General features: G+C 58.1%; 61 protein-coding genes, 1 tRNA gene and 1 pseudogene (1 of these 63 cut by a window edge). 40 read left to right on the top strand and 23 right to left on the bottom strand.

Going from position 1 to position 55,012, the window contains the following annotated elements; genetic code table 11:
* The first annotated feature begins 2 nt into the window (after window positions 1-2).
* The 17 genes from rpsN (at window position 3) to ACN0X0_RS18130 (ending at window position 9,232) form a co-directional block, all read left to right on the top strand.
* Window positions 3-308, top strand: a complete 306-nt coding sequence (rpsN, locus tag ACN0X0_RS18050) for a 30S ribosomal protein S14 (protein ID WP_219785775.1) — start codon at window positions 3-5, stop codon at window positions 306-308.
* A gap of 13 nt (window positions 309-321) precedes the next feature.
* Window positions 322-714, top strand: a complete 393-nt coding sequence (gene rpsH, locus ACN0X0_RS18055) for a 30S ribosomal protein S8 (RefSeq protein WP_167601438.1) — start codon at window positions 322-324, stop codon at window positions 712-714.
* Between the two features lie 12 nt (window positions 715-726).
* On the top strand, window positions 727-1,260 hold the full coding sequence (rplF, locus tag ACN0X0_RS18060) for a 50S ribosomal protein L6 (RefSeq protein ID WP_417263789.1): 534 nt from the start codon (window positions 727-729) through the stop codon (window positions 1,258-1,260).
* A gap of 11 nt (window positions 1,261-1,271) precedes the next feature.
* Window positions 1,272-1,631: a 50S ribosomal protein L18 gene (gene rplR / locus ACN0X0_RS18065; protein WP_417263788.1), complete on the top strand. Its 360-nt coding sequence runs from the start codon at window positions 1,272-1,274 to the stop codon at window positions 1,629-1,631.
* A 132-nt stretch (window positions 1,632-1,763) separates the two neighbouring features.
* On the top strand, window positions 1,764-2,333 hold the full coding sequence (gene rpsE, locus ACN0X0_RS18070) for a 30S ribosomal protein S5 (RefSeq protein WP_167601441.1): 570 nt from the start codon (window positions 1,764-1,766) through the stop codon (window positions 2,331-2,333).
* A 13-nt stretch (window positions 2,334-2,346) separates the two neighbouring features.
* Window positions 2,347-2,535 (top strand): 50S ribosomal protein L30, encoded by a 189-nt coding sequence (rpmD, locus tag ACN0X0_RS18075; RefSeq protein WP_066707085.1) that lies wholly within the window; start codon window positions 2,347-2,349, stop codon window positions 2,533-2,535.
* Window positions 2,536-2,748: 213 nt separating this feature from the next.
* Window positions 2,749-3,036 (top strand): hypothetical protein, encoded by a 288-nt coding sequence (locus tag ACN0X0_RS18080; RefSeq protein WP_417280309.1) that lies wholly within the window; start codon window positions 2,749-2,751, stop codon window positions 3,034-3,036.
* A 46-nt stretch (window positions 3,037-3,082) separates the two neighbouring features.
* Window positions 3,083-3,280, top strand: a complete 198-nt coding sequence (locus ACN0X0_RS18085; RefSeq protein ID WP_417280310.1) for a hypothetical protein — start codon at window positions 3,083-3,085, stop codon at window positions 3,278-3,280.
* Window positions 3,281-3,409: 129 nt separating this feature from the next.
* Complete coding sequence (locus ACN0X0_RS18090) at window positions 3,410-3,547, top strand: hypothetical protein (RefSeq protein WP_226554464.1); 138 nt, start codon at window positions 3,410-3,412, stop codon at window positions 3,545-3,547.
* Between the two features lie 177 nt (window positions 3,548-3,724).
* Entirely contained in the window at window positions 3,725-3,946 is a 222-nt protein-coding gene (locus tag ACN0X0_RS18095; protein WP_417280311.1) for a DUF1127 domain-containing protein, read from the top strand.
* 36 nt (window positions 3,947-3,982) lie between these two features.
* Complete coding sequence (locus ACN0X0_RS18100; protein ID WP_417280312.1) at window positions 3,983-4,108, top strand: hypothetical protein; 126 nt, start codon at window positions 3,983-3,985, stop codon at window positions 4,106-4,108.
* A 479-nt stretch (window positions 4,109-4,587) separates the two neighbouring features.
* Window positions 4,588-5,064 carry a 50S ribosomal protein L15 gene (gene rplO, locus ACN0X0_RS18105; RefSeq protein WP_417263784.1) on the top strand — a complete coding sequence of 159 codons (477 nt, stop codon included), beginning with the start codon at window positions 4,588-4,590 and terminating at the stop codon, window positions 5,062-5,064.
* Window positions 5,065-5,168: 104 nt separating this feature from the next.
* Window positions 5,169-6,527 carry a preprotein translocase subunit SecY gene (secY, locus tag ACN0X0_RS18110; RefSeq protein ID WP_417263783.1) on the top strand — a complete coding sequence of 453 codons (1,359 nt, stop codon included), beginning with the start codon at window positions 5,169-5,171 and terminating at the stop codon, window positions 6,525-6,527.
* Complete coding sequence (locus tag ACN0X0_RS18115) at window positions 6,524-7,099, top strand: adenylate kinase (protein WP_226554460.1); 576 nt, start codon at window positions 6,524-6,526, stop codon at window positions 7,097-7,099. The genes secY and ACN0X0_RS18115 overlap by 4 nt, the downstream gene beginning before the upstream one ends.
* A gap of 216 nt (window positions 7,100-7,315) precedes the next feature.
* Complete coding sequence (gene rpsM / locus ACN0X0_RS18120) at window positions 7,316-7,684, top strand: 30S ribosomal protein S13 (protein WP_219785784.1); 369 nt, start codon at window positions 7,316-7,318, stop codon at window positions 7,682-7,684.
* 15 nt (window positions 7,685-7,699) lie between these two features.
* Window positions 7,700-8,092, top strand: coding sequence for a 30S ribosomal protein S11 (rpsK, locus tag ACN0X0_RS18125; protein WP_321366526.1), 393 nt, complete (start codon window positions 7,700-7,702; stop codon window positions 8,090-8,092).
* Window positions 8,093-8,215: 123 nt separating this feature from the next.
* Window positions 8,216-9,232, top strand: a complete 1,017-nt coding sequence (locus ACN0X0_RS18130) for a DNA-directed RNA polymerase subunit alpha (protein ID WP_167601453.1) — start codon at window positions 8,216-8,218, stop codon at window positions 9,230-9,232.
* 54 nt (window positions 9,233-9,286) lie between these two features.
* On the opposite strand, the gene ACN0X0_RS18135 is transcribed toward ACN0X0_RS18130, so the two are convergent.
* Entirely contained in the window at window positions 9,287-9,979 is a 693-nt protein-coding gene (locus ACN0X0_RS18135) for a hypothetical protein (RefSeq protein ID WP_417263782.1), read from the bottom strand.
* 230 nt (window positions 9,980-10,209) lie between these two features.
* On the opposite strand from ACN0X0_RS18135, the gene rplQ reads away from it, so the two are divergent.
* From rplQ to ACN0X0_RS18195, 12 genes are all read left to right on the top strand, one after another.
* Window positions 10,210-10,638, top strand: coding sequence for a 50S ribosomal protein L17 (gene rplQ / locus ACN0X0_RS18140; protein WP_417263781.1), 429 nt, complete (start codon window positions 10,210-10,212; stop codon window positions 10,636-10,638).
* A gap of 240 nt (window positions 10,639-10,878) precedes the next feature.
* Complete coding sequence (locus tag ACN0X0_RS18145; protein ID WP_417280313.1) at window positions 10,879-11,490, top strand: autoinducer binding domain-containing protein; 612 nt, start codon at window positions 10,879-10,881, stop codon at window positions 11,488-11,490.
* Between the two features lie 54 nt (window positions 11,491-11,544).
* On the top strand, window positions 11,545-12,132 hold the full coding sequence (locus ACN0X0_RS18150; protein ID WP_417263779.1) for an acyl-homoserine-lactone synthase: 588 nt from the start codon (window positions 11,545-11,547) through the stop codon (window positions 12,130-12,132).
* An 89-nt stretch (window positions 12,133-12,221) separates the two neighbouring features.
* On the top strand, window positions 12,222-13,547 hold the full coding sequence (locus tag ACN0X0_RS18155) for a replication-associated recombination protein A (protein WP_417280314.1): 1,326 nt from the start codon (window positions 12,222-12,224) through the stop codon (window positions 13,545-13,547).
* Window positions 13,548-13,595: 48 nt separating this feature from the next.
* Window positions 13,596-13,970 carry a fluoride efflux transporter CrcB gene (crcB, locus tag ACN0X0_RS18160; protein WP_417263777.1) on the top strand — a complete coding sequence of 125 codons (375 nt, stop codon included), beginning with the start codon at window positions 13,596-13,598 and terminating at the stop codon, window positions 13,968-13,970.
* A complete protein-coding gene (locus tag ACN0X0_RS18165) occupies window positions 13,967-15,016 on the top strand; it encodes an RluA family pseudouridine synthase (RefSeq protein WP_417280315.1) in 1,050 nt (349 codons plus the stop codon). Before crcB ends, ACN0X0_RS18165 begins: the two co-directional genes overlap by 4 nt.
* Entirely contained in the window at window positions 15,013-15,696 is a 684-nt protein-coding gene (locus ACN0X0_RS18170; RefSeq protein ID WP_417280316.1) for an HAD-IA family hydrolase, read from the top strand. Before ACN0X0_RS18165 ends, ACN0X0_RS18170 begins: the two co-directional genes overlap by 4 nt.
* A 3-nt stretch (window positions 15,697-15,699) precedes the next feature.
* A complete protein-coding gene (locus ACN0X0_RS18175; protein ID WP_417280317.1) occupies window positions 15,700-16,407 on the top strand; it encodes an ATP12 family chaperone protein in 708 nt (235 codons plus the stop codon).
* A 230-nt stretch (window positions 16,408-16,637) separates the two neighbouring features.
* Window positions 16,638-17,663: an amino acid ABC transporter substrate-binding protein gene (locus ACN0X0_RS18180; RefSeq protein ID WP_417263773.1), complete on the top strand. Its 1,026-nt coding sequence runs from the start codon at window positions 16,638-16,640 to the stop codon at window positions 17,661-17,663.
* A 138-nt stretch (window positions 17,664-17,801) separates the two neighbouring features.
* Window positions 17,802-19,022 carry an amino acid ABC transporter permease gene (locus ACN0X0_RS18185; protein ID WP_417280318.1) on the top strand — a complete coding sequence of 407 codons (1,221 nt, stop codon included), beginning with the start codon at window positions 17,802-17,804 and terminating at the stop codon, window positions 19,020-19,022.
* Between the two features lies 1 nt (window position 19,023).
* On the top strand, window positions 19,024-20,334 hold the full coding sequence (locus ACN0X0_RS18190; protein WP_417280319.1) for an amino acid ABC transporter permease: 1,311 nt from the start codon (window positions 19,024-19,026) through the stop codon (window positions 20,332-20,334).
* 15 nt (window positions 20,335-20,349) lie between these two features.
* Window positions 20,350-21,138, top strand: coding sequence for an amino acid ABC transporter ATP-binding protein (locus ACN0X0_RS18195; protein WP_167601465.1), 789 nt, complete (start codon window positions 20,350-20,352; stop codon window positions 21,136-21,138).
* A 44-nt stretch (window positions 21,139-21,182) separates the two neighbouring features.
* Here the strand turns inward: ACN0X0_RS18195 and ACN0X0_RS18200 are convergent, their stop codons facing one another.
* From ACN0X0_RS18200 to rpmH, 9 genes are all read right to left on the bottom strand, one after another.
* Window positions 21,183-21,695, bottom strand: a complete 513-nt coding sequence (locus ACN0X0_RS18200) for a SixA phosphatase family protein (RefSeq protein ID WP_417280320.1) — start codon at window positions 21,693-21,695, stop codon at window positions 21,183-21,185.
* On the bottom strand, window positions 21,695-22,591 hold the full coding sequence (gene argB, locus ACN0X0_RS18205; RefSeq protein ID WP_417280321.1) for an acetylglutamate kinase: 897 nt from the start codon (window positions 22,589-22,591) through the stop codon (window positions 21,695-21,697). The genes ACN0X0_RS18200 and argB overlap by 1 nt, the downstream gene beginning before the upstream one ends.
* A gap of 62 nt (window positions 22,592-22,653) precedes the next feature.
* Window positions 22,654-23,301 carry a ribosome biogenesis GTP-binding protein YihA/YsxC gene (gene yihA / locus ACN0X0_RS18210; protein WP_417263768.1) on the bottom strand — a complete coding sequence of 216 codons (648 nt, stop codon included), beginning with the start codon at window positions 23,299-23,301 and terminating at the stop codon, window positions 22,654-22,656.
* Between the two features lie 16 nt (window positions 23,302-23,317).
* Window positions 23,318-25,144, bottom strand: coding sequence for a membrane protein insertase YidC (yidC, locus tag ACN0X0_RS18215; protein WP_417280322.1), 1,827 nt, complete (start codon window positions 25,142-25,144; stop codon window positions 23,318-23,320).
* Between the two features lie 105 nt (window positions 25,145-25,249).
* Window positions 25,250-26,797, bottom strand: coding sequence for a putative bifunctional diguanylate cyclase/phosphodiesterase (locus ACN0X0_RS18220; RefSeq protein WP_417280323.1), 1,548 nt, complete (start codon window positions 26,795-26,797; stop codon window positions 25,250-25,252).
* Between the two features lie 88 nt (window positions 26,798-26,885).
* Window positions 26,886-27,767, bottom strand: a complete 882-nt coding sequence (gene ttcA, locus ACN0X0_RS18225; protein WP_417280324.1) for a tRNA 2-thiocytidine(32) synthetase TtcA — start codon at window positions 27,765-27,767, stop codon at window positions 26,886-26,888.
* Window positions 27,760-28,023, bottom strand: coding sequence for a membrane protein insertion efficiency factor YidD (yidD, locus tag ACN0X0_RS18230; RefSeq protein WP_417280325.1), 264 nt, complete (start codon window positions 28,021-28,023; stop codon window positions 27,760-27,762). Before yidD ends, ttcA begins: the two co-directional genes overlap by 8 nt.
* Window positions 28,020-28,469: a ribonuclease P protein component gene (gene rnpA / locus ACN0X0_RS18235; RefSeq protein ID WP_417280326.1), complete on the bottom strand. Its 450-nt coding sequence runs from the start codon at window positions 28,467-28,469 to the stop codon at window positions 28,020-28,022. The genes yidD and rnpA overlap by 4 nt, the downstream gene beginning before the upstream one ends.
* A gap of 36 nt (window positions 28,470-28,505) precedes the next feature.
* Entirely contained in the window at window positions 28,506-28,640 is a 135-nt protein-coding gene (gene rpmH / locus ACN0X0_RS18240) for a 50S ribosomal protein L34 (RefSeq protein WP_043868490.1), read from the bottom strand.
* Between the two features lie 310 nt (window positions 28,641-28,950).
* On the opposite strand from rpmH, the gene ACN0X0_RS18245 reads away from it, so the two are divergent.
* From ACN0X0_RS18245 to ACN0X0_RS18260, 4 genes are all read left to right on the top strand, one after another.
* The gene (locus tag ACN0X0_RS18245) at window positions 28,951-29,679 is read left to right on the top strand and encodes a TVP38/TMEM64 family protein (protein ID WP_417280327.1); all 729 of its coding nucleotides are present in this window, start codon (window positions 28,951-28,953) and stop codon (window positions 29,677-29,679) included.
* Window positions 29,676-31,049 (top strand): dihydrolipoyl dehydrogenase family protein, encoded by a 1,374-nt coding sequence (locus tag ACN0X0_RS18250; protein WP_417280328.1) that lies wholly within the window; start codon window positions 29,676-29,678, stop codon window positions 31,047-31,049. Before ACN0X0_RS18245 ends, ACN0X0_RS18250 begins: the two co-directional genes overlap by 4 nt.
* A 29-nt stretch (window positions 31,050-31,078) precedes the next feature.
* The gene (locus ACN0X0_RS18255; RefSeq protein ID WP_417280329.1) at window positions 31,079-32,518 is read left to right on the top strand and encodes a sensor histidine kinase; all 1,440 of its coding nucleotides are present in this window, start codon (window positions 31,079-31,081) and stop codon (window positions 32,516-32,518) included.
* Window positions 32,519-32,608: 90 nt separating this feature from the next.
* Window positions 32,609-32,685 (top strand) — tRNA-Arg (locus tag ACN0X0_RS18260).
* 465 nt (window positions 32,686-33,150) lie between these two features.
* On the opposite strand, the pseudogene ACN0X0_RS18265 reads toward ACN0X0_RS18260, so the two are convergent.
* The 5 genes and pseudogenes from ACN0X0_RS18265 to ACN0X0_RS18285 all read right to left on the bottom strand — a co-directional run bounded on the left by ACN0X0_RS18265 (window position 33,151) and on the right by ACN0X0_RS18285 (window position 39,076).
* Window positions 33,151-34,347 (bottom strand): annotated as a pseudogene (locus tag ACN0X0_RS18265) (IS3 family transposase).
* Between the two features lie 78 nt (window positions 34,348-34,425).
* A complete protein-coding gene (locus tag ACN0X0_RS18270) occupies window positions 34,426-35,415 on the bottom strand; it encodes a hypothetical protein (protein ID WP_417280330.1) in 990 nt (329 codons plus the stop codon).
* Between the two features lie 168 nt (window positions 35,416-35,583).
* Complete coding sequence (locus ACN0X0_RS18275) at window positions 35,584-36,216, bottom strand: hypothetical protein (RefSeq protein WP_417280331.1); 633 nt, start codon at window positions 36,214-36,216, stop codon at window positions 35,584-35,586.
* 2 nt (window positions 36,217-36,218) lie between these two features.
* Entirely contained in the window at window positions 36,219-37,256 is a 1,038-nt protein-coding gene (locus ACN0X0_RS18280) for a hypothetical protein (RefSeq protein WP_417280332.1), read from the bottom strand.
* A gap of 56 nt (window positions 37,257-37,312) precedes the next feature.
* On the bottom strand, window positions 37,313-39,076 hold the full coding sequence (locus tag ACN0X0_RS18285; RefSeq protein ID WP_417280333.1) for a DUF4123 domain-containing protein: 1,764 nt from the start codon (window positions 39,074-39,076) through the stop codon (window positions 37,313-37,315).
* A 471-nt stretch (window positions 39,077-39,547) separates the two neighbouring features.
* Between ACN0X0_RS18285 and ACN0X0_RS18290 the strand changes: the two genes are divergently transcribed.
* Window positions 39,548-40,516: an SH3 domain-containing protein gene (locus tag ACN0X0_RS18290; RefSeq protein WP_417280334.1), complete on the top strand. Its 969-nt coding sequence runs from the start codon at window positions 39,548-39,550 to the stop codon at window positions 40,514-40,516.
* 213 nt (window positions 40,517-40,729) lie between these two features.
* The gene (locus ACN0X0_RS18295; RefSeq protein WP_417280335.1) at window positions 40,730-42,808 is read left to right on the top strand and encodes a M13 family metallopeptidase; all 2,079 of its coding nucleotides are present in this window, start codon (window positions 40,730-40,732) and stop codon (window positions 42,806-42,808) included.
* A 295-nt stretch (window positions 42,809-43,103) separates the two neighbouring features.
* Here ACN0X0_RS18295 and ACN0X0_RS18300 read toward each other — a convergent pair whose 3' ends face one another.
* The gene (locus ACN0X0_RS18300) at window positions 43,104-43,883 is read right to left on the bottom strand and encodes an SDR family oxidoreductase (RefSeq protein WP_417280336.1); all 780 of its coding nucleotides are present in this window, start codon (window positions 43,881-43,883) and stop codon (window positions 43,104-43,106) included.
* Entirely contained in the window at window positions 43,880-44,209 is a 330-nt protein-coding gene (locus ACN0X0_RS18305) for a nuclear transport factor 2 family protein (RefSeq protein ID WP_417280337.1), read from the bottom strand. The genes ACN0X0_RS18300 and ACN0X0_RS18305 overlap by 4 nt, the downstream gene beginning before the upstream one ends.
* Window positions 44,210-44,365: 156 nt before the next feature.
* Between ACN0X0_RS18305 and ACN0X0_RS18310 the strand changes: the two genes are divergently transcribed.
* From ACN0X0_RS18310 to ACN0X0_RS18325, 4 genes are all read left to right on the top strand, one after another.
* Window positions 44,366-45,274, top strand: coding sequence for a LysR family transcriptional regulator (locus ACN0X0_RS18310; protein WP_417280338.1), 909 nt, complete (start codon window positions 44,366-44,368; stop codon window positions 45,272-45,274).
* A 780-nt stretch (window positions 45,275-46,054) separates the two neighbouring features.
* Window positions 46,055-47,287, top strand: a complete 1,233-nt coding sequence (locus tag ACN0X0_RS18315) for a dynamin family protein (protein ID WP_417280339.1) — start codon at window positions 46,055-46,057, stop codon at window positions 47,285-47,287.
* A gap of 24 nt (window positions 47,288-47,311) precedes the next feature.
* Entirely contained in the window at window positions 47,312-48,046 is a 735-nt protein-coding gene (locus ACN0X0_RS18320) for a hypothetical protein (RefSeq protein ID WP_417280340.1), read from the top strand.
* Between the two features lie 132 nt (window positions 48,047-48,178).
* On the top strand, window positions 48,179-48,484 hold the full coding sequence (locus ACN0X0_RS18325) for a hypothetical protein (protein ID WP_417280341.1): 306 nt from the start codon (window positions 48,179-48,181) through the stop codon (window positions 48,482-48,484).
* Between the two features lie 329 nt (window positions 48,485-48,813).
* On the opposite strand, the gene ACN0X0_RS18330 is transcribed toward ACN0X0_RS18325, so the two are convergent.
* From ACN0X0_RS18330 to ACN0X0_RS18350, 5 genes are all read right to left on the bottom strand, one after another.
* Window positions 48,814-49,416 (bottom strand): DUF6778 family protein, encoded by a 603-nt coding sequence (locus ACN0X0_RS18330; protein ID WP_417280342.1) that lies wholly within the window; start codon window positions 49,414-49,416, stop codon window positions 48,814-48,816.
* Window positions 49,417-49,522: 106 nt separating this feature from the next.
* On the bottom strand, window positions 49,523-49,993 hold the full coding sequence (locus tag ACN0X0_RS18335; protein ID WP_417280343.1) for a hypothetical protein: 471 nt from the start codon (window positions 49,991-49,993) through the stop codon (window positions 49,523-49,525).
* Between the two features lie 230 nt (window positions 49,994-50,223).
* Window positions 50,224-50,472: a hypothetical protein gene (locus ACN0X0_RS18340; protein ID WP_417280344.1), complete on the bottom strand. Its 249-nt coding sequence runs from the start codon at window positions 50,470-50,472 to the stop codon at window positions 50,224-50,226.
* Window positions 50,469-50,987 (bottom strand): Hint domain-containing protein, encoded by a 519-nt coding sequence (locus ACN0X0_RS18345; protein ID WP_417280345.1) that lies wholly within the window; start codon window positions 50,985-50,987, stop codon window positions 50,469-50,471. Before ACN0X0_RS18345 ends, ACN0X0_RS18340 begins: the two co-directional genes overlap by 4 nt.
* Entirely contained in the window at window positions 50,978-53,356 is a 2,379-nt protein-coding gene (locus tag ACN0X0_RS18350; protein ID WP_417280346.1) for a Hint domain-containing protein, read from the bottom strand. The genes ACN0X0_RS18345 and ACN0X0_RS18350 overlap by 10 nt, the downstream gene beginning before the upstream one ends.
* A gap of 538 nt (window positions 53,357-53,894) precedes the next feature.
* On the opposite strand from ACN0X0_RS18350, the gene ACN0X0_RS18355 reads away from it, so the two are divergent.
* Window positions 53,895-54,800, top strand: coding sequence for a LytTR family transcriptional regulator DNA-binding domain-containing protein (locus ACN0X0_RS18355; RefSeq protein WP_417280347.1), 906 nt, complete (start codon window positions 53,895-53,897; stop codon window positions 54,798-54,800).
* 188 nt (window positions 54,801-54,988) lie between these two features.
* Here the strand turns inward: ACN0X0_RS18355 and ACN0X0_RS18360 are convergent.
* Window positions 54,989-55,012, bottom strand: part of the annotated coding region (locus tag ACN0X0_RS18360) for a PAAR domain-containing protein (RefSeq protein ID WP_417280348.1) (this coding region is incomplete at its 5' end). Its footprint extends 170 nt past the window's final position; 24 of its 194 annotated nt are in view.

Below are 55,012 nucleotides of genomic sequence, written 5' to 3' on the forward strand. Positions count from 1 at the left end.
ACATGGCAAAGAAATCCATGATCGCCCGTGAGCGCAAGCGCGAGAAGCTGGTGGCAAAATATGCCGCCAAGCGCGCGTCGCTCAAAGAGGTTATCTACGACCAAGATAAGCCGATGGAAGAGCGTTTCCGCGCGTCCCTGAAGCTTGCAGAACTGCCGCGCAACAGCTCGGCGACCCGTCTTCACAACCGTTGCCAGCTGACCGGCCGTCCGCACGCTTACTACCGTAAGCTGAAGGTGTCCCGGATCATGCTGCGGGAACTTGGCTCTTTCGGCCAGATCCCCGGCCTCGTGAAATCCAGCTGGTAAGGAGGGCAGAGATATGAACGATCCTATCGGCGATATGCTCACCCGTATCCGTAACTCTCAAATGCGTGGCAAATCCACCGTCTCCACCCCGGCTTCCAAGCTGCGGGCCTGGGTTCTGGATGTGCTGCTCGACGAGGGCTACATCCGTGGTTACGACAAAGGCACCGACGTCAACGGTCACCCGACCCTTGAAATCAGCCTGAAATACTTCGAAGGCACCCCGGTTATCCGCGAACTGCAACGGGTCTCCAAACCCGGCCGTCGCGTGTACCTCGGTGTCAAAGACATCCCGTCGGTCCGTCAGGGCCTCGGTGTGTCGATTGTCTCCACCCCGAAGGGTGTGATGTCGGACGCAAACGCTCGTGCCAACAATGTTGGCGGCGAAGTGCTTTGCACCGTCTTCTAAGGAGGTCTATCGATGTCTCGTATTGGTAAACGGCCGGTCGACCTGCCCAGCGGCGTTTCCGCCTCTGTGTCTGGTCAGACCATCGAAGTGAAGGGCCCGAAAGGCACTCACTCCTTCACCGCCACGGACGATGTGACTCTCGCTGTCGAAGACAACGCCGTCACCGTCACCCCGCGTGGTAAATCCAAGCGCGCTCGCCAGCAGTGGGGCATGTCCCGCACCATGGTCGCCAATATGGTGACCGGTGTGTCCGACGGCTTCAAGAAAGAGCTCGAAATCAACGGTGTTGGTTATCGTGCTCAGATGCAGGGCAACGTGCTTAAACTCAACCTGGGTTACTCCCACGAGGTGAACTTTGAGGTTCCCGCCGGCGTCACTGTGACGTCCGCGAAACCGACCGAGATCACCATCGAGGGTTCCGACCCGCAACTCGTCGGTCAAGTCGCGGCAAACATCCGCGAATGGCGCAAGCCCGAGCCCTACAAAGGCAAAGGCATCAAATACAAAGACGAGTATATCTTCCGCAAGGAAGGGAAGAAGAAGTAAGGACGCTCATCATGGCAAACAGCAAACGTACCCTGTTTCTGAAACGCCGCTTGCGCGTTCGGAACAAGCTTCGCAAGAACAATGTCGGCAAGCTTCGCCTGTCGATCCATCGTTCGAACAAGAACATCAGCGCTCAGCTGATCGACGACGTTCAGGGCAAAACCCTGGCTTCCGCATCCACGCTCGAAAAAGATTTCGGTGTGATCGGCAAGAACAACGTCGAAGCAGCCGCCAAAGTTGGCGCTGCGATCGCAGAGCGCGCGAAGAAAGCCGGCGTCGAAGAGTGTTACTTCGACCGTGGTGGCTTCCTCTTCCACGGCAAAGTGAAGGCCCTGGCCGACGCTGCCCGTGAAGGTGGTCTGAAGTTCTAAGACTTGAGGGAGGGGGGCGAAAGCTCCCCTTCCCGATGATCCGGGGTCCTGTGTTCACAGGCAACCACCAGGATCGAGTTCAACAGCGCCCCTGTTTCATGGGAAACGCGCTACCTTTGTAAGGAAAGTTCTATGGCAGAACGTGAAAACCGCCGGGATCGTCGCGACCGCGAAGAAACCCCGGAATTCGCCGATCGTCTCGTCGCGATCAACCGTGTGTCCAAAACCGTGAAAGGTGGTAAGCGTTTCGGCTTTGCTGCTCTCGTGGTTGTGGGTGACCAAAAAGGCCGCGTCGGCTTCGGTAAAGGCAAAGCGAAAGAGGTCCCTGAGGCCATCCGCAAAGCCACCGAGCAAGCCAAGCGTCAGATGATCCGCGTCGCTCTGAAAGAGGGCCGCACCCTGCACCACGACGTCGAAGGTCGTCACGGCGCTGGTAAAGTCGTCATGCGTACCGCACCGCAAGGTACCGGTATCATCGCCGGTGGTCCGATGCGTGCCGTGTTCGAAATGCTCGGCGTTCAGGACGTGGTTGCCAAATCCATTGGCTCCCAGAACCCGTACAACATGATCCGCGCCACGCTGGACGGTCTCAAGAAAGAGGCTTCCCCGCGTTCCGTGGCTCAGCGCCGTGGCAAGAAAGTCGCCGACATCCTCCGCAAGGACGATGCTCCGGTTGCTGAAGCCGCTGAAGCAGACGCGTAAGGAGACCTGAGACATGGCTAAAACCATCGTTGTGAAACAGATCGGCTCCCCGATCCGTCGTCCCGCCAAACAGCGCCAGACCCTCGTCGGTCTCGGCCTGAACAAGATGCACAAAACCCGCGAGCTGGAAGATACCCCTTCCATCCGTGGCATGGTCGCATCCATCCCGCACCTCGTCGAAATCGTCGAAGAGCGTGGGTGAGTATCGGTTCGGGGCGTAAGCCCCGGCAAAACCTCCAGTGGAGGCTTTGAGATACGAACGGGCTGAGCCCCGGCACCAAGAATTTGAAACGCCCTGCCAGATTGGCGGGGCGTTTTCTTTTTGTAGAATTGCAATGGCAGGGAATACCCCCCCCCCCCGCATTGTATCTCTCATGTCTGCACCCGAGCAGACGCTGTTTTTGGGAGATCAGACATGCTCAAGACCCTGCCATACGCTGCCGTTCTGGCCGCCTTTGCCACCTCCACCTTTGCCGCCGATGCTCCTGTGGTGACCGGTGAACTCGGCGAAGACACCTACCTCATGGCCGCCGACACCCATATGACGCTCTATACCTTCGATAAGGATGAAAAGGGTGTCTCCAACTGCAATGACGCATGTGCAGGCCTCTGGCCGCCGGTCATAGGCGAAGCCGGGGACGGCCCTGCCGAACGGGTATTCGCTGATTTCGCGCAAAGATGGCACCGAACAGGCCGCCTATAAGGGCCAGCCGCTCTATCTTTGGGTCAAGGACAAAAATCCCGGCGATATGACCGGCGAGCGCTATCATCTCAAGGGGTGGCTGAGCAATCGTCTCGGTTCCGAAGTGCGCATTCCCGATCTGACAGTCAAGGGGCTGACGATGCTGCATTGGCAGGGCGGCACGTGGCATTCCACGCTGGTCGGGCCTTACGGCATGGATCGCATGACTGAGATCGCGCAATCTGTACAAGGAGCCATGTACTAAAAACGAGGTCAGACAAAGTCTAACGATAGGCCCTTTTTCGGCCCCATTCGGTTTGGTGGCTGTTAAGATTTCGGGCGCAGAGTTTCCTCATCCCCGGCGCGCAGCCGGATCACCTGAGAGGAGCGTGAAATGAATATTCTCGTCAAAGCTTTCCATGACTGGTTCGAAAACTTCATGACCAGCATCCCCGCCTTCGATCTATCCGCTTTCGACCTGTCGGAACCGGGTGTGCATTGGATGGAAACCCATCCTAGCCGGCATCAGTGATCAGAGGGCTGCATAAATTAAGGGCAGTTTAAAAACTGCATGCATTTTGTGCATAGCAGAGTCGCAAAAACTGGGGGATGTCAAGTTTGGCGTCCCCCTCTACATGAGCCGTGCTCCTAAAGAGAACCAAACATACAGATTCGCGGGACATACGGTCCCGGCAAAAGGAAACACACTATGGCACATTTCAATGACACGGCCCGCATCGCCGCTGGCGCAGGTTTGATCGACACCGTTCGCGACATCATCGCAGGCATCCGCCTGAGCTTTGCACGTCAGCGCGCTTTCTCGAAAACCTACAACGAGCTGAATGCTCTGTCCGACCACGAGCTCGCCGACATCGGTCTGGGGCGTTCAGACATCCTGGACATCGCCCGCAGCACCTCTGCGCGCATCTGAGCTTTGCTGAGTTAAACGACGACAAAGGAACCGACCATGCTCGCCGCCTCCTTCCAATCGCTTCTGCGTCCGTTCTTCAATGGTCTTTGCGCGATGCGCGCCCATTGGCATTCTGGCCCTGTTCCGACCTGGAAAGAATACCTGCGCGCCACCGCAGAGTGACTCGCGGGCGCGGCGCAAGCGCGTCGACCTCTGGACAAGACACGCACCCCGCAGGACACTGTGGGGTGTTTTGGTCTATGGGCAAAGGTCTTGCTTTAAATGTGGAATATGCGATGAAGGTTAACCATTTGTTAACTTTTTGAGGTCGGTCCATGTCCCGCATTCTTTGTCTTATGGCTTTTCCCTTTTTGATGGCTGCGCCCGTTGCGGCCTCAACAGCCGCACACGCACCCGTCTTTGCGGAAACCGAGATGGCACATGGGGGCGGGTGCCGCAAATCGTCTCCTCCCGGCCAATGCTGCCATATGCAAACATCGACGGGGCAGGTTCACTGTCACTAAATCCATGAGGGCGCTTGATTGCAAAGCATCAAGCGTCTATACGCCCCCGGTGGACTCCTAGGTCCATAAGAATCAACACATGTAAGCCGTGGTTGCCCACTCCGTCGCTGGAGGGCACATCCGGCAAGGAGAAGCGACATGAAATTGCATGAACTGCGCGACAACGAAGGCGCAACCAAGAAACGCACGCGCGTTGGCCGTGGCCCGGGTTCGGGCAAAGGTAAAATGGGTGGCCGTGGTATCAAAGGTCAAAAATCCCGTTCCGGCGTGGCCATCAAAGGCTACGAGGGCGGCCAGATGCCGCTCTACCAGCGTCTTCCGAAGCGTGGCTTTAACAAGCCGAACCGCGCGAAATTCGCTGTTGTGAACCTCGGCCTGATCGAGAAATTCATCGAAGCCGGCAAACTCGACGCCGCCAACGTGACCGAAGACAGCCTCGTGGCGTCCGGTCTGGTGCGTCGTAAACTGGACGGTATCCGCGTTCTGGCGAAAGGCGATGTCAAATCCAAACTGACCATCACCGTCACCGGCGCCTCCAAATCCGCCGTTGAAGCTGTCGAAAAAGCAGGCGGCTCGCTCACCGTGGCCGTCAAGGCCGACGCGGCAGCCGAATAAGACTTGTGACGAGGGGCCTAGCCCCTTACATCAGGTTTGAGTTTTCCAAGCGCCGCCCCCGGAAAGCCGGTCGGGCGGCGCTGTCGTGAATAGAGAGACCATTAATGGCATCCGCAGCAGAACAAATGGCGGCGAACCTCGACTGGGGCACCTTCGGGAAGGCCAAGGAGCTTCGCCAGCGTATCTTTTTCACCATCGGTCTTTTGATCGTGTACCGTCTTGGCACCTTTATCCCGGTGCCGGGGATCGACGGCAACGCGCTTCGTGACTTTATGGAACAGGCGGCGTCGGGCATCGGGGGCATCCTGTCGATGTTCACTGGTGGTGCGCTCGGTCGGATGGGGATTTTTGCGCTCGGCATTATGCCCTACATCTCCGCCTCCATTATCGTGCAGCTTCTGACCTCGATGGTGCCGTCGCTTGAGAACCTCAAGAAAGAGGGCGAAGCGGGTCGCAAGAAGATCAACCAATACACCCGTTTCGGCACGGTCGCCCTGGCGCTGTTCCAGGCCTACGGTCTCGCCGCCTCTCTTGAGGCCGGGAACCTGGCCCACGATCCGGGTTGGTATTTCCGCGCGGGCGTGGTGATCACGCTGGTCGGTGGTACGATGTTCCTGATGTGGCTCGGTGAGCAGATCACCAACCGCGGCATCGGCAACGGCATTTCCCTGATCATCTTCGTCGGCATCGTCGCCGAGATCCCGGGCGCTCTGGCTCAGTTCTTTGCCTCTGGTCGGTCCGGCGCGATCTCTCCCTTCGTGACGCTGATCGTGATTGCCATGGTCGTCGCCGTGATTGCCTTTGTGGTCTTCATGGAACGCGCGCTGCGCAAGGTGCATATTCAATACCCGCGCCGCCAGCAGGGCATGAAAATCTATGACGCGCAGTCCTCGCACCTGCCGATCAAGGTGAACCCGGCGGGCGTGATCCCGGCGATCTTTGCCTCGTCCCTGTTGCTTCTGCCGACCACCATCGCGACCTTCTCCGGTCAGTCTGATGTCGGTCCGGTGATGTCCACGATCCTTGCCTACTTCGGCCCGGGGCAACCGCTTTACCTTCTGTTCTTCACGGCGATGATCGTCTTCTTCGCCTATTTCTACACCGCCAACGTCGCCTTCAAATCGGAAGACGTGGCCAAGAACCTGAAGAACCAGAACGGCTTCATTCCCGGCATCCGTCCGGGGAAGAAAACCGAGGAACACCTCGATTACATCGTGGCCCGTCTCCTCGTGATCGGCTCCGCCTATCTGGCTGCAGTCTGTCTGCTGCCGGAAATTCTTCGGAGCCAGTTCGCCATCCCCTTCTATTTTGGCGGCACTTCGGTGTTGATTGTGGTATCGGTGACGATGGACACGATTCAACAAGTCCAGTCCCATCTGCTGGCGCACCAGTATGAGGGGCTGATCGAGAAATCTCAGCTGCGCGGGAGGAAGCGCAGCAAAAGAGGGACAGCAAGACGATGAACATTATTCTGCTTGGACCGCCGGGCGCGGGCAAGGGAACTCAGGCGCAACGTCTCGTGGAGGAGCGAGGCATGGTGCAACTTTCGACCGGGGATATGCTGCGTGAAGCAAAGACCTCCGGCACCGAGATGGGCAAAAAGGTTGCGGCCATCATGGATGCCGGTCAGCTCGTCACCGACGAGATCGTGATCGGTTTGATCGAAGAGAAGATCAAGGTCGGCAATGCCGCCGGGTTCATCTTCGACGGCTTCCCGCGCACGCTGGGCCAGGCCGACGCGCTGAACGAGCTTCTGTCCCGCAATGGGGCACAGCTTGAGGCGGTGATCCTTTTGGAAGTGGATGACAACACGCTGGTGAAGCGCATCGTCAACCGCGCGGCCGAAGCTGTTGCTGCCGGCAAAGAGGCGCGTGCGGACGACAACGAAGACAGCGTCAAAATCCGCCTGATGGAATATTACAAAAAGACCTCTCCGCTGATCGGCTACTACTACGCCAAAGGCGATCTGAAGACTGTGGACGGGCTTCAGAGCATGGATCAGGTCTCTGCCGATATTGCAAAGGCGCTTGCCTGACCGTTTCTCTCGCCGGAAGGCCTTGACCCTCCGGCGAATAGCCTCTATGGCAACCCATCCCCTTTGGGGTAAAAGATTCGAATGCGGGCGGTTTATCCCGAAGTGCCTGTTTCAATCATCACCTGAATTCAGCTGTGGCTCGCTGGTTTTGTCCCGCGAGCTTCCGTTGTGAAAAAAGGTTCCGGGACTACGGAACCGCAACGAAAGGAAAATAACGTGGCACGTATCGCCGGCGTAAACATCCCGACTGCGAAGCGCGTTCCGATCGCGCTCACCTACATCACGGGCATTGGCAGCACCTCTGCCGTTGCTATCTGCGAAGCTGTTGGCATCGACCTCACCCGTCGCGTCAACGAGCTGTCTGACGCCGAAGTTCTCGCCATCCGCGAGCACATCGACGCCAACTACACCGTGGAAGGCGACCTGCGCCGTGAAGTTCAAATGAACATCAAGCGTCTCATGGACCTCGGCTGCTACCGCGGCCTGCGTCACCGTCGTAACCTCCCGGTTCGCGGTCAACGTACCCACACCAACGCTCGCACCCGCAAAGGCCCCGCAAAGGCCATCGCTGGCAAGAAGAAGTAAGGGGAGAACTGACCAATGGCACGCGATACCCGTCGTACGACAAAGAAGAAGGCTTCCAAGAACATCGCCGCAGGCGTTGCTCACGTGAACTCCACCTTCAACAACACCAAAATCCTGATCTCCGACGTGCAAGGCAATGCGATCTCCTGGTCGTCCGCTGGCACCATGGGCTTCAAAGGCTCCCGGAAATCCACGCCCTACGCCGCTCAGATGGCTGCGGAAGATGCTGGTAAAAAAGCTCAGGATCACGGCGTGAAAACCCTCGAAGTCGAAGTTCAGGGCCCCGGCTCTGGCCGTGAGTCCGCTCTGCGCGCACTTGCAGCACTCGGCCTCAACATCACGTCCATCCGCGACGTGACCCCGATTGCCCACAACGGCTGCCGCCCGCCGAAGCGCCGCCGCGTGTAATCGACTGTATAGATTTCGGATCGCGGGTCTTCGTGCCCGCGGTCCTTTTGTGCGTTTTAGAGACCCCTCGGGCGTTCTTTCGCTTTAGGACATGGGCGTTAGAACAAGAATGGAGGCACCAGCATGATCCACAAAAATTGGGCCGAGCTCATCAAACCGCAACAGCTTGATGTGAAGCCGGGCAATGAACCCGCACGTCAGGCCACCCTCGTTGCCGAACCGCTTGAGCGCGGCTTTGGTCTGACGTTGGGCAACGCGCTGCGTCGCGTGTTGATGTCGTCGCTTCAGGGCGCGGCCATCACCTCCGTCCAGATCGACAACGTTCTGCATGAATTCTCGTCTGTTGCCGGTGTGCGTGAAGACGTCACCGACATCATTCTGAACCTCAAAGGCGTGTCCCTGCGCATGGAAGTCGAAGGGCCGAAGCGTCTTTCCATCTCCGCCAAGGGTCCGATGGTTGTCACCGCTGGTGACATCTCTGAATCCGCCGGCATCGAGGTTCTGAACAAGGACCACGTGATCTGCCACCTCGACGATGGCGCCGATCTGTTTATGGAACTCACTGTGAACACCGGCAAAGGCTACGTCTCCGCCGACAAGAACAAGCCGGAAGATGCGCCGATCGGTCTGATCCCGGTCGACGCGATCTATTCGCCGGTCAAGAAAGTGTCCTACGACGTGCAGCCGACCCGTGAAGGTCAGGTGCTCGACTATGACAAACTGACGATGAAAATCGAAACCGACGGTTCCGTGACCCCGGAAGACGCCGTGGCCTTCGCTGCGCGCATCCTTCAGGATCAGCTGGGCATCTTCGTGAACTTCGACGAGCCGGAATCGGCTGGTCGTCAGGAAGAAGACGATGGTCTCGAGTTCAACCCGCTGCTTCTCAAGAAAGTGGACGAGCTGGAACTGTCTGTCCGTTCGGCGAACTGCCTCAAGAACGACAACATCGTCTACATCGGCGATCTCATCCAGAAAACCGAAGCCGAGATGCTCCGCACCCCGAACTTCGGCCGTAAGTCTCTGAACGAGATCAAAGAGGTTCTGTCCGGCATGGGCCTGCACCTCGGCATGGATGTCGAAGAGTGGCCGCCTGAGAACATCGAAGACCTGGCGAAGAAATTCGAAGACCAGTTCTGATCGATCTTTCTCGTAAAGAATAAAAAGGGGGGGGAGTGCATGCTCCTCCCCTTTTTACATGAATGTGAGCGCATCGTCTTGGGGGAGGCGATTATGGATGATCTCGAGAGTTTGCGTCGTTTCCGGTCTCGCGGCGATCAGGTTACGCCGACCCAGATCTGATAGCCCGCCGTGAGTGAGGCGATCTTGCGGAAGCTTATGTTTGTAATCATTCTTGGTACGCGGGACATCACGAGTTGTGAGGCCAAGCGTCTTTGACAAAGCGAGCATATCTTCGGAGAGCCGATGTGTGCGAAGGACATGCGTGCGCCCCGCTGGCAAAGCCAATGCGGCGAGAGGTGGCACATACCATCCGAGGTCGAAAGCCATATGAAGCTGACTTTGCGTCATCGCAAATTGAGCTGCGTCGCGCCGCGCATGTTGGCTTGAAGACAGAGCTTCAGCGAGATCGTTTGCCGTCTTAAACCTGTCGTAAATCTTTTGCCAAACCCGATTCTTAAGATCGCGACCGGTTCCGTCGCGGCTTTTTGAATGCAAATCCCACTCGAACGCTGAGATAAAGCGATCCACGGGATCACGCAGGAGGAGGACAAATTGATCTTGAGGGCGGGGGGCGAAAATACATTGTTGAAGGCGTATATTCGCATCGCCAACATGATAGGCGATGACATTTGCTCCTGAGCCTTTCAAAGCGTCAAGTGCCGACTCTCCTCCGCATTTTCCGACGTGAATGAAATGAATAATCACCGGGCTATGAGATCCTCTATATGAACGATGGCGGAGAATAGTTAACCCATTGGTGCGATGCAGGAAACAGGGTAGAGGAGGGGTATGTTTTGCTCCATTCGTCTTGCAAATAAGGTTTACAAGAGCGTTTTTAGGCACTAAGGGGACGCATCCGGGCATTCGCCCCAAGGAGAGTCGGTGACACGCATCGCCGACCAGACAAAGTAAAAACCTGAATTAGGAGAAATACAATGCGTCACGCTAAAGGTTACCGCCGCCTGAACCGGACCCACGAACACCGCAAAGCGATGTTCTCCAACATGGCTGGCTCGCTCATCGAGCACGAACAAATCAAAACCACGCTGCCGAAAGCCAAAGAGCTTAAGCGCATCATGGACAAGCTGATCACGCTGGGCAAACGTGGAGATCTTCACGCCCGTCGTCAGGCTGCTGCTCAGCTGAAACAAGACAAAGACGTCGCCAAACTCTTCGAAATTCTCGGCCCGCGTTACGCCGAGCGCGCCGGCGGTTACACCCGCGTTCTGAAAGCCGGCTTCCGCTACGGCGATATGGCTCCGATGGCGATCATCGAGCTCGTGGACCGCGACCTGGCCGCCAAAGGTGCCGCTGATCGTGCGCGCCTTGAAGCCGAAGACGCTGCTCTGGCTGCCGAAGACTGATCTTTCAGTCTCTACCGGATCGAATGCGAAAGCCCCGCTGAAGAGCGGGGCTTTTTCGTTGTGACAAGGCGAGGCGAAAGGGGCGGAAGAAACGCGTAAAAACGGGGCAAATCGCCGTTGTTTTCTGTCGCTTTTTACCAGTTGTTCTATTTGGGCTTCCCAAAAGTGACTCTGTGGTTTAAATCTTAGATTAGTGATCGCCTATAGGTTGTCGCACCTTTCGTAAGAGAATGTATTTCAATGTCTGACACAACGGAACTCAATCGCCAGTTCGCTCAATTAAGAGCCATGTCGCCCGCCGGGTATTCCGCCGGGCTTCACATTCGTTTCGCTGCCCCAATCGTTTCTGAGGCAAATTACGATCCGAAGTGGCTCGAACACTATGCAGTGAACGCTTACGCGCTGAGGGACCCGATGATCGCATGGGGATTGTCTTGCGAAGGGGCAAAAAGGTGGAGCGAAATAGAACTCCCCGATCCATTCAAAATATGGAGGCAGGCCGCCGAATTCGGCCTGAACTTTGGTGTTGCCGTGTCCTGTGGACCGGTTCAATCGAGATCAATCGTCGGATGTGCAAGGTCTGACCGCGAGTTTACCGATCAGGAAATCAGTAAAATCGCCACGATCGTGCGCACCCTGCATGAAATTTCAGAACCTCAAACAGATTTGACGCAGGCGCAAATTCAGGCCCTCCGGTGCATCGCAGGCGGTGATCGTCATGCAGCAGCCGCGGCCAAGCTCGGGATTTCTGAAAGCGCGCTCAAAGCGCGACTTGTCTCTGCCCGAGAACGTCTCATGGCCCGGACCACCTCAGAGGCCATTCAAAAAGCCAAGGAGATCAAGCTGCTATGACGGTACTCGCTCCTGCGTTGCGTTGAAGAAATCAACCAACACCGGAGACGTACCATGCAAACGACCACGCTTTCTTTTGCCAATCTGCACAACCATGGCGATCTTTTCGCCAATATGCTTCGCGCAAGACACGAAACGTTCATTCAGCACGCGAAGTGGGATTTGCCCCAAGCAGACGGCATGGAATATGACCAGTATGATACTCCCGCATCCCGTTGGATCGCGGTTCACGAGTTTGGCGATGTGTTGGCCGGTATCCGCTTGACCCCTACAACCACGAAATGTGGCATTTATTCCTATATGATCCGCGATGCTCAGCGCGGACTTTTGGATAGTATCCCGACCAATCTTTTGTTCGAAGAGGCGCCCGTGGCGCAGCATGTATGGGAATCCAGCCGGATTTTCGTGTCACCGCGCGTGCCTGCGAAACAACGGATGCGGGTCCAGATGAGCTTGATTGGTGAAATGACCAATTCGGCGCGCGAATTGGGCGCGACCTCGGTCATTTGCTTGATCCCTGAAAATGGAAATCGCTGGGGTCGTCGTGTTGGGCTCGACATCGACGTGATCGGTCCGGTGATGGACATCGGCGGTGCGCGCAACGCCTGTATGCGGATCAATCTCATCAACAAACTGCACTGACACGATGCTTGGGAAATCGGGGCCGAAACGCTGCCTGTTTGGCCCCGAAACCTCTTTCGCCCGTCTGAATGGCGGCGTAATCTCCGGCCATGGCTGACCTGTTTTCAAAAGATGATCCCGCCCCGGACCCGAGCTCCGCGCACCGTCCTTTGGCGGACCGTTTGCGTCCGAAACACCTGTCCGAGGTGATCGGCCAGCAACAGGTGCTGGGCCCTGACGCGCCCTTGGGCGTGATGCTGGCCTCCGGCTCGCTGTCCTCGATCATTTTCTGGGGGCCGCCCGGTGTGGGCAAAACCACCATCGCGCGTCTTCTGGCCGATGAAACCGACCTGCACTTCGTGCAAATCTCCGCGATTTTCTCCGGTGTCCCCGAGCTGCGCAAAGTTTTCGAGGCCGCGAAACTGCGGCGCGGGAACGGGCAGGGCACGCTTTTGTTCGTCGACGAGATTCATCGCTTCAACAAGGCGCAGCAGGACAGTTTCCTGCCGCATATGGAAGACGGCACCATCCTGCTGGTGGGGGCCACAACAGAAAACCCATCTTTCGAGTTGAACGCCGCTGTGCTCTCACGCTCGCAGGTCATGGTGCTGACGCGGCTCACGCCGGAGGATTTGGATCAGCTGGCCCAGCGCGCGGAGCATGAGCTTGGTAAGACACTTCCGCTGACCGAGGCGGCGCGGCGCGCGTTGTTCGAAATGGCGGACGGCGACGGGCGCACGTTGTTGAATCTGATCGAACAGATCGCCGCGTGGAAAGTGGTCGATCCTTTGGACCCGGAGCAGCTTGGCAAACGGTTGATGCGCCGCGCCGCTAAATACGACAAGTCCGGTGACGAGCATTACAACCTGATCTCGGCGCTGCATAAATCCGTGCGGGGATCGGACCCGGATGCCGCGCTCTATTGGTTCAACCGGATGCTGGAAGGGGGCGAAGACCCGCGCTATCTCGCGCGGCGTCTGTTGCGAATGGCGATAGAAGACATCCAGCTCGCCGACCCGCAAGCCCACACCATCGCGCTTCATGCCTGGGAAAGCTACGAACGCCTTGGCTCGCCCGAAGGCGAATTGGCTCTGGCGCAGGCGGTGGTCTATCTGGCGCTCGCGCCCAAATCCAATGCGGTCTACACGGCCTTCAAAGCTGCGCGCGAGGCGGCGCGCAAAACCGGATCGGAACCGCCTCCAAAACATATCCTGAACGCACCGACGAAACTCATGTCGGAACAGGGCTATGGTGCGGGGTATTCTTATGATCATGACGCGGAGGATGCGTTTTCCGGGCAGAACTATTTCCCCGACACGCTGCCGCGCACCCAGTTCTACAAACCGGTGGAACGCGGCTTTGAACGCGACCTGTCAAAACGCGTTGCCTACTTTGAAAAACTGCGGGGCGAGCGCAAAAACTCCGGCAAAACTTGACATTTCGCCCCTTGCCCCGCATGGCAGGGTCTGAGACGGAGACACGCAATGGCACCTTTGATACAAGTCGCACTGGGCGGCGCCCTCGGCGCCTCGGCGCGCTATTTGTCGGGAGTGGGGATGACCCATCTTTTCGGCAAGAGTTTTCCGTGGAACACGATGTTCGTGAATTTCCTCGGCTCTTTTCTTATGGGCGTGCTCGTGGTGGTGCTGGCGCATGAAAACGGCAACCGTTTCGCGCCCTTGTTGATGACCGGCCTGCTGGGCGGGTTCACCACCTATTCGGCCTTTTCCCTCGACACGATGACCATTTTCGAACGCGGCGACTACGGGATCGCCGCCGCCTATGTCATCGGTACGCTTTTCCTCGCCCTTGGCGGCATCGCCCTCGGCCTTTATTCCGCACGGAGTTTCTACGCATGAGCCGGGTTCAGACGATCACCATCGAAGAGGATCAACCGGAGCAGCGCCTCGACCGCTGGTTCCGCAAAATGTTTCCGCAGGTGACCCAGGGAAATATCGAAAAGATGTGCCGCAAGGGCGAGATCCGCGTCGATGGCGCGCGGGCGAAATCCAACACGCGGGTGGGGCCTGGGATGGAAATCCGTGTGCCGCCACTGCCGGATGAGAATGCGCCGAAACCGAAACGCGATACCACGAATATCTCGGCGGCGGACGCCAGGATGATGCGCGATGCGGTGATCTATCAGGACGAGCATATCATCGTGATCAACAAACCGGCGGGGCTGCCGACACAAGGCGGCTCGAAACAGACGCGCCATGTCGATGGTCTGTCTGCCGCACTCCAGGGCGAATTCCCGGAAAAGCCGCGCCTCGTGCACCGGCTCGACAAGGACACCTCCGGTGTCTTGGCGCTGGCGCGCACACCCGCGATGGCGTCGAAACTGACCGAAGCCTTCCGGCATAAGAACACGCGCAAAATCTACTGGGCCTTGGTCGCGGGCGTGCCGACACCCTATCTGGGCGAGGTCAAATACGGTCTGGTGAAGGCGCGTGGTCGTGGCAAATCGGGCGAGGGCGAAAAGATGATCGCCGTCCACCCGCGCGACATCGACGCGACCGAAGGCGCGAAACGCGCGCATACGCTTTACGCCACGCTCTATCGGGTTGGTGCGCGGGCAAGTTGGGTCGCGATGGAGCCGATCACCGGCCGCACCCACCAGCTTCGTGCGCATATGGCGGAGATCGGCCATCCGATCATCGGCGACGGGAAATATGGTGGCTCCGGGCAGGAAAACCTCGGCGATGGCTGGGGCGCGCAATTGGGCGGCATCATCTCGAAGAAATTGCATCTCCACGCGCGCAGCCTGACCTTTGAACACCCTGCGACACGCAAGGTGATCACCGTGACCGCGCCCCTACCAGAGCATATGGAACACAGCTGGGAGACCTTTGGCTGGACCGAGGATTTGGCTGCCGACGATCCCTTTGAGGAGCTTCGTGGATGAAGCTTGCCATCTTTGACGTCGACGGCACGCTGGTCGACAGTCAGGCACATATCGTCCTGTCCATGGCGGCGGCCTTCGAGGCGGTTGGCCTTGTGACGCCGACACGTGACGCGATCCTGTCGATTGTCGGCCTGTCCCTGCCGCTTGCGATGCGCGAACTGGCGCCTGAGGCAGATGAGGCCATGCTGTCTCGGATGGTTGAGGCCTATAAAGACGCCTTTCAACAGCACCGTTTGGCGCAGGGCGCCGCCGCATCGCCGCTTTATCCCGGCGCTGAAGAGGCCATTCGACGCCTCGGTGCGCGGGACGATCTTTATTTGGCGATTGCCACGGGAAAAAGTCGTCGGGGCTTGGATGCGCTGATGCAGGAATGGGACTTCGCCGATCTGTTCATGTCGACGCAAAGCGCGGACGATCACCCGTCGAAACCGCATCCCTCGATGGTGCTGACCTGTCTGGTGGACTGCGGTGTCGCGGCGGAAGAGGCGGTGGTGATCGGCGACACGACCTATGACATGGAAATGGCACGCGCCGCGCGGGTGCGGGGCATTGGCGTGCGCTGGGGCTATCACGGCAAAGAGGCGCTTTTGAGCGCGGGTGCGGTCACGGTGCTGGATCATTTCGACCAGCTCGACGGCGCGCTGGATGAGATTTGGCTTGATGAGTTTAGGAAAGGCTAAAACGTGGCAGAGTGGGCAGCGAAACGGTTCTGGAAAGACACGGTTGTGGCAGAGGCACAGGAGGGCTTTGAGGTGCATCTCGACGGTCGTCCGGTGCGCACGCCTGCGAAGGTGCCGCTGATCCTGCCGACCCGGGCGCTGGCCGATCTGGTCGCGGCGGAATGGGAGGCGCAGGACGGTGTGATCGACCCGAACACCATGCCCGCGACCCGCGGTGCCAATGCGGCGATTGACAAAGTGTCGATCCAGCACGCTGAGGTGGCGGATATGCTGGCGGATTATGGCGACAGCGATCTTTTGTGCTACCGCGCCGCGCATCCGCAGGAACTTGTCGCCCGCCAAGCCGATCTCTGGAACCCGCTGCTCGATTGGGCAGAAGGCGCGCTTGGGGCGCGGCTGGAGAGCCGGACGGGCATCATGCATGCACCGCAATCTGCCTCCGCTCTGGCGGTTCTGCGCGACAAGACCCACGGGTTCACGGCCTTTGAACTGGCCGCTTTTCATGACCTCGTCAGCCTTTCGGGCTCTTTGATTCTGGGCTTTGCCGTGACGGAGGGACATCTTGACGCTGAGGAAGCCTGGCGGCTCTCGCGCGTCGATGAGGACTACCAGATCGAGCAATGGGGCGAGGATGAAGAGGCCGCTGAGGCCGCTGAAATCAAGCGCCAAAGCTTTGTTCAGGCGGCTTTGTTTTACCGCGTGGTCAATTAAAGGGCGCTTACAGTCGCTGGGCGTTTAATTCCCGCGCATTCCTGCGAGCAATTTGATCAAACGCCGCGTAACCATGCTGAAACGTGATCATGGCCTTGACGTTCTGGAATGAATCCTCCCAAACTAAGCTCATTGAAAGGGCAATTGCTCATTTCGATATCGCCCCCGGCCCAACAGGGAGGGTCGGAGAAGAAGCGCCGCAAACGGCGCACTATCAGGAAGAGGTAAACATGAAAAAATCCGTTTTTCTTGGCGCGCTGACGCTGGCAGGTCTGGCCGCCGGCACGGCGATGGCCCAAGATTCCTCCACGCTGGCTGCCGTGAAAGAGCGTGGCGTTCTGAAATGCGGCGTGAACCCGGGCACTCCGGGCTTTGCTGCTCCGGATGCAAACGGCAAATTCGTTGGCTTTGACGTGGATGTCTGCCGTGCTGTGGCTGCTGCTGTGCTGGGCGATTCCGAAGCCGTGGAATACACGCCGCTGACCTCCGCCGTGCGCTTTACCGCGCTGGCGTCCGGCGAAGTGGATATGCTGGCCCGCAACACCACCTGGACCTTCTCGCGTGACGTCGATCTGAAGAACACCTTCGTCGGCGTGAACTACTATGACGGTCAGGGTTTCATGGTGCCGAAAGACCTCGGCGTGTCCTCCGCGAAAGAACTGGGCGGCGCAACGGTTTGTATCGAAACCGGCACCACGACCGAGCTGAACCTTGCGGACTATTTCCGTGTGAACAACATGGAATACGAGCCGGTTCCGGTCGAAAGCTTTACTGAAGCTCAGACGCAGTTCCTCGCCGGTGCCTGTGACGTCTACACCACCGACGCCTCCGCTCTGGCCGCCTCGCGCGCGTCCTTCGAGAACCCGGAAGGCTATGTCGTTCTGCCGGAAATCATCTCCAAAGAGCCGCTCGGCCCGCTCGTGCGTCATGGCGATGACAACTGGGGCGACATCGTGCGCTGGTCTTTGAACGCGATGATCGCGGCCGAAGAATACGGCGTGACCTCCGCAAATGCGGCAGAGATGGCCAATGGCACCGACAACCCGGAGATCAACCGTCTTCTGGGTGTCGAAGGTGAACTGGGCGCAATGCTCGGTCTCGACAACGCCTGGGCGCTGAACATCCTGACTCAGGTTGGCAACTATGGCGAAAGCTTCGAGAAAAACATCGGTGAGAACACTCCGGTGGGTCTGGCTCGTGGCCTGAATGCCCAGTGGACCGAAGGCGGCCTGATCTACTCGCCGCCCTTCCGCTAAGACTGACAAAAGGGAAGGGCGCGGATCACACTCCGCGCCCTTTGCCTTTCTGGCTCTGCTCACTTCAAGACCATCAAAAATGCGAACGGAAAAATCCGGGCGGCAGTGGGGCTATATCTAAACAGGGGACCGTCACTCATGACGACAGCGACAAACACGCCGGAAGACCATGGCTTTCGGCTGAGCCAGCTGATCTATGACACGCGGTATCGTTCGATCACCATTCAGGTGATTGCGATGCTGGCGTTCATGTTGATTGCGGCATTTCTCATACGCAACACGATCATCAACCTTACGGCTTTGGGCAAGGACATCGATTTCGGCTTCCTGTTCAATCGTGCGGCCTATGACATCAACCAGAAAATCATTCCTTACACCTCTGACGATTCGCATTGGCGGGCGACATTGGTGGGCCTTCTCAACACGCTTCTGATTGCCATTCTGGGCTGTATCCTTGCGACGATCATCGGGGTCATCGCGGGGGTTCTGCGCCTCTCCAAAAACTGGCTGACGGCGCGGATCATGACCTTTTACGTCGAGAGTTTCCGCAACATCCCGGTGCTCTTGTGGATTCTCGCTTTCATGGCGGTGCTCTCCGAGGCTTTGCCCGCGCCGCGCGACTTCCGGGGCGAAGACCCGGCGGCCTCCATGTGGCTTTGGGACAGTGTGGCGGTGACCAATCGTGGCACCTATATCCCGGCGCCCGTTTGGGGCGATGGATCGCTTTTTGTGATCATCACTTTCCTTCTGTCGCTTCTGGGCATCTGGGCTTTCGGCAAATATTCCCAACGTCGCTTTGAGACGACCGGGCAAATCCTGCCGAATTTCTGGATCAAACTGGCGATCTTTCTCGTGCCCTCGATCCTCGTCTATTTTGTGATGGGCCGCCCGATCACCCTGTCATATCCGGAGCTTAAAGGCTTTAACTTCGGCGGAGGCCTTCACATGCGCAACTCGATGCTGGCTTTGTGGCTGGCGCTGAGTTTCTACACCGGGTCTTTCATCGCCGAAATCGTGCGCTCCGGCATCCTCGCCATTTCCAAAGGCCAGACCGAGGCCGCTTTCGCACTCGGCCTGCGCCCGTCGCGGACCATGAACCTCGTGATCCTGCCGCAGGCGTTGCGGGTCATCATCCCGCCGCTGATCTCGCAATATCTGAACCTGACGAAGAACTCTTCGCTGGCTCTGGCGGTGGGCTATATGGACCTGCGCTCGACCCTGGGCGGCACCACGCTCAACACCACGGGGCGGGAGTTGGAATGTATGCTCTTGATGATGCTGATTTATTTGATCGTCAGCCTGCTGATTTCGTCGGGCATGAACGTCTACAACAAATCCGTCAGACTGAAGGAGCGCTGAGATGAGCAACACAAACTCCCTCTCTTACGTGCGCAAGGAGATGCTGGACCAGCAGCCTGCGCCACGCTCTCAGGTTGGGTTTACACGCTGGGTCCGTGAGAACCTGTTCTCGGGTTGGTTCAATTCAATCCTGACGATTGTGTCGATCTTCGTGATCTACAAAATCCTCGCGGGGACGCTTCCATGGCTCTTTGGTGGCGTTTGGGATGCGACCTCTCTGGAGCAATGCCGCACCATCCTCAATGAACGTTTCGGCAACACTCATTACGCCTGTTGGGCCGTTCTGACGGAGCGCTGGAACCAGCTGCTCTACGGGTTCTACCCGGAGACGCAATACTGGCGCGCCAACCTTGCCTTCGTCTTGATGCTGGTCTCTCTGGCGCCGGTGCTTTTCGACAAAGTGCCGCGTCAGATGCTGTATCTCACCATGGCCTTCCCCTTCCTGCTGGTCTGGCTGGTCTGGGGCGGCACGATCTGGGGGGTGACCTCAGTGGCTGTCGGTTTCCTCCTTGGTGGCGTGGCGTTCAAGCTCGTGGATCGTTTCGGTTCCATGGCACTCTCGGCGATTGCCTCTGTCGCCGTCGCCCTGATCTGGTGGCTGTTCATCGGCCCGTCGGTGGTCGAAGGCCTCAACGCCGTAGCTCCGCTCGGGCATCTCGAAGAGGTCCAAAGCCGCGACTTGGGCGGCTTCATGATCTGTGTGATCATCGGCATCTCCGGCATCGCGCTCTCTTTGCCCATCGGCATCGTCTTGGCGCTTGGCCGTCAGTCGGACCTGTTCATCGTGAAAACCATCTGTGTGGGGTTCATCGAGTTCATCCGCGGTGTGCCGCTCATCACCCTTCTGTTCACCGCCTCGCTTCTGCTCAATTACTTCCTGCCTCCGGGCACGACGTTTGACCTGACGCTTCGGGTGATCATCATGGTGACGCTGTTCTCGTCCGCCTACATGGCCGAGGTGATCCGGGGCGGTCTCGCGGCACTGCCGAAAGGCCAATATGAGGCGGCCGATGCGCTCGGACTTGATTATTGGAAAGCACAGCGCCTGATCATCATGCCGCAGGCGTTGAAAATCTCCATTCCGGGCATCGTGAACACCTTCATCGGCCTGTTCAAAGACACCACGCTGGTGATGTTCATCGGCATCTACGACATGCTGGGCCTCTCCAACGCCATCCGCGCCAACGCGGCCTGGAACGGCATTTATTGGGAGCTGTTCATCTTCATCGGCTTGGTCTTTTGGATCTGCTGTTTCGCCATGTCGCAATATTCTCAGTGGCTGGAGCGCAAGCTCCGCACCGATCATCGTTAAGAAAGGAGACCAGATATGTCTCTCGCAGAAGACCGCGCTATTGACCGTTCTAAACTGACCGTCTCCGATGAGGTGGCCATTCAGATCACGAATATGAACAAATGGTACGGCGAATTCCACGTTCTCCGTGACATCAACCTGACCGTGAACCGGGGTGAGCGGATCGTCATCGCGGGGCCTTCGGGGTCCGGCAAATCCACCATGATCCGCTGTATCAACCGGCTCGAAGAGCACCAGCAGGGCAAGATCATCGTCGATGGGACCGAGCTGACTTCGGATCTCAAGAACATCGACAAGATCCGGTCCGAGGTGGGCATGTGCTTTCAGCACTTCAACCTCTTCCCGCATTTGACCATTCTGGAAAACTGCACGCTGGCGCCGATGTGGGTGCGTAAAACGCCGAAACGCGAGGCCGAAGAGCTGGCGATGCATTTCCTGGAAAAGGTGAAAATCCCGGATCAGGCGCACAAATACCCCGGCATGCTTTCGGGCGGTCAGCAACAGCGTGTGGCCATCGCGCGTTCGCTGTGCATGCAGCCGCGGATCATGTTGTTCGATGAACCGACCTCGGCACTCGACCCGGAGATGATCAAAGAGGTGCTCGACACCATGATCGAACTGGCGGAAGAGGGCATGACGATGCTCTGCGTGACCCACGAGATGGGCTTTGCCCGTCAGGTCGCGAACCGCGTGATCTTTATGGATCAGGGCCAGATCGTCGAACAGAACGAGCCGGAAGAGTTCTTCAACAACCCGAAATCGGAGCGCACGAAGCTGTTCCTGTCGCAAATTCTCGGTCACTGAGAGCGGTCATCAGACCAAACAAAAGGGCGCTTCAGCGCCCTTTTTTACTCAGCAGCTTCCAACTCGCGGGGGATGGCGAAATCTATCACCTCATTTTCCCCGAACCGCGCCTCTGCCCACGTCGGAGCTTTGAGATCGAACACAGCCGTCGCCGCCGTCGGATAGCGCAGGAAATCCGGGTGCAGCGGGGGATGAGATGCGAAATTGACCGCAAACTCCCCGATGCCGGGATTGTGCGCGAGCACCAAAACACAGTCGCCCGTTGCCTGTTTCAAGGCGCTCATGATCCGATGCTCAGACGCCAGATAAAGCGTGTCCAGCACCGTCTCCGGCGGACAAAGCCCAAGCCCGCGCGTCACGCGTTCAAGCGTTTCACGGGTGCGCACGGCCGAAGAAACCAGAACCTGATCGGGGATATATCCCTTGTCCTTCAACCACATGCCCATGGTGACGGCATTGCGCTGACCGCGCGCATTCAAGGGCCGGTCGATGTCATCCAGCCGGGGATCGTCCCATCCCGATTTGGCGTGGCGCATCAGGATCAGACGGCGAGGCATCAGGTTTTTTTCTTCGACGGTTTCACGCTGGGCTGCGTGTCGCGAATGAGCGACCCCGCACCATGCTCCGTGTAGAGCTCCAAAAGACAGGCATTCGGTGCGCGCCCGTCGAGGATCACCACGGCCCGCACCCCGTCTCGGAGCGCATCGAGCGCGGTTTGGGTTTTCGGGATCATGCCGCCCACGATGACGCCGGCCTCTGTCAGGTCTTTGATCTGTTGCGAGCTGAGCGAGGTCAACACCTCGCCATTGCCGTCCTTCACCCCCGACACATCGGTCAAAAGCAGCAGGCGATCGGCGTGCAGCGCGCCTGCAATCGCGCCTGCGGCTGTGTCGCCATTGACGTTAAACGTCTCGCCATTGCGGCCCGCCCCCACGGGCGCGATCACCGGGATCAAGTTTTCGTCGCCCAATTCTTTGATGATCGACGGGTTCATCGACACCGGCGTGCCGACAAAGCCCAAGGACGGATCGGTTTGTTCACAGACCATCAGGTTCGCGTCCTTGCCGGAAATCCCGACAGCGCGCCCGCCCTGGCCGTTGATCGCCTGAACGATCCGTTTGTTCACGAGGCCCGAGAGCACCATTTCGACGACCTCTACGGTCGCCTTGTCGGTCACCCGTTTGCCGTTCACAAATTCGGACTGGATGTTGAGATCGGCCAGCATTTTATTGATCATCGGGCCGCCGCCATGGACGACCACCGGCTTTACGCCAACCTGCTGCATCAGCACCACGTCGCGGGCAAAGCCCTCCATCGCCTCATCCGAGCCCATCGCATGACCGCCGAGCTTGATCACGACGGTCGCGCCTTCGTATCGCTGCAAATAGGGCAGCGCTTGGGAAAGAGTGCGGGCGGTCGCTATCCAATCTCGGTTCATGTCTTGCTTCTTCATTTCGGGAATCCAGATGAGGGTTTGAACCTCAATACAATTTTCCCGGCCTGAGGCCAAGCGGCTCAGATAAGCGTGGCGATCACCGCGCGCAAAACATCGACGCCCCAGCCTTTTTCCGATGAGGTCACGATCAATTCGGGGTAGGCGGCCGGGTGTTTCGACACGGCGCCACGGACCTGTTCGATGACCTTCTGGCGTTCGGCTTCCTTGACTTTGTCAGCCTTGGTCAGAACGGTTTGAAAGGGAACGGCAGAGCGGTCGAGGAGCGTCATGATCTCCTCATCCACTTCTTTCACGCCATGGCGACTGTCGATCAGCACGAAAGCCCGGCGCAGGGTGGCGCGTCCCGAGAGGTAAGCCTTGAGCAGGCGTTGCCATTTCTCGACGGTTTTCACCGGCGCTTTGGCAAAGCCGTAGCCCGGAAGGTCGACGAGGTAATGGCTATCAGCGCAGGTGAAAAAGTTAATCTCCTGCGTCCGGCCCGGCGTGTTCGAGGCGCGTGCAAGCGCCTTGCGGCCCGTCAGCGCGTTGATCAGGCTCGATTTTCCGACGTTGGACCGGCCCGCAAAGCAGACCTCCATGCGGTCGTCTGGTGGCATGCCATCCATGGCGACGACGCCTTTGAGAAAATCGGTTTCGCCCGCAAACAGCAAGCGGCCCTTTTCGAGGGCCGCCGCATCTGGTTCAGCGATGGGAAATTGTAAATCCATCGGGATCACGCCTTGATCAGGCGTCCTTTTTCTTGAGTTTGAGCGAGCGCATGATGTTGCCAAAGACATCCGGTTTGTGGCCGTGGCTGCGCATGATCAGATACTGTTGGATGAAGGTGATCGTGTTGTTGCAAATCCAGTAGAGCACCAGACCCGAGGCAAAATTGCCGAGCATGAACATGAACACCCAGGGCATCCAGGCCATGATCATCGCCTGAGACGGATCGGTCGGCGCCGGGTTCAGTTTCTGTTGCAGCCACATCGAGATGCCCAAGAGGATCGGCAGCACGCCGAGGCTGATGAAGGCGAGCATAGAACCGGGCTCCGGCGGCGCGTAGGGCAGGAGGCCAAACAAGTTCAGGATCGAGCTTGGGTCCGGCGCGGAGAGGTCGCGAATCCAGGCGATCCAGGGCGCGTGCCGCAATTCGATGGTGACCAGAATCACCTTGTAGAGCGAGAAGAACACCGGGATTTGCAGCAAGAGCGGCAAACAGCCAGAGGCCGGGTTCACCTTGTTGGATTTGTAGAGCTCCATCATGCCGCGTTGAAGTTTTTCTTTGTCGTCGCCCGCGGCTTCCTTGAGCTTTTCCATCTCCGGCTGAAGCTCTTTCATCCGCGCCATGGAGACGTAGGATTTATAAGCGAGCGGGAGCATAATGCCCTTGATGATCACCGTCAGAAGGATGATTGCCCAACCCATGTTGCCAATCAGCCCGTTCAGCGCATGCAGGATGCGGAAGATCGGTTTGGTGATGAAGAAGAACAGACCCCAATCCGTCGAATCGCTGAATTTGTAGACGCCGCCCTCGCGCTCGTAGTTGCGGATGGTTTCCCATTGCTTGGCGCCCGCGAAGAGGCGCGAAGACACCTCGTAAGAACTGCCTGCGGCGATATCCACGGCGGGATAGCGCGCGACGGTTTTATAGGTGTCGCTAGCTTCGTGATAGGTCACGACAGAGGTGAAGGCGTCGGTCGCATTCGGGATGAGCGTGGTCATCCAGTAGTGATCGGTGAACCCGATCCAACCGTTTTCCGACACCTCTTCCAACTCGGCATGCTCGCCCCAGCGCGGGTCAGCTTTCAACTCGTCGAATTTGGTTTTCAGAAAACCGCTTTTGAAGCTGATTTCTTCCAACGTGCCATTGCTTTCGCGAATGGCGCCCTCATGCACCAGCAGGCGCGTCAGGTTCTCGGGCTTGCCGAGGTGGACGATTTCGTTGTTGGTGGCGACCCGAATGGTGGCATCGGAGGCGTTTTCGATCGACTGGGTCACCGAGAACATGAAATTCTCATCAACCTCGATCGTACGGCGGAAGGTCACGCCTTTGCCGTTGTCCCAGACCAGTACCACCGGGGTTTCCGAGGTCAGCGTCTCACCGCTTTCCACCGACCACAGCGTGTTGGTGCCAGGCACGTCCTCAAGGTTCAGTGCACCGCCCGGGGCCCAGCCAAAGGACGCAAAATAAGGCGTGGCGGTTCCGACGGGGGTCAAAAGCTTAACCAACTCATCGCTGTCGATGTCGACGGTGTAATCCTTGAGCGAAAGATCGTCGATCCGACCGCCGACAAGCGAGATGGAACCGATCAGGCGGGCCGTGTCGATTGCGATGCGCGGTGCATCTGCGGTTTGAGCGGCGGTTTCATTCACCGCGCCCTGAGCATCGCTCGCCGGGTCTGCCGACGGCGCAGTTGTCGCACCTGTGGCATCCGACGCAGATTGCGTGACGGCCGGAGCATTCGGATCCGTTACGGGCTCTGGCGCCGGGAAGAAAATTGTCCACCCGAGTAACACGATGCCACTAAGCACAATGGCAAGAATCAGGTTCTTGTTTTGATCGTCCATCTAGGCCGCCCGATTGTTGGAATTCAGTCTCGGGTGGTTCAACCTCCCAGAGGGCCTGACGTCAAGCAGTTTCGGCCATTTCTTTTGGAAAATGCGGCAAAGTGATCAGCTGGCGCGGCGTCCGATTTGCGGCGTTTGGGCCAATTTGCGTTTGTGGCTGTCCATCCAACCGAGTGTTTTTTCAAAAGACATCGGTCGCGAAATGGAGAAACCCTGGACATGATCGCAGCCAAGCTGGGCCAGCATGGCGTGTTCGCCCACGGTTTCCACACCTTCGGCCAATGTTTCCAAATCCAAGCGTTCGGCCATGGTCAAAATGGCCGCCAGCATGCTCTGCTGGTCTCGGTCCAAATCACAGCGTGTCACATAGGAACGGTCAATCTTGATACGCTTCACAGCAAAGCGGCGGATATTGGCGATCGAGGCATGGCCGGTGCCATAGTCGTCCAAATCGATACCGCACCCCATTTCCTTGAGCGCCAAGATGTTGCGGCTGATCGTGTCGTTGTCCGAAGAAGAGATGACGCTCTCGAGAATTTCGACACTCAATCGGGACGGCTCCAATTCAAACCGATCCAGTTCCCATCGGATTTTATCGACGATTTTCGGGTTGGCCAGATCAGTGGGAGAGAAGTTGACGGCCACGGAGGCGACGTGAAATCCGGCTTTGTTCCATGTCTTGATCGCCATCAGTGCATGATAAAGTACAATCTCATTCAGGCGCTCGAGAAGGCCGAGCTCCTCGATGTCTGACATGAACTGCCCGGGAGAAAGAATGCCGCGATCCGGATGCACCCAGCGCGCGAGCGCCTCCATGCCGGAGACTTCACCCGTGTCAGTGGAAATTTGCGGTTGGAACCAAGGGATGATCTGGCCATTTTCCAAGGCTGCACCCAGATCAACGCTCAGGCTGCCGTGTTCAAGTGTGCGGGGGGTGAGGTTGGGCGAATAGGCGCGAATGGAGCCGGGGCCATTATGGCGCGCATCGCTCAGCGCAATTTCGGCGGCGTCAAGGAAGGCCTGTCCCGAGTGAGCCGGCGCGCGACCGGGCATACAAAAACCGACAGAACAGGTCGCAAAAATTTTCGTCGCATCGATCGAATAGGGTTCAGCCAAAGCGGCCTGAATGCGCGAAGAGAGCTGGATCAATGTTTCCAGATCGGCACAACGTACCGGCGCCAGAGCAATCGCGAAACGCGGACCATTCAGTCGAGCGACGGTATCATGTTCACGCAGAACGTCCTGAATGCGGCGCGCGGCGGTTTTGAGGATCGTGTCACCGGCCGGGTCGCCAAATGTGGAGCACATCCCACGGAAGTCGTCGATTTCAAGAACAAGGCAGGCGGTCGTGCGCCCGGTGACATCGCGCGAGTCGAGAATTTGATCGAGCGTATGCAAAACACGAGCGCGCAGAGGAAGCCGGGTCAAACCATCTGTTGTCTGAAGGGCTTGATCCGTGTCGCGACGCACAAGGTTTGGTGCAAGGTTCAGGAGGGCTGCAAGTGCCGGGAGAGCAAGGGCGCAGAGCACCAGCATGTTTTCCCCGCCATACCAATAGGCGCCAAGGCAGAGCGCCGGCAAAAAGGCGATGGTATGTGGCCCCGTCAGGGCATCGCGCAGGCGGTTAAGCGTGTCGGCGATGGTTCTTTGCATGCGTCCTGTCCCGAGTCATTGCTGGTGTTGCGGATGGTCGATTGACCGTCAACACCGGGGACATTGACCCAAGAAAGTAGTCGTGCGGTTAACGCAACTTCGGGATTTCAATAGAATTTTCTGCATTTGGTTCCGTTTCAGGGCGCTCCGTTAACGAAAGGCCAAGAAAGTCGAACAGCTTCGGGTCCATCATATGTGAGGGCCGGATGTTGGTCAGCGCCTTGAACATCACCTGACGGCGTCCGGGGCTGTTTTTCTCCCAGCCATCAAGGATTTGTTTGACCTGTTGGCGCTGCAAGCCGTCCTGAGAGCCGCAAAGATCGCAGGGAATGATCGGGTAGTTCATCGCACGGGCGAATCTCTCGCAATCCTCTTCGGCGACATGCGCCAGCGGGCGGTAGACAAAGAGATCGCCCCCTTCGTTTACCAGTTTCGGTGGCATGGTCGCCAGGCGCCCACCGTGGAAGAGATTCATAAAAAACGTCTCAAGGATGTCGTCGCGGTGGTGACCAAGCACCACGGCGGTACAGCCCTCTTCGCGCGCGATTCGGTAGAGATTGCCGCGACGCAGACGCGAGCAAAGCGCACAAAACGTCCGGCCTTGAGGCACTTTATCCATGACTATGGAATAGGTGTCCTGATACTCGATGCGATGCGGCACTTGCATACGCTCCAAGAACTCCGGCAACACCGTCGCAGGGAACCCCGGCTGGCCCTGATCGAGATTGCAAGCCACCAGTTCGACCGGCAACATGCCGCGCCATTTCAGCTCATAGAGCGCGGCCAGCATCGTATAGCTGTCCTTGCCGCCCGAAAGACACACGAGCCATTTCGCGCCACGTTCGACCATGCCGTATTGCTCGATCGCCTCGCGCACATTTCGAATGATCCGCTTGCGCAGCTTTTTGAACTCCGTGGTGGAGGGTGCGCCGTGGAACAGCGGGTGGATGTCGTCGAGATCGTCAAGCATCGTGCTTTTCCTCGGTCTTTTGCGGCGTGGATTTCGTCTCCGGCACGGGGTCATAGCCCATGCCACCCAGCGGGTGACACCGCCCAATGCGGCGGATGGTTAGCCATGATCCTTTGAGGGCGCCGTGTTTTTCCAGCGCTTCCATCGCGTAAGCCGAGCAGGTCGGCTGATACCGGCAATTGTGCCCGACGAAGGGCGAAAAAATGCGGCGATAGGCGCGGACGGGGAGGGAGACGACAAAGGCCAGAGGCGTCATTTGCGCTCTCCTTTCGTCTCGCCGTGCACCTTTTTCAGCGCATATCGGAGGTCTTTCAGCAAAAGATCGAAGGGGCGTTCGCTCGTGTCGCTCTTTTTGCCGATCAGCACATAATCCCAACCTTCGCGTCCCAGTTCCGGGATCAACAGACGCGCCGCTTCGCGCAGGCGTCGTTTGGCGTGGTTGCGGGCGACGGCATTGCCGACCTTTTTGGAACAGGTGTAGCCGACACGAATGCCGCTGGCGTCTTCGGTCTCAGAGCGTCTCCGCCCCTGCAACAGAAAACTGGCCGTGCCCTGACGACGGGCCCGGGCGGCTTTGAGAAAGTCGTTGCGTTTGGCCAGAGTGGTCAGGGTAATTTCGTCATCTGAACATGACAAAACCGCCGACTGCGACCCTTCGGCGTCGGCATGTGCCTGATCCTTGGGTGCGTTCGGCGGTGTCATCAGCTTTGCCTGTTCAGGCCGTCCCGAAAGCGTGAATTACGCGGACAGGGACTTGCGGCCGCGAGCACGGCGAGCGTTCAGAACCTTGCGGCCCGCTTTGGTGGCCATACGCGCACGGAAGCCGTGGCGGCGCTTGCGGACGAGGTTGCTCGGTTGATAGGTGCGTTTCATCGCGCTATCTCCATCGGTTGCGTTGGGGCCCAAATCCCCAAACATCAGACCGGGTGGCCAAGCGGCCGGGCGGCATGACAAAGGGATTCGAAGGCGAGTAATCGTTCGAAGCCCTGCCAATAGGAGGCCTTCGGTCCGTTGTCAATTCTCATGCGCCAGAATTCGAAAACAAAATTCTGTAACAAAGGGCCTTGCTGCGCCGAAATCTCATGACAGGCTATCACTGAGCCGTGAAGAGGGTGCAAAATGCTGGTCACAGGCGCCGAGGCGGCCCATCTTGCCGCAACTCACAATCTCTATAGGGGCACACGTGCAGGATAAAGCCGATAAAACCAAAGCGCGCAAAAACCATCTCTGGATTTTGAGCCTTCTCGCCTGTCTGGCCTTGGGATTGGCCGTCCTGCTGAGCGATCACCTGAGTTTCGAGGCTTTGTCCGAGAATCGCGCGATGCTTGTGGATTATACCGAACGCCATGCCGGGCTGGCCGTCCTTCTCTTTATCCTCGCTTACGCGGTGATCGTGGCGCTGTCGCTTCCGGGGGCGACAGTGGCGACGCTGACCGGCGGCTTTCTGTTCGGCACGTTTCCCGGCGTGCTGTATAATATGTCCGGCGCAGTCCTCGGCGCCTCCATCCTGTTCCTCGCCGCGCGCTGGGGGCTTGGCGATTGGCTGGCGGGCAAGATCGATGCCTCCGAGGGCCGCATTCACAAGATCAAACGCGGCATAGACGAGAACCAATGGTCGATGCTCTTCCTGATCCGCTTCCTGCCCGTGGTGCCGTTCTTCGTCGCCAATCTCCTGCCCGCGCTTTTTGGCGTGCCGTTTTCGCGCTTCGTGATCTCGACGGCGCTGGGCATCATTCCTGGCGCATTGGTTTACACTTCCGTGGGCGCAGGCCTCGGTATGGTGTTTGAAAAAGGCGAGGCGCCGAATCTCGGCATCATCTTCGAGCCACATATCCTTTTTCCGCTGCTGGGGCTTTGCCTGCTCGCGCTTTTGCCTATCCTGTGGAAAGCTGTGCGCAAGGAGGCGACATGAGCAAACTCAAAACGGATATCTGTGTGATCGGTGCGGGCTCGGGCGGGTTGTCCGTCGCTGCCGGAGCGGTTCAGATGGGCGCGCGCGTCGTTCTGATTGAAAAGGGCGAGATGGGCGGCGATTGCCTCAACACCGGCTGCGTGCCGTCGAAGGCGCTCTTGCATGCCGCAGGCGCTGGCATGAGCTACCCAGCGGCCATGGAGCATGTCCGCAAAAGCATCGCCACCATTGCCCCGCATGACAGTCAGGAACGGTTCGAGGGCCTGGGGTGCAAAGTCATCCGAGCTGAGGCGCGGTTTGCCTCGCCCAAGACGGTGGAGGCGGGCGGCGTGACCATAAAGGCCCGTCGCTTTGTCATCGCCGCAGGCTCAAGCCCGCGTGTGCCGGAGATCGAGGGCCTCGCCTCCGTGCCCTATCTCACCAATGAAACGCTTTGGTCGCTGAGTGCCTGTCCCGAGCATCTGATCATCCTCGGGGGCGGTGCGATCGGCATGGAAATGGCCCAGGCGCATCGACGGCTGGGCGCCAAGGTCACTGTGATCGAGGCCTTCGACGCGCTGGGCCGCGAGGACCCCGAGGCCGCCGAAATCGTCAAAGCCGCGCTGCGAGACGAAGGCGTGACCTTGATCGAAGGCACAGGGGCGGAGCGAGTGTCCGGTACGGATGGTGCGATTTCGATCAGCCTGTCAGACGGGCAGACCCTCACAGGCTCGCATCTCTTGGTCGCCACCGGACGGCGCGCGAATTGCGACGACCTGGGCCTGCAACACGCCGATGTGGATCGCACCAAGACCGGCATCAAAGTCGGCCCCAACCTGCGCACCTCCAATCGCCGCGTCTACGCCATCGGCGATGTCGTGGCGGGCGGCATGCAATTCACCCATGTGGCGGGCTATCAGGCCGGCGTCATCGTCCGCGCGCTTTTGTTCGGGCTGCCCGCCAAAGCCGCAACCCATCACATCCCGCATGCCACCTACACCAGCCCCGAACTGGCGCAGGTCGGTTTGACCGAAGCGCAGGCGCGCGAAACCTACCAAAACAAACTGGAAATCGTCCGCGCCGAGGTCTCCGGCAATGATCGCGCGATTGCGACGGCGCGGTCCGGCCCCGGTTTCATTAAGCTCATGGTGGTCAAATCCCGCCCCGTCGGCGTCACCATCGTGGGGCCGGACGCGGGCGAATTGATCGCATTCTGGTCGCTCGTCCTGTCGCTCAAACTCAAGATGAGCAAAATCGCGGGTATGGTCGCGCCTTATCCCACATTGGCCGAACTTAACAAACGCGCCGTGAGTGCCTATTTTACCCCAAGACTGTTCGACAGCCGCAAGGTCAAGGCGATCGTCAAGACAATTCAGAGACTTGTGCCCTGACGGGCGGCCCCATGCGGCGAAGAGGAGCTATGACGTTACCGCGTTTCATCAACACCCTGTCCGGGCGCTTCCTGATCCTGACGGTCATTTTCGTGATGGCCGCCGAGGTGATGATTTTCATGCCCTCTGTCGCACGTTTTCGCGAAGATTTTCTCCTGTCCCGTCTGGAACGTGCTCAGATTGCCTCTCTGGCGCTTTTGGCCAATGACAGCCTCGATATGGACCTCGAAGACGAGCTTTTGGCGAATGCGGGTGTCTACAACGTTGTGCTGCGCCGCAATGAGATTCGCCAACTGGTCCTGTCCTCGCCGATCCCGGACCAGATCCACGCCACCTACGATCTGCGCGAGGCCACAGCCTTTGAGCTGATCCGCGATGCCATGGTGACGCTCTTCGATCCCGAGGAGCGCGTGATCCGAGTGATCGGCGATCCGGTCAAACAAGCGGGGCTTTTGATCGAGGTGACGCTGCCGACCGCACCCCTGCGCATGGCGATGATTGATTACGGGGTGCGGATTTTGATCCTGTCGGCGGTGATCTCTTTCATCACGGCGTTCCTGTTGTTCCTCGCGGTGCGCGCGCTTTTGGTGCGGCCGATCAAACGCGTCGTGAGCGCAATGACGTCTTACACGCAGGCGCCCGAAGATGCCCGCCGCATCATCACGCCGTCGGCCAAGGTCGCAGAGCTGCGCGAAGCCGAAGTGGCGCTCAAGGTCATGGAGACCGAACTCACGGCCTCCCTGCGGCAAAAGGAACGTCTGGCCCAACTTGGCGGCGCGGTTGCCAAAGTCTCGCACGATCTGCGTAACATCCTGACCACGGCCCAGCTTTTCACCGACCGGCTGGAAATGTCACAAGACCCCGCCGTGACCCGTTCCGCGCCAAAGCTCGTCAATTCCATCCAGCGCGCCGTGAACCTCTGTGAAACCACGCTGGCCTTTGGCAAGGCCGAAGAACCCGCGCCGACGCTCACGGGCGTGCGTTTGGCGGAGCTGGTGGGCGAGGTGATCGAAGGCGAGCGACTTTCCATTGGTGACTTCGATCTGTCCTTCTCCGAAGACATCCCCGCCACCATGGTCGTGCGCGCTGATCCCGAACAAATGCACCGCGTGCTGTCCAATCTGGTGCGCAACGCCCGTCAGGCGATCATGGCCACCGGCACCTGTGGCGAGATTTCCGTTGCGGGGCGCGAGGATGAGGACGAGTGGGTGCTCTCCGTGATTGACACCGGGCCGGGCCTGCCGCCGCGCGCCCGCGAATACCTGTTCCAGCCGTTCCAAGGGGGCACGCGCAAAGGCGGCTTTGGCCTTGGCCTCGCGATCTCCGCCGAATTGGTGCGCGGTCATGGCGGCCAGCTTGTGCTGGAACGCTCCGACGAGACAGGCACGGCCTTCGCGATTCATTTGCCGAAGGGCTATTCCCAGCGTGGGGCGGCCTCGCGTGAAAAGGAACAGGCGCCTGCGCGATGAGCGGGAAATGCATTTGAAGAATGTTTTTTCATTTTTCTGACAAATGCCTCTTGCACCCCTCCGAGCTTATATGTATTTCCCGCCTCCAGTGGACCGATAGCTCAGCTGGATAGAGTACTTGACTACGAATCAAGGGGTCGGGGGTTCGAATCCTCCTCGGTCCGCCACTTACCAAATGTTGGACGTCAGACGAACCTGGCCCAACCGTCAGAGTTGGACCAGAAGTCGGATGTGAGACGCTTGTGCAACGAGCGTCAAATCTAAAAACCGCGCCGATCAAACGATCCGGCGCGGTTTTTGTTTGTTTGGGGGATGTGAGGCGGGGCTGCTTCCGGCCCTTACCGGCCGTTGGTAAAGGATCCATCCAACGGCAGCTATATCAGCCGGAGTCCGCAGTCAGTGAGATTGGCGCCAGAGATTGAAAGTCAGCCACCATCACCACTCCACAGTTCGACGAGGTTCACATCACTGCTATCCGGTTCTTGCTCTTTCGGCAGTTTGTCAACTTGCATGAGCATCGGAATGTCAAAACTGGTTCCAGTTACAACGCAAGCACCTTGGGGAAGCGTCGGTATCTGCCCTCGAGAAAGGCTGTCCAACGTCGATATGGTGTTTGAGGTGCCCCTAGTTTCCTAGACACCTGCCTTGGTCAGTTTGCGCTGTCTATTTTCGAAGTCAACGGGCGACAGCATGCCGTTGTTCGTGTGTTTGCGTTTCGGATTGTAGAAGAGCTCAATGTATTCAAATACGTCCTGCCTTGCAGCGTCGCGTGTCAGATATGTGCGGCGTCTTATCCGTTCCCGTTTGAGGAGCTGAAAGAAGCTCTCGGCGACGGCGTTATCGTAACAGTTCCCGCGTCTGCTCATGCTGGCTTCCAGATCGTGTTGGTTGAGAAAGATCTGCCACTCACGGCTGGTGAACTGGGATCCCTGATCACTGTGGACCAACACCTTGTTCTTTGGCTTCCGTCGCCAGACGGCCATGAGCGTGGCCTGCATGGGCACGTCGGTCGTCATCTGTGGCTGAGCAGACCAGCCGACTACGCGGCGCGAGAACAAATCGATGACGACGCCAAGATACAACCAGCCTTCATGGGTTCTGATGTAGGTGATGTCGGTCACCCAGACTTGATCGGGTTCGGATACATGGAATTGCCGATCCAGAATGTTCTCGGCAACGATGGCGGGCTTTCCGCCATAGGGGCCCGGGCGACGTCGATAGCCCACTTGAGCCGCAATCCCGGCCAGGGATGCCAGCCGCGCGGCCCGGTTCCGGTTCTCGGATATCTGCTCGCCCAAGTCGCGCAGATCATCTGCCAGCTTACGATACCCATATACCTTGCCGCTCTCTGCCCACGCCTGCCGCATAAGTTCGGTCTGGCGTGCATCTTCCCGCGCTCGCCGGCTCAAAGGTTCCTTGAGCCATGCGTAGAAACCGCTCGGGTGAATGCCGAGACAGCGGCACATCAACCGAACCGAAAACACCGGCCGGTACTCCGCAACAAACGCGTACTTCACTTTGCATTCTGCGCGAAGTACGCGGCCGCGTTCGTCGGGGGAACGCCCCACAGGGGCCTTCCCTCATCCTCCTTACTTTAAGATATCGCGCTCCTCCGTCACCCTGGCCAGCTCGCGCTTCAATCGACGGTTCTCGGCTTCATGATCCACACCGGGCTTCGCAGTCGCCTCGCCGAACTGCTTCAGCCATTTGTAGAGAGAATATTTGCTGACGCCCAAACGCCGAGAAACTTCCGCGACCGGATAACCGCGCATCGTGATCTGATGCACCGCATCCCGCTTGAAGTCGTCGCTGTAATTGCTTGTCCCCATGTCGGACTCCTTGCCTCAAAATTAGGGGGCAAAGCGTCTACAAATCTAGGGGCACCTCACCTCCAAAATAACGCAGAATCATAGGATATTCTCACGTGTGACCAATGATCGCAGATCGGAAAAATTGGGGTCAGCCTTGCCGAGCGCGTCGAGTGCGGAAAGATACCACTCGGGCAGCTCCTGCGTTTTGAACGGGCGGGGCGGGAATTGCCCCATGGTCTGGCGCAGCAAAGGGTGATCCAGCGCAGGTAGTTCAAGGCCATGGGCCTGCCGCACGCGTAGATAGGCAAATACCGTGGTGGGCCATAGCATGTGATGCCATGTGTCGATCTCATATCCCTCCAAAGCCCGGAGATTGCCATCAGGGTTCGGTGTCGTGAACGTGATGTGGAGATCACACAAGGCGTCAACCGCCGCTTTCACCTTGGCCATATCTGTGGACATCACGCTGCGCGCGGCGCTGATATATCCGGGTTCGGCCTTGAGAAACAGCGCCTCCCAATCGATTTCTTCGCCCGCTTGTGCCGCGATCAGCTCATGCGCGAATGGCAATAGCTTTTGCTTGGGAAACTCCTCATCCGGAATCTCGGGCCTTGTGCCTCTTCGATTGCGCCAGAAAACCTGCCAACCATAGCCGGTCTCGTCCAGAACCTGACGCGATACCTTGCACAGTTCCGCAGCATTTGCCGCTTGTCCGATGGCGATCAGATCCACGATACATCCGCCAACATCCGCCATGTCCGGCCCCAGCTCAGGGCGGAAATGAAGCCAGTCACGGCATTGGGTCAACCGCTCGGCAAAGGCCATACGGGCGACTTGAAAATCCGGAGGAAGCAGATCTGAAAGATCGTCCTGCGAGAACAAATAGTCATCCAGCGAAACGCGGCTCTGCCAGACAATTGCGCCCCCGAGTTGCACCAAGGCGATGCCGACATCTCCGTTCTCTTGTGCGGCGAATGCTTCAAGTTTCGTGCGGTCTATAATCAGCGCTTCTTGAGCGGATTGGCGGCGCGTCCCAGCGCGAAAGTCACGCAGCTGCGCAAGGGTGAATCGAGGTTCGAGTGCCATATGTCCTACCAGATTTTTGTCGCAATTTCAGGGCGTCCGCCCGCTGAGGATAGATTGCTGGCATGATCCATGACAACCTCACCTTTACGAAGATACAGAGCAGGGCCGCGACCCTTTTGGGCGGCAGCCAGCGCTGCATCCAGAAAGTTCTGGTCCGCTGCGCTCAGTTTAGGATAGTTGTCGGCATTGCGTGCCCGTTGCAAGCGGCCCTTTACATAGTCTAACGGCGTCGGCGTTTTTTGACTTGTGCCGATGCTGGGAGGGCGACCGCGGACCCCCAGCGTCGATTTGATCTCGAACGCAACGAAGTCGCCGACATTCGGGGGCGGCGGGGGGGGGCGCATGGGCAACACGGGCAATTGCATCGACGCCGTGGCCTGATGCGTTTTGAAACTGGTGCACGTCAGTGAAACGCACTTGCTTGCCCCAGATTGAGTCAAAAATCCCGGCCCCTCGCAGACGAGAGACAAAATGCGCCTCCCCTATATCTCCGATCGTCTTGGACACCCGTTCCGCCAATGCGCCGCCCCACAAACCGTCGGTCTTGATGAAGCGCTCGGCTTCGGCCTGATTGCGGGCGATAACCTCGTAATAGCTGTCAACCGTGGTCATCCCCTGAGTGGAGCCGCGTGTCGGTGCGACGACGCGCACCAGCCATTTGCCGGACGAAGATGGATAGGGCGCGATTTCGACGGAATAACCTTTACGCAGACGCGCAGCGATACCGGTCAATCGGCGGAACGTCGCACCGTTGGCGGTCGAGCGGACTGACCCGTTTCTAAGAACATTCAACTTTGCCATGACTATCGAGACTGCGCCTCAAGGGGGATGCTTTCGGCATCAATGATATCAATGTCGCCCTCCGCCGGAGTGCAAGACGTCGGAATGGCCGATCTTGTCGCATAGAGCCCACCCGCCAAAAGCCCGACCCTACCGCCGAAGCCGATCACGATATTCAGTGTATTGAACACGATCTCTCCTGTCTGCTCACCTGAACGCCCATTGCTCGTCCGCCCAAGATACCTGAAGGTTTCGCGCAGCGGATTATAGCCACTGCGCCGCCCGCCCATATATCCCGTGATGTATTCCACCCCCTGCGATGTCTCGAACAGGATCACAGCGGAGGCCGCCAGACGTGCGCCGACGGTTGTTGCAACACGCAGCGCAGCAGTCCCGATGCCAACTCCCATAAAGACCGAAACGATATTCAACGCGAACAAATCGGCGAGGCGGTTCTCTCGGTGCCGGGCCGCCTCATCTACAAAGCGAATAATGGAACGCGCCACGCCTGCGGCGTCGCCGATCGGGTTGATCTCGCGGGTGTGCCGCCCCCATCGCGCAACGACATCGACCTGAAGGCTCATCGACACCTTGATCTCATAGATGGCATCGTCCATCAGACCCGGTGTCTCCAGGCGGGTGTTGTCGGGGCTATCGGTAAACCAGCCTGACCCCCGGATGATTTCCAATCCCTCGCTTTCAAAGACCAGCACGCAATAATGAGTTCTGCGGTCACCAACTTCGGGACGGGGTGGAAAGAAGTTGGTGAGCCAATCCATCGCGGCATCACTGTCTTCGCCGCCTTTCTGGCGAACAAGCTCGTCGTAGACGTCGAAAATAAACTGCATTTCGGGGTCCTGACTTTGCATCAGTCGGCCCAGCGAAATCGACCCTGTCTCATGCTCGCCAGGGTATCCGAACAAATCCGACCAACCGTCCGCGTCAGCCCCTTCGGCAAGTGGAAACACAACCGGGCCGGGACACATCCCCTCGGTGCCTTCCGGGATCGGAGACAGCTCGGTCTCCGGATCGTCTGCGGGGTCTACCAGTTCATCTTCCATGAAGAAGACCTTTCTCGTTAAATGGCGGCACACTCGGTAACAACCTCTGTTTAAAACTAAACGCGTTGGAGGTCTTGCAAAAATTCCGGTTCAAGCAAAGCGTCGCTCATGTATCCCGCTCCGTAAACGTAAGCGAAGAAAACACTTATTGTACTTGGTTCCTCGACAGCGGCATTCAGCGTCGCGCGAACAATATCATCGAAGCTGTCGCCCCAGAGGTTCATCGCGCGCCCATCGTTATGTCGCAACCAGTGTTCCAGAGCTGCAAAACTTGCAAAAGCACCATCGTCGATCATCTCGCGCATGCGTGCCCTGTCCAGATTGAACAAGACAGGTTCGATCTCTTTCAAGGTATCGAACAACGTCTCACCCGTTGTGTCATGTTTTAACGCATGTCGTGACAGTCCAACACTCATGTATTTGGGATCATCCAGGAACCTGTGCCCCAGTCTCGTCATCGCGACAGCGAGACGACATCGGCCAAGCTCGCTCGTCATCCCGAGACCATAACTTTCGACCCAGGCAGCGCGCATATAGTTTTCTGAGATTGCATCCAATCCGCTTCGTTCAGGGGTCCGGCGATGCATTACTTTATGGAGATAGTCGCAGCAGGTGCGAAAACTGCGCACGCGGTTGACCTGGGCCAGTCGCGCTTTGAGATTGCTGTCAATAATCGGCGTTGCCGCCTGCGCTGAAGGTTCTGTGCGCGGGTAAGTTATGACGCGGCAACTGGACCTGTTGCTGTCTGGAATCGCAATTTTATCAATGGTCTGATCTTCGCCGTTAGATGTTGTCAGAAAATTGCGCAAAAAAGACGGGTTGCAATGTAGCCAATCGACGAAGGCGCTGAAGGCATCGCTTTCCCAGTATCGCAAGTAATGCCAATCCCCGCTATCATCCCGCAACCGGACAAACCTTTTCAGGTGGCGGGCAAGATCACCGATCTCGAGCGAACTGCGTAAAATAACGACAGGGTCTTTGCGCCACAAGCTGGTGAATGAGGGCTTGTCGGGCGCATCTGTAAACAGCGAACGTGTAAACGCGTCGTCCTCTGCGAGAGCGACCAGCCATGGTGCAGATTTTGCGAATTTTTCGCGCTGCTCACCTTCGTATAGGCATAAGGCCGGTGTGGAGCCACGGCTCAAGCGCAGGTCCAGATTATCGACCTTTCGAGCGCATACTAAGCCATAAAGATGGTGGGGCTCGCAAGAGAGCACTTCGCTCAATTCAGGTGGTATAGATCGTGTTGGATACACGCCAAACTGTGAATCCAAAGGAGAGACGGATAGATGCTCGTCTTCGAAGCCCAGCCAGTGTCCAGCCAATGTTGCGGTACCGTCTGCCCGATCCAACACATCGATCCATATTCCATTGATTGCCGTGTGTTCTGGATTAAATTTAAGAGCCTCTATGCTGACGGCTTCAGGCGTACTCATAAACAGCAGTTGCCCGCCGATAGAGTCAAGTCGTGCGCGAAGTAGGGTATCCATCGCCTGAGGAGACGGTGCCGGACAATAGGCCTGTGTCCAAACCCTTTTCCGTTCCAATAATATTTCACACTGAGCGGAAAATACGATCATTTCGCCCCTAGATTTTAAATGCAACGTCCCGCTCTCTCGCGGATATGGACGCAAATATACCGGGGTGCGCTTAATTGCCAACATGACAATTTCTGTTTGAGAGCGATGAGGGCCAATGGCGTCGCAGGCGTTATGATTGCTGGGGCTATTGCTGCCTCTGCCGCCGCAGCGCGGGTCATTTGATAACGGCCTGATCGTCAGGTTGTGCCCCAAATCGCCGAAATCCAGCTCTCCCGCCAAACGCGACCTTAGCCCCATTCGCGAAAAACAGGACTGATGTGCAGACGGAATGCGATCAGCGCCTGTCCTGCGGGTTCTGGGCGAACTCGGGAGGGGCAAGCGGTCGTGCCAGTACGCCGTTAAAAACAGTGGCACCAGTCCTCTCTTCATTGCTGTCATTTCAAAAATCGCCCTCTAACGGAGATCCCAAAGTCGGGGAGTCGTTGAACAGCACCACCAACTTATCGAGCATTTTCTTTGTCTGCTCGTTCAGGCTACGAAGAGTCCCATTCAGGCGCTGGATGAATGGCTCTGGCACCTCCGTCGGACCGAGTTCCAGAGCTCCTCCGGGCATGACACACCGCGGCTAAAGGTTCTTGTAGGTAAATCCATGAAACCATGATACGGTGCGAACAAGACTGCTGTTGGCCTGAGTGAAGGTTGCGTCGTGGGCCAACTCCAACGTTCTGGACGATCAGAGGGCAGGTTCACATGAAGATTTCGACACTTTTTCTGATCATCTTCGCCTTGGTGGCACCGTCAATTGGCGCTGCTCAGCCGATATCGGAGCAACGGGTGTCCTTTGCCTCGGGCACCAGCGGTACGACACTTCAAAGCCGGATCGAAGGGTCGCAGATCGTCGACTACATCCTTGGTGCTCGGGCCGGTCAGGTCATGACAGTGGATTTCGCGCCGACAAACCCCTCTGCCTATTTCAACGTCATGCGCGGTACCGATCCAACGGCGATCTTCATCGGGTCGACCAGCGGTAACAGCTTCTCCGGTGCGTTACCGGCGGATGGAGATTATCGCATCAGGGTCTATCTGATGCGGAGCGCGGCCCGGCGGAACGAGGCCGCAGATTTCACCTTGAACATCGGCATCGGCGGCGCAACGCCAGCCCATACTGCGTCGAGCGACTATGCCGACGGTCTGGCCGGAGGGCCGGACTGGTGGTCCGTTGCCGGCGTGGCGGGGGGCGACTTATTGAACGTCCGCTCCGGACCGGGGACCTCGAACCCGGTGGTCGGTCAACTGGGCAACGGCGACCGGGTTCGCAACCTCGGCTGCCGCATGAACGGCCAGACGAAATGGTGCGAAATCGAGATGCCGGGCGATCAACCCCTAAGGGGGTGGGCAGCGGGCCGCTATCTAAGAGAGGCGGCGACCGCGTCCACACCCAATCGCGAGGCCTCTGGCATGATCCCCTGCGCATTGGCGGTCGGGCAACCGATGGCGACCTGCACCTTCCGCGTCTCTCGCGGGTCTGGCGGGACGGCCAGCGTGTGGGTGGCGCTCCCGTCGGGCGGGGAACGTTACCTCGATTTTCGCGAAGGGCGGCTGATTGGCAGCGATCCGGGCATGCAGGTGTTTCAGGACCGCACGGGCGATCTGAACATCATCTCGATCAACGGAACAGAACGTTACGAACTCCCGGATGCGATCCTCTTTGGCGGATAGCTGTCTGACGTTGGATCGCGTCACAATTCAGACGCGTAAAAAGAAGACCATACCAAAATACGCCCTTTGGTCGGCGAGGCAGTTTCAAGAGCGGACTACAGCGTAAGACGGCGAGATTTGCGCCATTTTGCGCTATGACGTTCAGAAAGACTGCATTTGCGGTGGCGGCGGTGTTCCACCTCGTCGCCGACCGCCGGAGACCAATGCCTCAGAATGACCAGGGAGACCCCGATGATCCGTTCGCTTTTGACCACCGCCACGCTTTGCGCACTTGCCGCCCCTGGGCAGGCGCAGGAAACACTGCTCGCCCCGACGCCAGATGAGCTGGCCTTCTCGGTCGAGAACATGGATCGCAGCGCCGATCCCCGTCAGGACTTCTATCGCTATGCGGCAGGCGGATGGATGGATCGAGTCGAGCGTCCGGCACGGTTTCCCACCTACGGTATCTTCACCATCATGAACGACCGGCTGACCAAGCAGGTCGCCCTCGCCGCCGCCGAGGCAGGCAAGTCCGCAGGGGATCAGCCAAAAGGGTCCCCCGCCCAGCAGGTTGGTGATTTCTACAACGCCTTCATGGATGTCGAAGCGATCGACGAGGCGGGGATAGATCCGATCAGGCCGATGCTGGATGAAATCGACGCGATCTCCTCATTGTCCGATATCACGCCTTTCATGGCGTCACAGGCGGCAACGGCAGGTCCGGGCCTGTTCGCCATGTTCGGTCCGGGGCAGGATCCGGAGGACAGCGGCAAGTTCGCCCTTTACGCGGTCGGTCAGGCCTTCGGGATCGACCGTCACTTCCTTGAGCTTCTGCGCGCCGAACCGGGCGACAGCGCGCTGATCCCTTATCATGACTCCATCCGTAAACTGATGGAGATTGCGGGCTACACATCGGAAGATGCCCTGCGGATCGCCGACAACTCGATCGCCATTGAAACGGCGCTCTACAGCGGTTTCCTGACACCTGAAGAGTTCAAGGAACCAAAGATGCGGTCCGCCAAATTGCCCTTCGACGAAGCCGCCGCCCAGGTGCCCGAGATCGACATCCCGCTCTATCTGGAGATGGTCGGCTTCGAGCAGCCCGACGAATTCGTCATGTTCCAACCCCGCGCGCTGCCCCGCTTGTCGGAGGTTCTGCGTGAGACGCCCCTGAATGATCTGAAGGACTACATGGCCTACCGGATCGTGCAGAACTATGCGCCCTTCCTCGACACGGCCCTTCGCGAACCGAAGCTCGATCTCTTCGAGGCCCTTGTCGGCGCGCGCCCGGATCTACCTCGTTCCGAACAGGTCTACGATCTCCTGAAAGAGAAGATGGGGCACCCGGCCAGCAAGGTCTTCGTCGACCAGTTCTATCCTGACGGCACGAAGGAAGACGTGCTCGACATGGTTGAGCGGATCAAGGCCGTCTTTCGCCACCGGATCGAGACCAGCCCATGGCTGTCCGACCCCACCAAGGCCGAAGCACTAAGCAAGGTCGACAGTTTCTATTACAAGGTCGGCTACCCGGACAATTGGATCGACTACAGCGGCGTCGAGATCGGCCCCGACCCGGTGGCCAACATGATCGCCCTCGGTCGCTTCGAGATGGAGCGCACCATCGACAATCTGACCCGCCCACCCGAACACGAGGAGTTCAACGGTGAATCGACCCTGCCGATCGCGATGAATGCGGCCTACACACCGCAGATCAACGGGTTCGAAATCACGGCCGCAATCACCATGGCACCGGCCCTCTCGCCCGACATGGACGCGCCGTTGAAGTTCTGCCGGATCGGCGCGGTTATTGGGCACGAGATGACCCACGGCTTCGACTTCAGCGGACGCCAGTATGACGCGACCGGCAACCTGCGCGACTGGTGGACCCCCGAAGACACCGAGGCCTTTATCGTCGAGGCGAAGAAGCTGGTCGAACAGGCCGACACTTTCGAAGTGCTTCCAGGTCTCAACATCAACGGCGCGCTCGGCGTGGGCGAGAACATGGCCGACGTGGGCGGCATCACCCTCGGCTACGAGGCGCTGAAGGTCTACCTCGAAGAGCACCCGGAGGAAAACGTCGAGATCGACGGCATGTCACCTGCCGAGCGCTGCTTTGTCGGCTGGGCGCAGTTCTGGGCGTCGAAGCAGACGGATCAGTTCTTGCATACCATCGTCACCAACGACGGCCATGCGCCAGACTACTACCGGTCGGTCGCCGCGCTCCAGCATGTGGACGCATTCTATGAGGCCTATGGCATAGTCGAAGGTGACCCGATGTGGTTGCCCCCGGAGAAGCGGGCCCGGGCCTGGTGAGGCGCAAAAAGCCGGTTGTGGTTCACTGAATCCGGTGCGATGCGTCTCGTAGACGAGAGCGGTCATTCTCTACATTTTACCCGAAAATCCGCTTCGGGCCGACTGTTCCCGGCCGGCCCAACTTCTTAGAGTTCCAGCGCTTCCGAGATGGCGAGCGCATCTTTGATGTTGGACGTCAAGGTGGCGCACAATCCCCTCCATCTTCGTGTGGTCGAGCACCGCTGACCTCAGCGTCCTTGGTCTACGAGAAGAGCCTTTTGAAAGGTACAGGAGCCGCGGGCGGCGATAAGGGTGATCACGCTGTCGGCACGGTTCCGCCATCGATCACGTATTCAGTGCCTGTTATGGTCCCCGCGCGGTCCGACGCGAGGAAGGCGACCAGGTTCGCGATTTCGCCAGGTTTTGACGGACGCCCGATCGGCACCCCGCCCAGCGAGTCCATGATCATTCGCTTACCCGCTTCCACGTCAACTCCGTGCTCCGTCGCGAGGCGTTTGGCCAGTTCGACGGAGGACTCAGTTTCGATCCAGCCCGGAGAGACGCGGACAACCCGCACACCCTTTGGCGAGACCTGTTTCGACAGGCTCTTGCTGTAGGTGGACAGGGCCGCCTTTGCGGCGGCATAGGCCGTCGTCGCCTCTGGCAGCGGCAGTTCGTGCTGGATAGATGTAACGTGGATCACGACGCCGCTGCCCCGGGTCTCCATCTCCGGAACGAGCGCGCGATCAAGACGCACCGCCGGCATCAGGTTCAGATCAAGCTCGCGCCGCCATTCGTCGTCGCCGAGCGCCGTGTAGCCGCCCGCGGGCGCCGAGGAACCGCCGAGCATGTGGACGATGATGTCCACGCCGCCCATCCTCTCGCGCACGGCCTCTGCCACCCTGTCGCAGCCATCGGGATGCGTCAGGTCAGCTGCGACGAATTGGTCTTCCGGCATCTCCGGCGGCCTTGTCCGCGCTGTCGTCAGAACGTCGGCGCCAAGCTCTTTGAACAGGGCCACGGTCGCACCTCCGGCACCGCGCGTACCGGAGGTGACTAGAGCCCGCTTTCCCTTGAGGGTCAGAAAGGGGCTCATAGCACGATCTCCAGTTCGGCGATCTTGTTCCCGCGAAGGACGAATAAATAGCGCAGGTCGACCGGGCTTCCGGGGAAGTTGCCGACAAGGTGGCTGGTGACAATCGTGCGCTGGCCGTCTTCCGCGATTTCGAACGGCTCTACCGTATAGGTGTATAGCGTGGAGGCATTGGCCATCCACTGCCGGATCGCATCGCGACCCGTGTAGGTATTGCCTTCGTCGATAACCGTGGCGTCCTGCGTGAAGACCTCGGCAATGGCCTGCGCATCGCCCTTCTTGTCGGCCGAGAAATACGCCTTAATCGCGTCTGGCAGTTCGATACTCATGATGGCTCTCCTGTCTGAGTAGGGATCGGTGGCAGCGACCGGTCTCGCCGCTTGACCTCTCGGATCGGGACCGGCGCCACGAGCTAGAATTTAAGGGTTTGACACAATGCGGATAAGTAGGACAAAATTGGATGTGGAGTTTGGATTTTCGGGATAATGGGAACCTACAAACTGGCCGATTTCGACGCGGTTCTCGCGATTGCCCGCAGGGGATCGTTTCGGGCGGCGTCGCTCGACGTTGGTATGTCCACGAGCGCACTCAGCAGCGCGATCTCAAAACTCGAGGAGCAACTCGGCGTGCGGCTCTTCAATCGCACAACCCGCAGCGTGTCGCTGACCGCCGCCGGGCAGCGCTTTGTCGATCAGGTCAGCCCGGCGCTCAAGGACATTCACGGCGCGATCGACACGGTGCGCTCGCAGCAGGAAACGCCCACCGGCATTCTGCGCATCAACACCTTCGCCACGGCGGGCCGGGAGATTCTGGCGCCGCTCGTCCTCGAATACCTCCGGCGGTTCCCGGGGGTACAGATCGACCTCGTGACCGAAGGCAACCTCGTCGACATCGTGGCGGACGGTTTCGATTTCGGGGTGCGCAGCCAGAACCTTGTGCCGACTGATATGATCGCCATCCCGCTCGGACCCGCGCGGCGCAACGTGGTCGTCGCGACACCCGCCTATTTCGAAGGCCGGGAGCCGCCGAAAGTGCCTTCTGACCTGATGGCGCATGCCTGCATTCGGACGCGCCTGCCGAACGGCGCCCTCTTTCGCTGGCAGTTCGAAGCCGAGGGCCAGCCGGTTCACGTCAATGTCGAGGGCCCGATCACGCTGGACGAAGCCAGCCTCGCGCGCATTGCCGTGCTCGATGGTCTCGGTATTGGGTTCTTCATGGAGTCGGACGTGCGAGAGGATATCGAGACGGGGCGGTTGGTGCGTGTTCTCGACGCCTGGACGCCGCCGCTGGCGCCGCTTTGCCTATATTATCCCAGTCGACGCAATCCGCCGGCGGCCTTCAAGGTCTTCATCGATCTCGCTCGGGAACTCGCGCGTTCCTCGAGAGCGAGGTGAAGGCGTCGAGTTCATCCCGTCGCAAAAGCACGCAGTGGGAGCCCAACATCAGTGCAGCGAACGATTGAGAGGCCCCTCACCGTTGCCCTTCGCGCATCCGATTCTGCCGCGCACTGTGCCGAAAGGCTGGTCCGGGGAGGGTGCCGTGGCCATCGGGCCGCGAAAATGGCCGGAACTGGCCCACTGGTGACGATGAAAACCCTCTTCGGAGGCGGGCGGATCGTCGAAATGCTGGTCGGAGAACAATTGCTGCGGATTTGTTGATCCGATCGGCAGAGTTCACACCGTCAGAGACCATTCATGTGATCTTTTTCGTAAACTGCGTCAAAGGCCGGATTCGGTTGGCAGCGGCTTGATGACGTCGTGGAGACCTCATAAACGACGGAATTTCTTAAATTTCCCACTTTTTCTCGCCTTAAAGATGAAAAGTCACAAAGATGCCATGTTGGGAAAATGGTTTTCCCACAAACTACTCTTTTGGAGCCAAGTTTCGAACACATCCGACCAGCGTCTAGGGGCGTTAATAAACTGTTAATCCTTCCTAAAGCAGGACGCAGAAAATGTCTGTAAATATCACTGAACTTAAAAATAGCTCTGGCTTCATCGGCGCATGTCGCAAGACGTCGATCTCACACAGCCACAAGACATATTGCGCTGTCTGGACAGGGTCCTGACCGTGCTCGACAGCCCCAAAACTGAACGATTTGCCGCCAAAACACAGAGTAAAGACTCGGATCCCGCCAACGCGCTGATCCAACGCTTGATGAGTAGGAGAAAGCCGTGAAAATTGCCCCCAATCAACGGCAGGAGCTAGATTTTCTGCGTGACACGTTGGACACGCTCGAACAATCGACCGATCGTGGCCTGCGCCAGAATTTCCGTGATCTGCGGACCCGGCTGGATCAGTGGGCGGCGAAGGTTGCCGTGATCGGTCAGGTTAAGGCGGGCAAATCCACGTTTTTGAACGCCTTCCTGCGCCAACACGATTTCCTGCCCTCGGACATCAATCCCTGGACCTCCGTCGTTACGAACATCCGGATCAATCTTCCGAGCGATCCGGCCTCCGGCGCGCGGTTCGAGTTTTTCGATGATGCCGATTGGCAGGAATTCATCACTGGCGGGACGAAAATCCGCGAGTTGACCGAGGCTTTGTTGCCCGGTTTCGACGCCGATCTGTTGCGCCAGCAAAGCGAAGAGATGCGGGAGCGCGCGCAGAAACGTCTGGGTAAGCATTACTACGCGCTTTTGGGCAGCCATCATGAATATGATTTCCTCTCCGCCGATCTGCTCAAACGCTATGTCTGCGCCGGTCCCGGTTCCGACGTTGGGTTGGAGCGGGAATCTTTGGGGCGCTACGCGGCGCTGACAAAAGTTGCCAATGTTTACATGCGTTTGCCGGAATTTCAGGTGCCGCTCATCCTGACCGACACGCCCGGCGTGAACGATCCCTTCCTTGTGCGCGATGAGTTCACCTGTCGCAGCCTCGACAAATCCGATGTCTTTGTCGTCGTCCTCTCGGCGCATCAGCCGCTGACCGATGTCGACGTCGCGTTGATCCGCATTCTGGCGAAACAGGATTCCAAGGATTGCCTCATCTACATCAACCGGATCGACGAGCTGGACGATTACGCCAGAGATGTGCCGCGCGTGATCAAGGACGTTTCTGAACGTCTCCACGCCGCCATTCCGGGGATCGACTTCCGCATCGTTGCGGGCAGCGCCTATATGGCCGATCTTGTGCTGCGCGACGATGAGGAGGCCGTGGCGGCGCGTGAGGCGCTCGATACGCCGGAACTGGCCGCATTCCTTCAGTCCCGTTACGGCGAGGTGCCTCTGGACGCGTTGGATCGGCTTTATTTGGCCTCGGGTCTCGATGAGGTCAAATCGGCGCTCTCCGAGACCATCGACCAAGGCGTCGGCCGCGAGCAGATCGCGCAGATTCTGGGTGACGTGCGTGCGGAGATCAACGGCGCGCAATTCGTCCTGCGGCGCGAACGCGACGCGTTGCAGTAACAGGTCGAAAGCATCCGCTCCGATGTGGCTGCGGCAGCGGCCGAAGATCTGGAAGAAGAGCTTGCCGAACTCCGCGCTCTTCAAAAGAAACTTGAGCACCATGTCGCACAGGCGGACGAGGGCATCGAGAAAATCCTGACCCGATCCTGGTCGGGGCTTGAGGCCAAGCTTTTGTCCTGTATCGACGGCTTCGTCGACGGGCAGAAGGTTGAGCTTCATGATCGTCTCATGATGTCGAGTATGCGCGATGTGGCGGACAAGCCGCTTGAGATTGACATGGCGCCCTTGCAGGAGGCGCTGGAAAATGCGGTGCAGAAAAGCTTTGGGAAATCCCGGGCGGGCACAGATGTTGCGCTGAACAATTGCATGCATCCTTGTCGTCAGGTGATCCGCGATCGTTTCCCGGACCCGACGGAAAGTATCCCGCTGGCCGATTTGCCTGGCGTCATCGTCAGTGGCCTATGTCCAAAACCTGACGCACAGGCCGCGGTGGTTTTGCGCGGCGATGCGACACAGGCGCGCCAAGTCGGTGTTTTTTGTCGCCGCTTGCAACAGAATTTGAGCCAGACCCTGAGCCATAGTGACGAAACGGGTGGGGTGTCCTCGCTCAATTTCTCGACCAAGGCGCACCGGATTTTGTTGCTTGATGTCGCTCAGGTCGGGCTTCTCTACATGATGCTCGATGCCGACGCCATGAGCCAGGGCAGCGCGCAAAGTGCCCTGTCGCGACTGTCCCGTGCGTTTGGCTCTGAGGTCTGATCCAAAACAGCGCGCGGTTTCGCAGATTGTTTCTGAAACGACGCCAAACTGTCGCCGACCCGTCGCTTGCCTCGCAAGTCGATCACCATATCCTGAATAGGATCGGTGAAACCGGCGAGAGGAGGCTACGGCATGGCGACGTCCAACCCGGGCAAGGGCACTGAATGGGGTCCATGGATACGCCATGACGGCAAAGGCTGCCCGGTGCGCCCCGGCACACTTGTTGAGGTGGTCTGCGAGGATCGTTTCGGCTTTACCATGCGCCAGCTCTCAATCGTCTGCGGTGGCAGCTATTCGTCGTGGAACTGGACACATTTCCCGGAGTTAAAACGCATCCTCCGCTACCGTGAGCAAAAGCCCAAAAGCCTGCCGATGCAAACCGCGCGCGAGCGGTCGCGGGATATGCCATCACATCCTCGCGGTGTCTCCGTAGACTGAACGCCCCCACAAGGCCCATTCGGATGAGCCTTACAGGTGGCTGTCGTTGCGCCAACTGGCGTCAGCGGGTTCTTATGATCCGGGCGACGACGAGCTTGTTCCGCCTTTCGCTCTGCGCCTCCGGGCTGTCTTGGGCGCCGCCATGCGTGGTGGACCACTCGGGGTGTCGAGATATTCGGCGATCATGTCACGCTCTGCCGCGGTAAAACGATCATGCGCTCGCGAATGTCTTGCCACTTCGCGAGCGCATGGAGCCTGAGGCCCGCCTGCGCCATCCGTGGTCAGGTCTTCGGCCAACAGAGCGCGTGGTCAGCACGCCAGTGTGGGCGCTATCGTCCCAACCGCTCGAATTCAGTGCGATTGTCCCGACCAATACCAAGCCAACCTCGGGTCGTCTCCGCGATCTTTGCCACGATGCGGTTGCGTTCGACGATCCCGTCCTCTCCGCCATCTACCGCAACGAGCGCGCGGCCGTCGGACGCGATCATTTGCTCCGGGACAATCACTGCATCGGTTCGGGCATCTCGCACTTCGATCTTGTATCGGACGCTTTCCACGCCCGTCCCTGAGGGGGCGCTGTGAAAGGCTCTTGGGGTCAGCGCATGGAACTGGACCAGTTCGACGTCAAAAACGACGGGCACCGGGCCTTTGAGCGTTTTGCTGCCTTGGGAGAGGCCCTCTTCGAGGATCTCCGCGACCTGCGCGCGTTTGTCTCCCGGGCCATCGCCGTACCAGACGATATCTTCATTGGGGATCATGATATTGATCGTGTTGACCTCCAGGTCTTCAGGGACATCGACATGGATGGCCTTGACGGTCCAGGCCCTGGAAGCCTCAGGCGAGATCGGCGCGTAGTCCACCAGAAATCCGGAACAACCGGCAAGTCCGAACAGGGTGAGGGCGGAGAGGATTTTGCGGGAAACCGCTGACATGGAATTTTCCTTATACTAGTGACTCGAGAGGGCGTTGCTGTCGCCAAAGTTGACGGCAGGTGGTGTTCTTCAGAATTTGAGAGTCATGGGACTGAGGGGAATTTCTCTACCGTGCTGCATCCGGTCTGGATTGAAGAAAGCCGACGGCCTTCCACGGGATTACGAGCGCTTCCAAATCGTTACATCTTTTCATTTCCGCAGAAATATCGAAGCCCTCACAGGAGATGTCGTAGAGTTCGACCTGCCATCCCAGAGCTGAAAGAGAGGTTTCCAGGAAAATAGAGGGAGCAACGTCGAAGGTGACATCGAACCAGACGCGGCGGATCAATCTGATGGCTCGGGTGTTCCCGGAGATTTCCGGGAGGCACGGATGCAGGCGGGTCTGAAGATGCTCCGAGCCGTGCAGCAGACAGGTTTCCCGATCATGAGACGCCACATTTTGCTTGGACCGCTTCATCGGGTCTGAATGTGCTGCATCAAAACAGTCTCGGGCCAACCAAACCTTCCGGATCATTTTCGGGACATGATCCTGTTGAGGTCGTTTTTTCAGATTTCTGACCGTACTCGTAAAACCCATATGGTCCTCCTGATCACAAAATACCGCAACATCCTTGGGCGGCGTATCGATTGCCATTGATATGAAGCAGGCCAGGCCGGAGCGGGCTCCGTTGCAACCTCATCATTATTTGGGGGGCATGATGGGGTGCTGTTGATCCTGGCCTGCAGACCTCTCTCCGGTGAAAGGGGGCAAGAGAGAGGAATTCCGGAATTTCAGCGGCTTAGAAACGAAGGCTCTGTCGCTGTTCTTCACCTCATGCGACGAGACGTTTGGCGCGTTTGCACGGTGTCATCCTTGGCTGCACCATCGTCGAGGCCGGAAAGATCGAACGCGGCGACAGGGAATGCCGCAGGCTCCTCAAAAGCGGGCTTGGCCGGGGAATGACTTGGCGCGTTCCATAACCAATGTTCCGGCCCCGGCAGATCGCCACTGATGTTGACGACGCCGACCGCTTCACTCAAACGATATAGCTTATCGGGATCTGTGCGTTCGGTCATAGTGCACCCCACGGAGAGTGCCCGCCGCGTTGTCGGAGCAAATTGCACTGTGCGTCGCTCACGTATAGCGCGACATAAGAATAACTCTGTAGCAGCAAGCCATTGACGTTCATGATTTGCGGCAGCTCCGTAAAGAGCGCAATGTACTCGACGTCATGCATGACACAGGTCTGAATATCAAACGATTGCTCTGCCAGCTCCAAGGCACTGCATTGCTCAAGTGTGTTCAGGCTCTCTTTGCCCGCCGCCGAGAAAACGGTTTGCCCCGGAGAAACATGCACAACGTCTTGCGGCATATTTGGCCCCAAGGCACTGGGCCCAACGCGCAGCGGCCAGAGAGCGGTGTGCGAAGAGCGGTCTCCTTCGGTGAAGCGGATCGTGCGGGACAGAATGTCCACGATCGCGATGCTGCTGTTGAGCACCGGATCGAAAATCCGATCGCCGACAGCCAAGTCCTCAACCGCTTTGCTTTGGCCATCGCGATCGCACTGAATACGAGCCCCTTTCACCAACATGACGCCGCCCCCTGAACCATATGGCCACGCGCGATGGTCGGACGCAGCAAGGCCGCTTCATGGCTTTTCAAAGCCATGCGGGCCGTGGTTCTGTCGGCATCTGCATGGTCCGCGCCCAGCTCCGGGAAAAGCTCCAGGATTTCCGCCCGCGTGTCTTCGCACAGGGTGCCCAATCCTTCTTTGCCCGGGTGGAAACTTTCCGACCAGGCGCCTTCGGCGAGGATGATTTCATGGTCGTCGAACAGGATATGCCAATATTCGACCGTCCCGCCTTCGACTTGGCGCACATGTTTGCCGTCCAGCAGGTGTTTTGCGGCCACCAGAACTTCGCTGTGACCCACAAGCAGTTCCACCTCTACGCCCTTCATCAGCATCCGGTGGTTCGGTGACACCATCAGATCGCGCGCGTTGCCCAAGATGCCCTCAGGGATCAAAATGGGCGCGACCTTGCCCGTTGCCGGACGTTTGGTCGACCCGATCCAGCGCACCGGACGGAAGCCATGGTCACGTGTCAAAACCAGATCGTCGGGGGTGAGGTCTTGGACCGGAACCAGTCCAGACGCGGTGGTGATCAATGTCCCAGACACGAAGCAGATGACATTTGTGTTGTCCCAGGTCAGATCGGTCCCGGACACCGCAGAACCGCCATTCTCAATGGTCAGGCTGTTCCCCGCCCCCCAAGCATGGATGTCGTTTAAGATGCCGTCGTCGTCTTGGTCGGCGCGCATCCATTGCCGCGGATTTGTGATGACAGTCGGATCGATGTCCCCCGCGGCGACGGCGGCATCGTAATTTTCCTGATTATAAAAACCGGACAAATCCACGAAGTCATTGTTGGACTGGTCATCATCGTCGATCGCCCCGGAGTTCCCGGTGTTGAAATCGGTGATTGTGTCGTGGCCGTTGTCTGTCGGATCAAGGACGAAGGTGTCGTCCCCTTCCCCACCGGACATCACGTCGTCGTCTGACGAAGCCTCTACAGCGATAGGGTCGAAGTGGACATCAAGAATCCGTAAAGAGTGGCCAATTGAGGTCGTGTCATACTGATCCTGATAGACGATCTCAAAGTAGGCGACGGGACCCGCAATTTCGACCAAGGCGGAGCCATTGGGGTCACTATCATCGGTCCCCCCGGTCAAACTCGCTATCAAAGTGTTGCCTGACACCGTGTCATCCGGTGAAGCGGTGATCGTTACAGGAATCAGATTGCCATTCGCATCATAGGCATTGACCGTCACAAGCTCGGCCCACTCATCTACGTTACCATCGACATCGCCAAGTCGGAAACTTACATTTTCCACCTCATCCGTGACATTCCCTGTTGCAGCCGAGAAATCAAAGCGCACGGTTGCAATGTCAGTCCCAGAAAATGCGGGAGAATAAATTGACGCCGCCGAATGTGGGTCAAAGACCTCGCCCGGCGCTACATATTGCAGATTTGACGATTCAACAGAAAAGCTACTGGCCGCACCATCATTCGTAAAAGAAACGGTGACATTCATTTCACCGGTCGTCTGGGTGAATGTTGAGGGAATCGAGGATTCATCAGACCCGACCAAGTCCCACTGTAATGCCTCCGACGAAAGGACGACCTCCTCTGACCCATCACCATAAATGGTGTCGTCGCCATCCCCCCCATCGAGCGTGTCGTTTCCGGCACCGCCGTAAAGCGTGTCATCGTTTCTCTCGCCGTAAATCGTGTCATTTCCGTCGCCGCCGTAGACCGTGTCATTTCCCCGGCCCGCATAGACGGTATCGTTGCCGCCATAGGCTTCGATCAGATCATCATTCGATCCCGGGGCGCCTCCGATGTCGACACCTGCCCCAGTGTTGTCTCTGTTATCGACCATGTCGCCCTCGGGGTCGCCCGAGTAGCTCACATCAATAAAGTTATCGGCTTCAGTGCCTTCGACAATGCCGTCAGGGAGGCCATCGCTGAGGTCGATCGAGTACGGAGTATAGTTCCCGAGATACGTACCCAGCTCCTCGCTTGATAACACCTCGAAGGTGTCGATGACTGCATTTTCATATTCTTCTGGGACACTGGCCAGATACCAAAGGTAGTCGCCGTTTTCCAACTCGAGGACGCGGGCATTCTCTGAGGAGCCCTGAGCGTCCCAATTGATCACGGTGCCATCCGTCAGCGTCAACTCAACGTCGACGGCATAGACTCTCACAATGGTTGTTTCGACACCATCGACCATGATCGCGTCGCCAGAACCCTGGAAGTTATCGTTCGCGAGATCGAGGTCGAAGCTTTGCAAATCAGCCTCGGTGATCGTGTACTCCGTGCCGCTTGTCAGATCCAACGAGGACGTGACGTACGTGATGCCGCTACCATCATAGATAGGAACCCTGGTTAAAGCCATTTTACATCCCCTTTACTTATACACTCGCCCGGTCATCTGGGCTTGCAGATGTCGCGCGTAGGCTTTCGCCCCCATTCGTCTTTAGTGTCCCGCGTCGCGCCGTTGCTTCTTCGGCTCTCGCGCCACCGCCGGAATCGAAAAGTCGATCCATGATTTTCTTCACAAACCTCACGTTTGACGCGATGGTTTAGGGGCAAAGGGACGAAATTTGGGACGAAGGGACGGGCACGCTTTCGCCGCCTAAATGCGGTGTAAGCAGGGATAGAAACGCGAAATCAGCTCATCAAGTGAGGCCGCCGGCTTTGAGCGGCGTTGGCGTGCGAGGTCAGGGTGGAAACTGAATGAGCGGAGCTGTCTCGAGGCAGGACGGTTTCGTCACACTGACGAGAAACCTGATATTTTCCCCATAAATTTATCTTGTCTCGCCGAAATTGAGTCCATAATTGCCCGCACCCAACATTGAGCGCAGGTGCGCTCAGCGTCAGATGTGTGAGCATCGAGTGTTGTGAGAATCGTCAAGCCAATTAAAGTGAGCCAGATGGATAAAGCGAAGAAGCCGCCCGTGCAGGTGACCATGAAGTACCTGAATGGAACGTCAGTTTCATTTGGCGCGGATCAATGTATGACGATCTTTTCGCATCGTTTTCTTATGATAACGATGATGTCATTTATAATGATATTTACCCTACTTGCGCCGTGGGATAACGGAAATGCGCTCCCTTTCATTCATCGCTTTATTCTTCTGACTTTGACGGTCGTGTCAGGGTGGTTGCAGTTCTTTCTTTCAGTGCAACTCTACGCATACCTAATGCGCCGCAACAGGGTGGTTGTCGTCTGGTCTATGATCCTGGTGATCATATTGGTCGTGAGTATGACACCGTTCTGGTATTGGGTCACTTACCTTTTGGGAGGTGACTCTCTTACTCTCAAGTCTCTCTTCTTTCAGGTCGTATTTAACATCTTTGTCAATGAAATGCTGCTGACGATCGTCGGCAATTTCATCATCCCGAGCATCCTTAAGGACCTGAAAAAAAATGAACAAAGAGCCAAACCGGTTTCGGATGCCGCGAAGGATGTCCAAATGTCAGCTCCTGCGCACCCAAGATTGGTCAAATTGGGAGCTGAAACGCTTGATGTCCTGAGCATCGTCAAGATTGAGGCCCAACAGAATTATGTCCTGATCACCACCACCGATGCAGGCAATCGGATTGCGAGGATCAGTTTGTCCAGCGCCATTGACGCGTTGCCCAAAGACCTGGGGGCACGAATTCACCGAAGCTATTGGATTGCATACGGTCAGATCACGAAGGTCGATAAGGCTGCGAACGGATATCGAATAAGCCTGAGTGACGGAAGCACGCTGCCAGCGCCGCGCTCACGCTTTTTGGCGGAGATCGACATGAGCAAGCTCACCAAGAACCTACCAGATTTCGACATTGAGTGAACGCTTATTGGCAGGCTGAACCGCGCACCGAACTTACTCCAATGCCGTTCTCCCCAAATGCGTCGTGACCCATCTCTATCTGCAATTCAGGGGCGGTTACACCTTCGAGCCATCGATCATGTCATCTAAGGCTTTAATTTTCTGGTTCAGAAATGCGTGAGGGTGCACACCGATGTGACACGGTTTTCTCACCCGCCAATCGACACATCCCC

Source organism: Celeribacter sp., assembly GCF_048270365.1.
In the GTDB taxonomy this organism is placed as follows: Bacteria; Pseudomonadota; Alphaproteobacteria; order Rhodobacterales; family Rhodobacteraceae; genus Celeribacter.

Bases quoted from the DNA above. Each gene is read 5' to 3' on its own strand.
- ACN0X0_RS18275 (WP_417280331.1), bottom strand. From the start codon at position 36,216: ATGGCAAAGTTGAATGTTCTTAGAAACGGGTCAGTCCGCTCGACCGCC.
- ACN0X0_RS18190 (WP_417280319.1), top strand. From the start codon at position 19,024: ATGAGCAACACAAACTCCCTCTCTTACGTGCGCAAGGAGATGCTGGAC.
- yidC (WP_417280322.1), bottom strand. From the start codon at position 25,144: ATGGACGATCAAAACAAGAACCTGATTCTTGCCATTGTGCTTAGTGGC.
- ACN0X0_RS18185 (WP_417280318.1), top strand. From the start codon at position 17,802: ATGACGACAGCGACAAACACGCCGGAAGACCATGGCTTTCGGCTGAGC.
- rnpA (WP_417280326.1), bottom strand. From the start codon at position 28,469: ATGACACCGCCGAACGCACCCAAGGATCAGGCACATGCCGACGCCGAA.
- rplO (WP_417263784.1), top strand. From the start codon at position 4,588: ATGAAATTGCATGAACTGCGCGACAACGAAGGCGCAACCAAGAAACGC.
- ACN0X0_RS18300 (WP_417280336.1), bottom strand. From the start codon at position 43,883: ATGAGCCCCTTTCTGACCCTCAAGGGAAAGCGGGCTCTAGTCACCTCC.
- ACN0X0_RS18255 (WP_417280329.1), top strand. From the start codon at position 31,079: ATGACGTTACCGCGTTTCATCAACACCCTGTCCGGGCGCTTCCTGATC.
- ACN0X0_RS18150 (WP_417263779.1), top strand. From the start codon at position 11,545: ATGCAAACGACCACGCTTTCTTTTGCCAATCTGCACAACCATGGCGAT.
- secY (WP_417263783.1), top strand. From the start codon at position 5,169: ATGGCATCCGCAGCAGAACAAATGGCGGCGAACCTCGACTGGGGCACC.
- ACN0X0_RS18085 (WP_417280310.1), top strand. From the start codon at position 3,083: ATGACCGGCGAGCGCTATCATCTCAAGGGGTGGCTGAGCAATCGTCTC.
- rplF (WP_417263789.1), top strand. From the start codon at position 727: ATGTCTCGTATTGGTAAACGGCCGGTCGACCTGCCCAGCGGCGTTTCC.
- rpmH (WP_043868490.1), bottom strand. From the start codon at position 28,640: ATGAAACGCACCTATCAACCGAGCAACCTCGTCCGCAAGCGCCGCCAC.
- ACN0X0_RS18280 (WP_417280332.1), bottom strand. From the start codon at position 37,256: ATGGAAGATGAACTGGTAGACCCCGCAGACGATCCGGAGACCGAGCTG.
- ACN0X0_RS18220 (WP_417280323.1), bottom strand. From the start codon at position 26,797: ATGCAAAGAACCATCGCCGACACGCTTAACCGCCTGCGCGATGCCCTG.
- yihA (WP_417263768.1), bottom strand. From the start codon at position 23,301: ATGGATTTACAATTTCCCATCGCTGAACCAGATGCGGCGGCCCTCGAA.
- ACN0X0_RS18250 (WP_417280328.1), top strand. From the start codon at position 29,676: ATGAGCAAACTCAAAACGGATATCTGTGTGATCGGTGCGGGCTCGGGC.
- rpmD (WP_066707085.1), top strand. From the start codon at position 2,347: ATGGCTAAAACCATCGTTGTGAAACAGATCGGCTCCCCGATCCGTCGT.
- ACN0X0_RS18130 (WP_167601453.1), top strand. From the start codon at position 8,216: ATGATCCACAAAAATTGGGCCGAGCTCATCAAACCGCAACAGCTTGAT.
- ACN0X0_RS18305 (WP_417280337.1), bottom strand. From the start codon at position 44,209: ATGAGTATCGAACTGCCAGACGCGATTAAGGCGTATTTCTCGGCCGAC.
- ACN0X0_RS18145 (WP_417280313.1), top strand. From the start codon at position 10,879: ATGTCTGACACAACGGAACTCAATCGCCAGTTCGCTCAATTAAGAGCC.
- ACN0X0_RS18335 (WP_417280343.1), bottom strand. From the start codon at position 49,993: ATGGGTTTTACGAGTACGGTCAGAAATCTGAAAAAACGACCTCAACAG.
- ACN0X0_RS18200 (WP_417280320.1), bottom strand. From the start codon at position 21,695: ATGCCTCGCCGTCTGATCCTGATGCGCCACGCCAAATCGGGATGGGAC.
- ttcA (WP_417280324.1), bottom strand. From the start codon at position 27,767: ATGCTTGACGATCTCGACGACATCCACCCGCTGTTCCACGGCGCACCC.
- ACN0X0_RS18325 (WP_417280341.1), top strand. From the start codon at position 48,179: ATGGCGACGTCCAACCCGGGCAAGGGCACTGAATGGGGTCCATGGATA.
- ACN0X0_RS18170 (WP_417280316.1), top strand. From the start codon at position 15,013: ATGAAGCTTGCCATCTTTGACGTCGACGGCACGCTGGTCGACAGTCAG.
- rpsH (WP_167601438.1), top strand. From the start codon at position 322: ATGAACGATCCTATCGGCGATATGCTCACCCGTATCCGTAACTCTCAA.
- ACN0X0_RS18310 (WP_417280338.1), top strand. From the start codon at position 44,366: ATGGGAACCTACAAACTGGCCGATTTCGACGCGGTTCTCGCGATTGCC.
- ACN0X0_RS18270 (WP_417280330.1), bottom strand. From the start codon at position 35,415: ATGGCACTCGAACCTCGATTCACCCTTGCGCAGCTGCGTGACTTTCGC.
- ACN0X0_RS18115 (WP_226554460.1), top strand. From the start codon at position 6,524: ATGAACATTATTCTGCTTGGACCGCCGGGCGCGGGCAAGGGAACTCAG.
- argB (WP_417280321.1), bottom strand. From the start codon at position 22,591: ATGAAGAAGCAAGACATGAACCGAGATTGGATAGCGACCGCCCGCACT.
- ACN0X0_RS18095 (WP_417280311.1), top strand. From the start codon at position 3,725: ATGGCACATTTCAATGACACGGCCCGCATCGCCGCTGGCGCAGGTTTG.
- ACN0X0_RS18180 (WP_417263773.1), top strand. From the start codon at position 16,638: ATGAAAAAATCCGTTTTTCTTGGCGCGCTGACGCTGGCAGGTCTGGCC.
- crcB (WP_417263777.1), top strand. From the start codon at position 13,596: ATGGCACCTTTGATACAAGTCGCACTGGGCGGCGCCCTCGGCGCCTCG.
- ACN0X0_RS18080 (WP_417280309.1), top strand. From the start codon at position 2,749: ATGCTCAAGACCCTGCCATACGCTGCCGTTCTGGCCGCCTTTGCCACC.
- ACN0X0_RS18165 (WP_417280315.1), top strand. From the start codon at position 13,967: ATGAGCCGGGTTCAGACGATCACCATCGAAGAGGATCAACCGGAGCAG.
- ACN0X0_RS18345 (WP_417280345.1), bottom strand. From the start codon at position 50,987: ATGTTGGTGAAAGGGGCTCGTATTCAGTGCGATCGCGATGGCCAAAGC.
- rpsN (WP_219785775.1), top strand. From the start codon at position 3: ATGGCAAAGAAATCCATGATCGCCCGTGAGCGCAAGCGCGAGAAGCTG.
- ACN0X0_RS18340 (WP_417280344.1), bottom strand. From the start codon at position 50,472: ATGACCGAACGCACAGATCCCGATAAGCTATATCGTTTGAGTGAAGCG.
- ACN0X0_RS18090 (WP_226554464.1), top strand. From the start codon at position 3,410: ATGAATATTCTCGTCAAAGCTTTCCATGACTGGTTCGAAAACTTCATG.
- rpsE (WP_167601441.1), top strand. From the start codon at position 1,764: ATGGCAGAACGTGAAAACCGCCGGGATCGTCGCGACCGCGAAGAAACC.
- ACN0X0_RS18155 (WP_417280314.1), top strand. From the start codon at position 12,222: ATGGCTGACCTGTTTTCAAAAGATGATCCCGCCCCGGACCCGAGCTCC.
- yidD (WP_417280325.1), bottom strand. From the start codon at position 28,023: ATGACGCCTCTGGCCTTTGTCGTCTCCCTCCCCGTCCGCGCCTATCGC.
- ACN0X0_RS18330 (WP_417280342.1), bottom strand. From the start codon at position 49,416: ATGTCAGCGGTTTCCCGCAAAATCCTCTCCGCCCTCACCCTGTTCGGA.
- rpsK (WP_321366526.1), top strand. From the start codon at position 7,700: ATGGCACGCGATACCCGTCGTACGACAAAGAAGAAGGCTTCCAAGAAC.
- ACN0X0_RS18195 (WP_167601465.1), top strand. From the start codon at position 20,350: ATGTCTCTCGCAGAAGACCGCGCTATTGACCGTTCTAAACTGACCGTC.
- ACN0X0_RS18355 (WP_417280347.1), top strand. From the start codon at position 53,895: ATGGATAAAGCGAAGAAGCCGCCCGTGCAGGTGACCATGAAGTACCTG.
- ACN0X0_RS18295 (WP_417280335.1), top strand. From the start codon at position 40,730: ATGACCAGGGAGACCCCGATGATCCGTTCGCTTTTGACCACCGCCACG.
- ACN0X0_RS18290 (WP_417280334.1), top strand. From the start codon at position 39,548: ATGAAGATTTCGACACTTTTTCTGATCATCTTCGCCTTGGTGGCACCG.
- rplR (WP_417263788.1), top strand. From the start codon at position 1,272: ATGGCAAACAGCAAACGTACCCTGTTTCTGAAACGCCGCTTGCGCGTT.
- ACN0X0_RS18100 (WP_417280312.1), top strand. From the start codon at position 3,983: ATGCTCGCCGCCTCCTTCCAATCGCTTCTGCGTCCGTTCTTCAATGGT.
- rplQ (WP_417263781.1), top strand. From the start codon at position 10,210: ATGCGTCACGCTAAAGGTTACCGCCGCCTGAACCGGACCCACGAACAC.
- ACN0X0_RS18350 (WP_417280346.1), bottom strand. From the start codon at position 53,356: ATGGCTTTAACCAGGGTTCCTATCTATGATGGTAGCGGCATCACGTAC.